Here is a 57671-nt window from a genome sequence, read left to right as displayed (position 1 = left end):
CGGCCACATCGATGAAGCCACGCATCACCGCGATTTCGCGCGGGCTGCGGTTGAGCGCGTCGCGCACGTCCGGATCGGCACCTGCACGCAGCAACCGCTGCACGAGCAATGGCAGGCCATGCAGCGCGGCCAGGTGCAGCGGGCCAAATCCACGCGGATCGCGCACGTCCAGCGAGACGTCCTCATCGAGCAGGCGCTCGACGGCAGCCAGTACCACCTGCTCGTCGCAGGCAGTACCCGGTTCGGCGCGGGCGCCGAGCAACAGCAGCAGCGGCGTCACCGAGCCGGCCGCGGCCTGGTCCGGTTCGGCACCGGCCAGCAGCAGCGTATCCAGCAGCGCCAGCAGGCGCGAACGGTCGCGCGCACTGAAGCCGTACAGGGCCGCGCAATGCAGCGGCCCGAGTTGCTGGGCATCACCGGCATGCACGTTGGCACCGGCCGTGAGCAGCCGCGCAACGATATCCGGCAGGCCCAGCGCCGAGGCCAGCATCAGCACGGTCACTCCGCCCGGCAGGCGGTATTCCAGTTCGGCCCCGGCATCGAGCAGCGCCGAGACGATTTCGATCTGACGCATGCTGACCGCCGCCGACAACGGCGTCGCACCGCTCGCGGCTGCGTGCTGCGGATTGGCGCCACGGGCCAGCAGCAGGTCGACCACCGCCAGGTGGCCACCGCCGGACGCGCGCAGCAGCGCGGTGCAGCCCTGCGCGTCAACCGCGTCCACGGCGAAGCCCAGGTCGATCAGGCGGCGAACGGCATCGGCATCGCCGGCCATCGCCGCTGCGGGCAGATCACCATCGCGCAGCGCGCGGCGCGGCAGCGGCCACACGCGCCAGTCCAGCCAGTCGGCCAGATCGCGGCGACCGATGGACAAGGCCACACCGAGCGGCGTCTGGCCGTCGGCGGCCCGCGCTTCCGGCGAGGCGCCCTGCTGCACCAGCAGCTTGATCGACCCTTCGCGGGCCAGCGCGGTCGCCAGGTGCAGGGCGGTCATGCCGTGGCTGTCACGGGCTTCGCGGTCCACGCCCAGTGCCAGCAGCGCCTGCTGCAGCCGCAACCAGCCCAGCCGCACCGCGAGCGACAGCGGCGGGTCACCGGCCGGTGACGCGGCGAAGGGATCGGCACCGCGTTCCAGCAGTTCCAGCGCGAGCTGCTCCAGCCCGCGCGACGCATGGTCATGCTGTGCGCAGGCGCTGAGCAGGCGCGCCAGGCCGCCACGACCGGCCGGCGACAGGCCGTGGCGCAGCAGCACCTGCAACGCCGGCACGGCATCGATGCCGCGTGCGAGCAGCGCGAACATGGGGGTGTCGCCGCAGGCGTCGAGCACCTCCGGGGCGGCGCCGTGCTGGAGCAGCCAATCCACGGCATGCGGGTCCAGTGCCAGCTCGCCATCGTGCAGCAGGGCGCCCAGTTCGTCGGCACCGCACAGGCGCGCCAGCGCCGGCATGCCCTCGACGTTGCCGAAACCGAGCGCTTCGCGCAGCAGATCCAGCGGGGGGCGGTCCGGCAGTGCGTTCGCGGTGGGATCGGCATCGCCGCCGCTGGTCAGGCCATCGCTGACCGCAGCCGGGAGGGGATAGGACGGATCCAGCAACGACACGATCGCCCAGCGGCCGGCACCCGCAGCGATGTCGACCGCGCGCCGGCCCTGCGGATCGGCCGCGTCGGCCGGAATGCCGAGGTCCAGCAGGCGGCGGACCAGCAGCGGCGACACGGTGTCGGCCATGCAGGCCAGCAGCACCGCATTGCGGCCTTCGCCGTCCACGGCGTTGAGGTCGGGATGGTGCGGCAGCAGGTGTTCGACCACGGCGGCACGGCCGCCACGGGCGGCCTCCAGCCACGGCGTCCGCGCAAGGGCGTCGCGCGCTTCCAGGTTCGCGCCGGCGGCGAGCAGCACATCGATGATGTCCACGTGGCCGGCCAGTGCCGCTTCGTGCAGCGCGCTGCGCCGCTGGCGGTCACGCGCGTCGGCCCGGGCCTTGTGCTTGAGCAGCAGCTGCACACCGGCCGGATCGTCTTCCTCGGTGCCGGCTGCCGCCAGCAGAACGGGGGTGCCGTCGGCCGGTTCGGTCTTGGCACCACGCTCCAGCAGGAAGCGCGCCAGCCGCCAGTTGCCGACCTGGCAGGCCACCGCGAGCGGGGACCAGCCATCCAGATTGAGCGCATCCACCTCGGCGGCCGCGTCGCGCAGCAGCGCGGCCACGCCCGGATCGGAACTGCGTGCAGCGTGGTGAAGGGGGGTATTGCCGTCGCTGTCGGCCGCGCGCGAATCGGCGCCGTTGGCCAGCAGGGTCATCACAGCTTCCGGCCGCCCGTGCCAGCTGTCGCGGGTGGCGGCCAGCAGCGGCGTCATGCCGCGCGGCGAGGCGTTGATGTCCACGCCGCGGGCGATCAGTTCGCGCAGCAGGCGCAGGTCGGGCAGCACCGCCGCCAGCACGGCCAGGCTGCGCTGGTCGCGCCATTGCGGATCGGGCAGGCCGTGGGGGTCCGCGCCGGCCTGCAGCAGTTGCAGGGCGCGATCCACCCGACCGCTGCGCGCGGCCTCATACAGTGCCGGCAGGCGTTCATGTTGTCCGAGCGGTTCCAGCGGACGTGGCGGCTGCGCGCTGTCGGCCAGCAGGTCGGCATCGGTGCGGGCATCCGGCGAGCGCGATACCGCGTCGGACAGGGCGTCGGCGGGCTGCACGGTCTGCAGCAGGAGATGGGCCAGCGGCGACAGCAGCAGCGTGGCCACGGCCAGCGGCCAGCGCAGGCCGTCAGGCACCAGGCCCGGCCAGGCGGGCAGGACGACCAGGGCGCACACCGCCACGACCACGGCCGCCACGCCCAAGCCGCGCCATGCCGTGAGGTCGCGGTTGGCCAAAGTCTGCCAGTGGCGCGCCAGGCTGCCATCGCAGCGTTCGATATCGTTCCACACCGGCCAGGTGCGCCAGACACCGAGCAGGGCGGCACTGACCGCTACGCTCAGCCCCAGCACCGCGCCGAGGCTGCCGCTGTCATGCAGTGCGGCGAGCGGCCAGGCGACCAGCGCGGCGAGCAGCAGCGGACCCGGCAGCCACAGGGCGAGGAGCGCGGGAAGATCGCGGCGCACCAGTATCGGCAGTGCAGGCACGGCGCGCGTGCGGCGCCACCAGGACACGCCGAGGGCGAACGCCGGCTGTGCCAGGGCGGCCGCCAGCGCGCCAGGCACGCCCCCAAGCACCGCCGCCAGCGCCAGCAGGCCGCCGACGGCGATCGCGATGGCAGCGGCGCGGGAGGGCCGAAGGTCAGTCATCGCGGGTCATCGCGGCGCGGTACCCGCACCGGCGCGACCGGCGGGGGCGGCATCTGCAGATGGAAGCCGCGCTCGGCCAGATTCGCGCGCACCTGCGCGGCGTCGGCCAGGGCAAGACGACGGTCGGGAGTAAGGGCAACTTCCAGGACGAACGCGAACGGCGCCAGCGTGGCCTTCAGTGCGTCAGGAACGGCGCTGAAGTCATCGCGGACGGCGAGGTAGACGTAGGTGTCCTGCTTGCGTTGGCTTTTATATACGTAGGCTTGCATGCCCGCGGGGCTTTGCCCTGGGAGTGAGTGGGATGATTGTGGATGAAACCGCGCAAGGGCGAAAGCTGCGGCGATGCGCCGACGGCGGTTTTCCGGCGCGCGGCAGATTCAGGTTCATCAATGTCGCGGACCCGTTCAGTTCCGGATCGCACCCCGTACCATGCCTGGGCCGGGCGGCGGTGCCGTGAAAGGAGCGCACGCTATCATGCCCGTCTTGGCACTGGCAGCTTTGACACTCTGGAATGAGCAGCGCTCTCGACAACGCATCCCCGCCGGCGCACGCGCTCATTCCGCCCGGCCCCGCGCTGTTCGATGCACGCTATGCGCCGGCTGCCGCCCGCGACGATGCTCTGTCCGATCCGCACACCCTGGTCGTGTTCGGCTTCGGTACCTCGCCGATGCCGGCGGACGACCCCCGCTGGCTGCAGGTACCGCTGGCCGCGCATGGCCCTGCCCGCATCGAGATCTGGCGCAGCGCCGACCCGGTCCAGTACGGCTGCGCCGGTACGATACGCTGGTCGCGCAACGGGACGGTGCAGTTCGGCGTGCTGGAGATCGACGAAGTGGACGGCGATATCGCTGCTGCTGCCGAGCAGGCCTACGCGCGGATGAGCGGCTTTCTGGCGCAGGGGGAGTACCCGCACCTGCTGCGCACGTGGAACTACCTCGACGCCGTAACGGAAGGCGACGGCGATCAGGAGCGCTACCGCCGCTTCTGCGTGGGCCGCGTTCGGGGTCTGCAGACGCTGGACGAAGCCGCTCTGCCCGCCGCCACCTGCATCGGCCGCGTCGACGGCGTGCGCCGGCTGCAGGTGTACTGGCTGTCCGCCCGCGAACCCGGTGTGCCGCTCGAGAATCCCCGCCAGGTCAGTGCGTTCCGCTACCCGCGCCAGTACGGGCCACAGGCGCCGAGCTTCGCGCGGGCCCTGCTGCCGCCGCTGGCGACCGGCCTGCCGCTGCTGCAGTCCGGCACGGCGGCGATCATCGGGCATGCCTCGCAGCACACCGGCGCGCTGGCGGAACAGCTGGCTGAGACGCTGACCAACCTGCAAAGCCTGGTGGATGCCGCACGTGGCCAGCGGCCGGCATTGTCGCCGACGCTGGGCAGCGCCTCGCTGCTGAAGGTCTACGTGCGCAATGCCGGCGACCTGGACGCGGTGGCTGCGCAACTGGCCGCCCTGCCGGCAGCGCCTGCGTTCGTGGTGCTCCACGCCGAGGTGTGCCGGGCCGAACTGCTGGTCGAGATCGAAGGCCTGCACCGGTAGCGCCACGCGCGCGGCGCGGCCACCCGGTCAGTGATAGCCAGCGTCTGCGGTCACCTTGCCGCGGAACACCCGGTACGACCACGCGGTGTAGCCCAGGATCACCGGCAGCAGCACCACCAGCCCGACCAGACTGAAGCCCAGCGAGGACGCCGGCGCGGCCGCCTGCCACAAGGTCATGCTAGGCGGCAGCAGGTACGGCCACATGCCCAGCACCAGTCCGATGAAGCCCAGCACGAACAGCCCCAGCGTCAGCAGGAACGGCGGCAGGTCGCGGCGCGGGTGCATCGCGCTGCGCCACAGCGCCACCGCCACGGCCAGCGTGAGCAGCGGCACGGGCGACAGCCACCAGAAGTTGCCATCGCTGAACCAGCGCGCCATCAGTCGCGAATCCAGGAACGGCAGCCACGCACTGACCAGCCCCATGAACACGATCACCGCCACGACCAGCGGCCGGGTCAGCGTGCGCGCGAAGGCCTGCTCGCGGCCCTCGGTCTTGAGGATCAGCCAGGTGCTGCCCAGCAGCGCGTACCCGAACACCACCGCCGCCCCGGTCAGCATCGAGAACGGGCTGAACCAGCCGAACGCGCCGCCGACATAGCGCCCGTCCACCACCTGCAGGCCCTGCACCAGGGCGCCAAGGATCACCCCTTGGGCGAAGGCCGCCAACAACGAGCCCAGCCCGAAGGCCACGCTCCACAGGCGGCGCGAACGATGCGCCTTGAACCGGAACTCGAACGCCACCCCGCGGAACACCAGCGCCACCACCAGCAGCAGCACCGGCAGGTACAGTGCCGACAGCATCGCCGCGTAGGCCTTGGGGAAGGCGGCCATCAGCCCCGCCCCACCCAGCACCAGCCAGGTCTCGTTGCCGTCCCAGATCGGTGCGGCAGTATTCATCATCACATCGAGCTGTTCCTCGTCCTCGGCCATCGGCGCCAGGATGCCGATGCCCAACACAAAGCCGTCCAGCACCACATACATCAGCACGCCAAAGCCAATCACCGCGAACCACGCGACCGGCAGCCACGTTGTCATCTCCATGTCAGCGCTCCTCCAGCGGTTCGTCGGCGGCCGACAGCGGCCGTGCCGGGGTATGGCTGCCGGCGTCCAGCGCAGGTGCCGGATCATGCGGCTTGGGCCCGGTGCGGATGATCTTGACCAGATACCAGATGCCCCAGCCGAACACGAAGGCGTAGCCCACCACATAAACCCCCAACGACAGCGCCGTCATCCACAGGCTCTGCGGCCCGACCGCGTCGGCGGTACGCAGCACGCCATACACCACCCAGGGTTGGCGGCCCATCTCGGTCACAAACCATCCCGAGAGCAGCGCGATGAAGCCGCTCGGCAGCATCCAGTTCCAGCCACGGATCAACCAGCGCGACTGCAGCAACCGCCCTCGCCACCACTGGAACGCCGACACCCAGGCCAGCACCAGCATCAACGTGCCCAGCCCGACCATGATCCGGAACGCGAAGAACACCGGCACCACCGGCGGACGCTCGCTGGCCGGCACCGAGGTGAGCGGGTCAAAGGTGCCGTCCATCGAGTGGGTGAGAATCAGGCTGCCCAGGCGCGGAATGGCGATCTCGTAATCGTTGCGCTCCGCCTTTTCATTGGGCAGGGCGAACACCACCAGCGGCACGCCCTTGCCCTCGCCTTCGGCGTGCCAGTGCGCTTCCATCGCCGCGATCTTCATCGGCTGGTGCTTGAGCGTATTCAGGCCATGCATGTCGCCAACGAATATCTGCACCGGCACGGTCAGCGCGGCAAACGCCACCGCTGCCAGCAGCATGGTGCGGCCGGCCTCCACGTGGGTGCCCTTGCGCAAATACCACGCCCCCACCCCGCCAATCACGAAGCAGGTGGTGATGAACGACCCCAGCGCCATGTGTGCCAGGCGGTACGGGAAGGAGGGGTTGAACACCACCTGCCACCAGTCCTGCGGGTGCACGATCCCGTCGATCAGCGCATACCCGGCCGGCGTCTGCAGCCAGCTGTTGGACGACAGGATCCAGAACGTGGAGAACAGCGTGCCCAGCGCCACCATGCAGGTTGAGAAAAAGTGCAGGCGCGGCGACACCCGGCCCCAGCCGAACATCATCACGCCCAGGAAGCTGGCTTCCAGGAAGAAGGCGGTGAGCACCTCATAGGTAAGCAGCGGGCCGATCACGCTGCCGGCCACCTCGCTCAGCCGCGGCCAGTTCGTGCCGAACTGGAAGGCCATCACGATGCCGCTGACCACGCCCATGCCGAAGGACACGGCGAAGATCTTCTGCCAGAAAAAGTACAGCTCGCGCCACACCGGGTTGCGGGTGCGCAGCCAACGCCATTCCACGAACGCCAGCCAACTGGCCGTACCGATGGTGAAGGCCGGGAACAGCACATGGAAACTGATGACGAACCCGAACTGGATCCGCGACAACAACAACGCGTCCACCTGACGCCTCCGCCTGCACTCTGGAATCCGCACCATTCTGGGCCGGTATTCGTTAAAGGCACATGCGACCCGGTGACGCGCTGCTTCACTTTGTCGCAGGTGGAGGCGGGTTCAGGATGGGTGACCCGTTCAGGGTGAGGGGTCGGCAAGCTTGATGACCGATGCCCGTAGCTTCCTGGCAATCTCCGGTCCGTAGTCTTCGGCCACCGTAAGGGCTGGGACCGGCGCGCCGGGCAGGCCCGCGCGGCGAATGATGCGCGGCCACCAGGTGGGCCAGCACAGCAGCAGCGAGATCCAATGGCAGAGGCTGTGCAACAGCAGCAACGGGGACAGGAGCAAGGCCAAGGTCAGCACAAGGCCCTTGTCACCGGTACGCCAAGAGGGGAGGAGGAAGCTCAAGGTGGAGCGCACGGAATCCCAGGGCCAGGGGAATGTGGCACGCAAGCGCTTGGGCTGCGGCACGGCATCGGGGCCTTCCTCCATGTAGCGGCGGATGTATTCACCGAGCGCCTCGGCGCTGCCTTGATCGTCAAGCAGGCCACCCAGCATGCAGATCTCGTCGAACCCGACGCCGGTGCGTTCCCCGGACCACCCCATGATCAGGGTTCCATCGCCGGTGCGGGAGCCTGGCTCGCCGCCTGTCATCTCCATGACCGTGGCATCCCACGGGAGCGTTACCGTTCCACCTGCGCAGGCAGGTCTGTTGATGTGTACCTGACGCGTGACGCGGTTGAAGCGAACGATGATCCGTCGCTGTACAAACAGCTCCAATCGCACCCAGCGCCAGCAGAACCTGAAGAAGACAATGTTCGCCGCCGCCCACATCAACGTGATGATGGGCGTTGTTACGTAGTTTTCGGGGGCCAGCGGTCTGCCCAGATAGCCGATTCCGGATATCATTTTTTCTGCGCCGGGAACTATCATTCCCAGAAGAAACTGGCCCTGCAGCACGTACATGAGGCCCAGGAATACGAAAGTCACGACGCCTCTCCTGTCTTCCTGCCATGCGCCCTGAACATCCATGAAGCGTTTGTTCACGGCGAACACCGCGGACTCGTCGCCCGGCTCTCTGTTGATTCGTTGGCGTATCCCAGCACCATCATCAATGGATGCGCCCGACTGCGCACCCTCTCGATCGCTGTCTCCTCCGCCCAGCTTTGCTTTCCAAAAGATCATTTCAATGAGATACATCGGAATCAGCCTCCCCGTTTCGCAAGCTGCACAAGAGCAATGAGTTCATCAGTTTTATCTCGATAGCCTTTCGATAACCGACCTGACCTAAATACGCTTCGGTCGCACCAAGTCTCAAAATCATCTGGACTCATCGCGATGATCAAGAGGCTCACGGCCGCAGCTGCCCAGCCCAGTCGAGCGCCCCACAAGCGGAGCATGAGCATCACCACCTCGTTGGCAAGTAGGCGGGTGGCAATGCGGCTCGATACATCTAGTAGGCTGCGAAATAGTGCGATTCGTGCGCGCTTGAAAGTGACACGAAGGAATGGCGCCGACCCTGCGAAACTGATCGTTGCCCCTACTACAGATGCCGTTCCCCCTATGAATGCTCGAGCGCTGTACGCAATTGACAGGGGGCCACGTTCTGCCTTTTGCTTCTGAAATGCTGAGTCTGCATCCAGCACTGCCCCAACCACGCCAGCAGTCGCAACCAAGAACCCCCCATAAAGCCCCAACCTGCAACCCCACACTTCGCTGTACGAAGCGACTTGGGATGCCGGCTTGAAGTTTCCTTTGATCCAGGTGGATCCTTCTTCCAGGATCACCAGCACACCTCCACTCAAGGTCAATCCCGAGGCGATGAGCTCTGCGCCCTGGCGTGCGGTCGGGGCGTCGCCGAGCAGGTTGCGCCCTTTGATCATGAGATTGAGAGACTCGAAGAGCGTGGCGAGCATCAGCGCCCGCCCTTGATACACGCCACCTTCGCGCCCCTTGGCCATCTCACGATCAAGACCCATACGGACATAGCGGCTGAACTGCCCCCGCCAGTAGGACGTGGTGACGGAGTCCACCGAGCGCGCGTGGAACTCCGCAACCGGGTAGTTCCGGGCGTAGTCTCCCATCCGCAGCTGCAGGGCCCGGATCATGAGATTCATCTGGACCTTGTCCGCTGCTGCAGGCAGTGATGTCTTGTAGAGCACGCGTCCCCATTGGGCGTACCAGCTCATCACCGTGCCGAGCAGGCTGCGCTTGAACCACGCGACCTGTCCGGCATTCTCGCAGGCACGCAGGCACGCAGGCACGCAGGCACGCAGGGCAGCATTGGCCTTGTCGAACATGTCCAGCACCCGGATGACCGCCTCGTTGCCTGTCGCCGCGATGCCCCAGACATCCGTTGCCGACGCATCGGTCTGCGCGGCGTCCAGCGCACCGACCAGCTCTTGGGCCAAGGGCAGGTGGTTCAGGGCGTAGACCCGCCACGCCAGGTTCCCTTCTTCGATTCCCTGGGTTGCAGGGTTGACCACTGCGATCTCCAGTGACACTGCTCGGGGATGATCAGTACCTGAAATAGCTGTCGCCAAGCGCAGGAGGGTCACCAGGCTTTCTTAGCTTCTTGACGTCTGCCCTGAGATTGACCCATTTGACATCGCTCCAGCCAATCGCCGTGAACACGGCCTCGGCCATCCTTGTGTAGGGCGTGAAGCGCCGTCCTACGCTGTAGCCAATACAAAGGAATATTCCGATAGTTGGCAGGGACAGCAGCACCAGAATGGCGAGTTCCCTTACCGAGCTCTCGGCCATCGGTAAGATTGCAATGCAGATCATGACAAAGACAATGAAGACGGCCAGCACACCGACAGAAAGGGAGTATCGAAACACCCTCCACCAGTGTGCATAACGTCCCGCACTCACATGGGGATAGAGGGTGATGATTCGATCTGCTTCGTTCATTACCGCAAGCGCGACGAAGCCCCCGCCAGGAACACGATTGCCAATGGCAGTGAGCTGATCACCCTCTTTGAACGGCCATCTCCATAGCAACCCCTCAACCGGCTGACCTGAAAGCTCGACGCTCACTTTGGCCATCGGCTCCTCCATGTCCTCCACTGAAGACGCCGCCATGTAGGCCGCGGCGCCGCTTAACCCCATGGCGGCGGCAATGACACCCGTAGCGGCCATGCCTTCGCGGTCGCCTGTGCGGCCGAGCGTATTTACCAGTACGACTTCAACCGTTGCGTTACCTGCCTCTCCATGGATAACCTCCAATGAGCCGAGATTTGCCTTATGCATCAGACACGGACTCGGCTTCTGCAGATGACTGAGCCAGATTCATTGCTGATGCCCGCAACTTCTGCGCGATCTCCGGGCCGTAGTCTTCGGCCACGGTGAGTGCAGGGAGTGGCGCCCCGGGCAGGCCGGCGCGGCGGATGATGCGTGGCCACCGGGTGGGCCAGCACAACAGCAATGAAATCCAGTGGCAGAGGCTGTGCAGCAGCAGCAGAGGAGACAGAAGCAGCGCGAAGGTCAGAACGAGACCCTTGTCGCCGGTACGCCAGGACGGGAGCAGGAAGCTCAAGGTGGAACGCACAGAATCCCAAGGCCAGGGAAACGTTGCACGCAAGCGTTTGGGCTGCGGCACGGCATCGGGGCCTTCTTCCATGTAGCGGCGGATGTATTCACCGAGGGCTTCGGCGCTGCCTTTATCCTGAAGGAGGCCGCCGAGCATGCACACCTCATCGAACCCGGCACCGGTGCGATCGCCTTGCCATCCCATGACCAGCGTTCCATCTCCTGTACGAGAGCCTGGATCGCCGCCTGTCATCTCCATGACCGTAGCATCCCACGGGAGAGTGATAATCCCACCTGCGTAGGATGGCCTATTGATGTGCACTTGCCGGGTGACACGGTTGAAGCGAGCGATGATGCGCTGTTGCGTGAAAACTTCAAGTCTGATCCAACGGAGACAATACTTGAATAGAGCAAAATTCGCGCCCGCCCACATTAAGACATGCAACAGGATTGCCACATGGTCGTGCCATGCAATCCGTTCTCCAGTCTCGTCAACGCCCAACACCATGACTTCCATGCCAGGCTTGACCACTTCGAAAAGAAGCTGCGCCTGTAGAACGTACATGACCCCTAGAAAAAGACAGGTAACTACCCCCCTTCTATCTTCCTGCCAAGCGCCCTGCACATCCATGAGCCGATCAGATACTGAGAATATCGCGTACTCGTCAGCTGGTTCACGTTGAATTCTGCTCTCCACACCAATGCACGCCTGCTGGATGGGAGAGCTATCGAGTTCTTCCGTAGCCCGAGGGGCGCTTGTTTTTGCTTTCCAGAACAGCATCTCCAACAGATACATATGACTCAGTCACCTCGATTCAGAAGTTGCACGATTGCGACCAGCTCTTCTTCCCGATCTCGGTACCCCTTTGATGAAGCGTCCTTCCGAAAGATGCTTTTCTCACACCATTGTTCAAACTCATCCGGACTCAGGAGAGTGATCATGACCGTGGCAGCTACACCAGCCCAACCTAACCGAGCACCCCAAACTCGGAGCATCACCATTAGATCTTTGTTTGCCAACAGAGATGCCGCCAATCCACCCGTGCCCCTGATCAGTCCTCGAATGAAGTTGCTGCCTGTTCGCTTGTAGAGGGTGCGTATGAATGGAGCTGAGCCAGCGAAACTGATGGTTGCGCCAATCCCTACAACTGCCCCTGCAACGAAGGCTCTGGCTCCGTACGCAGTGGCCAGCCACCGCCTTCTGCGTCGAGAGCTCTCAGCCATCGCGCTCACGTCCAGCACTGCGCTGATCACACCGGCGATACCAACCAGAAAACCCCCATAAAGGCCCAACCGCCCGCCCCATACCCCGCTATACGAAGCGACTTGGGATCCCGCCTTGAAGTTCCCTTTGATCCAGGTAGACCCTTCTTCAAGGATTGCCAGCACGCCCCCACTCAGGGTCAATCCAGAGGCGATGAGCTCCGCGCCCTGGCGTGCTGTTGGGGCGTCGCCGAGCAGGTTGCGCCCTTTGATCATGAGATTGAGAGACTCGAAGAGCGTGGCGAGCATCAGCGCCCGTCCTTGATACACGCCACCTTCGCGCCCCTTGGCCATCTCACGATCAAGGCCCACACGGACAAAGCGGCTGAACTGCCCACGCCAGTAGGACGTTTTGACGGTGTCCGCCGAGCGGGCATGGAACTCCGCAACCGGGTAGTTCCGGGCGTAGTCTCCCATCCGCAGCTGCAGGGCGCGGGTCATGAGATTCATCTGGAACTTGTCGGCCGCCGCAGGCAGTGATGTCTTGTACAGCACACGCCCCCATTGGGCGTACCAGCTCATCACCGTGCCGAGCAGGCTGCGTTTGAACCACGCAACCTGTCCGGCATTTTCGCAGGCACGCAGGGCAGCGTTGGCCTTGTCGAACATGTCCAACGCCCGGATGACCGCCTCATTGCCCGCCGCCGCGATGCCCCAGACATCCGTCGCCGACGCATCGGTCTGCGCGGCGTCCAGCGCACCGACCAGCTCTTGGGCCAAGGGCAGGTGGTTCAGGGCGTAGACCCGCCACGCCAGGTTCCCTTCTTCGATTCCTTGGGTTGCAGAGTTGACCACTACGATCTCCAGTGACACTGCTCGGGGATGATCAGTACCTGAAATAGCTGTCGCCAAGCGCAGGAGGGTCACCAGGCTTTCTTAGCTTCTTGACGTCTGCCCTGAGGTTGACCCATTTGACATCGCTCCAGCCAATCGCCGTGAACACTGCCTCGGCCATTCTCGTGTAGGGCGTGAAGCGGCGGCCCAGACTGTGGCCAATCCAAAGAAAAATCGCGATGCTCGGTATCAGTCCAAGCCCCATAACAAGGAGTTGCCTTGCGTCGCTTTCATCCATTGGGAATAGTGCGATGCAGATGGTGATAAGGCCAATGAAGACAGCCAGCACGCCGACAGAAAACGAGTATCTGAACACTCGCCACCAGTGCGCATGACGCCCTGCACTCACATGGGGATAAAGAGTGATGATTCGATCCGCCTCGTTCATTACCGCAAGTGCGACGAAGCCCCCGCCGGGAACACGATTGCCAATGGCTGTGAGCTGATCACCCTCTTTGAACGGCCATCTCCATAGCAACCCCTCAACTGGCTGACCTGAAAGCTCGAAACTCACCTTGGCCACCGGCTCTTCCATCTCTTCCATTGAGGACGCCGCCATGTGGGCAGCCGCGCCGCTCAATCCCATGGCGGCGGCAATGATGCCCGTAGCGGCCATGCCTTCGCGGTCACCTGTGCGGCCGAGCGTGTTTACAAGTACGCCCTCAACTGTCGCATTGCTGGCCTTTCCATGGATAACTTCCAATGAACTCAGATTTGTCTTATGCATCAGATACAGAATCGGCTGCCGCGGATGGCTTGACCAGCTTCATTACCGACGCCCGCAACTTCTGCGCAATCTCCGGTCCGTAGTCTTCGGCCACCGTAAGGGCTGGGACCGGCGCTCCGGGCAGGCCCGCGCGACGGATGATGCGTGGCCACCAGGTGGGCCAGCACAGCAACAGCGAGATCCAATGACAGACGCTGTGCAACAGCAGCAGCGGGGACAGGAGCAAGGCGAAGGACAGCACAAGTCCCTTGTCACCGGTACGCCAAGAGGGGAGGAGGAAGCTCAAGGTGGAACGCACGGAATCCCAGGGCCAGGGGAACGTGGCACGCAGGCGTTTGGGTCGAGGCACGGCGTCGGGGCCTTCCTCCATGTAGCGACGGATGTATTCACCGAGCGCCTCGGCGCTGCCTTGATCGTCAAGCAGGCCACCGAGCATGCAGATCTCGTCGAATCCGGCGCCGGTGCGATCCCCTGACCACCCCATGATCAGCGTTCCATCGCCGGTGCGGGAGCCTGGTTCGCCGCCCGTCATCTCCATGATGGCGTCATCCCATGGGAGAGTGACCGTTCCACCCGCGCAGGCAGGTCTGTTGATGTGTACCTGACGCGTGACGCGGTTGAAGCGAACGATGATCCGTCGCTGTACAAACAGCTCCAATCGCACCCAGCGCCAGCAGAACCTGAAGAAGACGCCGTTCGCCACCGCCCACATCAGAATGAATATGGGTATTCCAACGTAGTGATCCGAAGGAAGCGGCCTTCCAAAGTACCCAATCCCAGAGATCATCTGCTGAACTCCCGGGACGATTACTCCAACTAGAAATTGACCTTGAAGGACGAACATGATGCCGATAAAGACAAAGGTGACGATGCCTCTCTTGTCTTCCTGCCATGCACCCTGAATGTCAATGAAGCGTCTATTCACAGTGAATACTGCGAACTCGTCGCCCGGCTCTCTTTGAATTCGTTGCCCGACGCCTGCACCGCTGCTGAGGGACACAGTCGGCCGCGCGGCCATTTGACCCTCTTCCTTCGCATCCAACTTTGCCAACCAGAAAATCATTTCCATGAGATACATCTTCGTCAGCTCCCTCCTTTCGCTATTCGCACGAGAGCTACAAGTTCGTCCGCTCGATCTTGGTAACCCTTTGAAGACTTGTCTAGCCTGAAAATGCTTTTTTCGCTCCATTTTTCAAACTCATCCGGACTCATCACGATGATTAGTACGCTGGCGGCTGCAGCGGCCCAGCTCAGCCGAGCTCCCCATGCACGAAGCATCAGCATGACCATTTCCTTGGCGATTAGCGTGGCAGCAAGGCGACTGGAGATATCGAACAAGGTGCGGAAGAACTTGGTTCTCGACCTTTCTAGCAATGCGCGGAGGAAGGGTGCGGATCCAGCAAAGCTAATCGTTGCCCCTACTACTGCTGCCGTCCCAGATATGACTCCTCTTGCGCCGTATGCAATTGCGAGGTGAACGCGAGCAGACTTCGCGCTCTGCACAACTGCAGCTCCATCCAGCACTGCCCCAACCACGCCAGCAGTCGCAACCAAGAACCCCCCATAAAGTCCCAACCGGCCACCCCACACTTCGCTGTACGCAGCGACTTGGGATCCCGGTTTGAAGTTGCCTTTGATCCAGGTGGATCCTTCTTCCAGGATCACCAACACGCCTCCACTCAGGGTCAATCCCGAGGCGATGAGCTCTGCGCCCTGGCGTGCGGTCGGGACGTCGCCGAGCAGATTGCGCCCCTTGATCATGAGGTTGAGCGATTCGAAGAGCGTGGCGAGCATCAGTGCCCGCCCTTGATACACCCCACCTTCGCGCCCCTTGGCCATCTCACGTTCAACGCCCACGCGGACATAGCGGCTGAACTGCCCCCGCCAGTAGGACGTGGTGACGGAGTCCACCGAGCGGGCGTGGAACTCCGCAACCGGGTAGTTCCGGGCGTAGTCTCCCATCCGCAGTTGCAGGGCCCGGATCATGAGATTCATCTGGACCTTGTCCGCTGCTGCAGGCAGTGATGCCTTGTACAGCACGCGTCCCCATTGGGCGTACCAGCTCATCACCGTGCCGAGCAGGCTGCGCTTGAACCACGCGACCTGTCCGGCGTTCTCGCAGGCACGCAGGGCAGCGTTCGCCTTGTCGAACATGTCCAGCACCCGGATGACCGCCTCGTTGCCTGCCGCCGCGATGCCCCAGACATCCGTCGCCGACGCATCGGTCTGCGCGGCGTCCAGCGCACCGACCAGCTCTTGGGCCAAGGGCAGGTGGTTCAGGGCATAGACCCGCCACGCCAGGTTCCCTTCTTCGATTCCCTGGGTTGCAGGGTTGACCACTGCGATCTCCAGTGACACTGCTCGGGGATGATCAGTACCTGAAATAGCTGTCGCCAAGCGCAGGAGGGTCACCAGGCTTTCTTAGCTTCTTGACGTCTGCCCTGAGATTGACCCATTTGACATCGCTCCAGCCAATCGCCGTGAACACGGCCTCCGCCATTCTGGTGTAGGGCGTGAATCTCCGCCCCAGACTGTAGCCAATCCAACCGAAAAATCCGAAGCCCGTCAGCGATCCCAGCGCAATAACGCGGAGTTGCTTTGCCTCGCTATCACCCATGGGCAATAACGTGATGCAGATGAAGGCAAGGGCGACGAAGATCGCCAGTACGCTGACAGAAAACGAGTATCGAAACACCCGCCACCAGTGCGCATGACGCCCTGCACTCACATGAGGATAGAGAGTGATGATTCGATCCGCCTCGTTCACTACCGCAAGCGCGACGAAGCCGCCCCCAGCAACATGATTGCCAACGACCGTGAGCTGATCGCCTTCCTTGAACGGCCATCTCCATAGCAACCCCTCAACTGGCTGACCTGAAAGCTCGAAACTCACCTTGGCCACCGGCTCTTCCATCTCTTCCATTGAGGACGCCGCCATGTGGGCAGCCGCGCCGCTCAATCCCATAGCGGCGGCAATGACGCCCGTAGCGGCCATGCCTTCGCGGTCACCTGTGCGGCCGAGCGTGTTTACAAGTACGCCCTCAACCGTCGCATTGCTGGCCTTTCCATGGATAACTTCCAATGAACCCAGATTTGTCTTATGCATCAGCAGTACTTGCCTCACTGGACCTGGTGGAAACGCTTCCCATTGCAGCCATGAATGTCTCCTCCTGTTCTTTTGCCGATCTGAACTTCGGACCACTCTCGCCGATCCCGAATAGCCATCCCTCTTTAACCTTCCCAAACGCATTTTCTTCACACCATAGTTCGAGATCGTTCGGACTAAGTGCCCACACAGTTCCTTCAATGGCGGCCATCGCTAATGCCGCCTTCCAGCCACCCAATCTCAGTATCCATACGCCGATTCGCTTCATCGACTGCGACGCGAGAGCAGATTCAGCGCCCTTCGAAGTAGCCGCAGTCAAACCTGCCTTGATCCCGTCTAAAGCGATCGTCACAGCGCTGCTTCCGACGACGCGTTTGATCACAGGCGATGAGTAGGCGAGCGCAGTCAGAAACTGAGCACTGCCAATTGAGCCACCCGCAAGAGCCTTTATGAAAAGCGAAGCCGTCGCTCCATATCGCTGATCTTTGGAAGCCTTGGAGACTTCACCCATGTCATAGACTGCCCCGATGAAGCTGCCAGCCCCACCTGCGAGTCCACCGACAACTTTCATCCGCCCAACACTCCGGCTCGCACTGCCATAAAACTCCTTGCTGACACCTTCAGAAATACTGGTGTGCACGGCAATGAGCGACATGCCTGACGCCAGCAAAGTGGCATAGTCCCGCGCTCTCTTATCAGCCTTCAGCGAGAGGTTGATGAAGTTCACCAACTCCAGAACGCCCGTCAGGGAGTTGAGACGGACAACGTTCCGGCTGCTGTCGGCCGCTGTCTTCCAACGCTGTTGCATCAACCTCGTTCCGTGATGTCGCTCCACATCGCGGAGCGCAAACATCATGGGCGTGCCTTGCGTGATCTTCCGGGAGCGATAATGGTTCACCCGATCGAGGAAGTACCGCTTGACCTCGACGCCGGCACCGGCCTCCTTGGAGATCAGATCCGAGGCCTCTTCGGCACTCATCAACGCCCGGGTGTAGAAGACAAAGCGGACCATTGCATTGCCTGCTTTGTCCTGGATACCCTTCAAGGGGAAACAGTTCAGCATGAAGGCACCTGCTGTGGTGACGAAGCGATCTACACCGCTGTCCCGAAGGATCCTGTCTGCCGCCGTCGTCGGCACCGCCTCCTTCTGCGCCGCCTCGAACTTTCGGTAGTAGTCCAGGTACTTCTTGAGGTGTGAAGTTGCGGACACGAATGTCAACCAGGCGGCGCCCGATGCGTTGAGAGCGAGATCACGATGTGCGTTGGCCTCCGCGAGGGTCTGCTCAAGTTCTTGTCGCGCATCGTCCTGGTTTTGGGCGATGACACGCCATAGGAGGCACTCTCGTCGGGTAACGTGTGTGTTCGCTGACAGCAGGGTCAGAATCCTGCGACCTTCTCTGCTGATGCCAAGCCCCTCGATGGCATTGGTCACAACCTCCTCGAACCTCAGACCACAGCCCGGGGACGTTCCATCAAAGTCCTCAAGCGTGACCAGGAAGAGCTCGTTACGCAACCACGATCCAAGCGCCCTTGTTCTGGGCTCCAGGCAGGACAGCGCAGCGTCCATGAATACCTCGACGTTACCCTTGAACGCCCTGAAGGAAGGCTCATCTATAAGAGGCCAGTACTTCTTGTTCCATTTGTCCCGCGCCTCCTGTTGATACAGTGGGAGCAGCGCTCGGGAGAGATGGTCGGTGAACTGCTTCTTGTCCTCTTCAGAGAGGGCGGGCTCCACTTTCCTACCACCCGTCGTGTATCGCGGTCTCGATCGCCTCTCTTCATATAGCCTCTCAAGTTCAGCGAGGCTTGCCTTGGCGTAGTTGTCAGAAAGTACGGCGCCATTGAGCTCCAGTAGGCTGCATATCTGCTCGATATGGCCCACGGCGTTCAACTCCAATGCTCTTTCCTGCTTGTAGCGCTCGATGTTTCCAATGACGTCGTGGCAGTAGCCGTTGAGCTCGTGGACGACGCCAACGGCATCCCACAGACCAATCAGCATAGGGGCGTAGTTCTTCCGGTTCTCCCCGACGCGACCATTGCTGCTATGGGTACAAAGCAGCTGGTACCGATCCTGAAGGGATTCGGCCGCATTGGCGTCATGCCAACGGGTGCGTCGCGACCACGGATAGCGGGTTGCGTTGGCCCTCAACACCTCCCCGAAGAATGTCCCGTCGGATCGACTGATCGCGCGGGGAGCGGCAAAGTGTGGAAGCTCGGCGGGCTCTTTCGCCGGGTCCTTCGTTTGCCTGTACTCCATGATGCTCGACAGAAGCGATGCGTCATTGATGGGGGCGTAGTCCGCGGTCGACGCAGGTGATTGAATCCACGTTGCCGGCGTGATCGGCTGCATCCGCTCTGCCCGCAGCTCCTCGTCCGTTGCATATCGATCCAGCGTGGCAGGGGTCCATACGTGCTGGGAGAATGCAAGCCAGACCGTGCCACACAGATGGGGGCGCTGGATGGTGATGAACTCGGTACGCATGGGGTCGTGCGCGTTTCGGCTGCAGGCCGGCAGGCCGGCGCCTTCCACGGCGCGGGCAGTGAATGCGGACGGCTGGCGCCAGAGCGTCCCGTTCTCGGCTACCGAGTAGGCCTCCCAATGCCTCGGGCCGTAGGGCCCACCCTGCTCATAGAACAGGTAGAGCATGCCTTGTCGCAATGTTCTGAGGGCATACTTGTAGCCTGACGCCGCAATCGCCTCGGCGCAGGCACGGCCGCCGCGCAGGATGCCCAGGCCCGCGTCGGGACACGCATCGGGAACGACGGTGTAGCGAACGGGAAGGATGGCCAGGCCGGTGCTGCGGCATATATCGCATGCATCTTTCAGGTCGTCTTCGGCAGGCAGGACGGCTTTGACTGCGGGGAGATCAGACACTTCTGGGCTGGCGCTCTCCCCGTGAGAGCCTTGCTGACTGCTCATCGTTCACCCCAGCCGGTTGACTTGGGGCCATGCAGCCCTGCCTCGAGGGCAACTCGTTGCCAGGTCGACTCGTCAATCTGATAGACCATCTCGTCATAGCGCTTGCCCGCCGCCACAGCGCTGAGCAGCGCCCGCACAACGTCGTGTGCGTGGAATCGTGGCCCCAAGTAAAAGCTCTGCCATGCGAACAAGTCGAGATCCGCCTGTTCTGTCATGCCCTGCCGATGCGCAGTGGCGACCGCGTCGAGCGCCAGGTCGAACGCTTCAGGTAGAACATCGATGGCGTCCAAGCGTGCTCGAATCCATGCCTGGTTCACTGCGCCGATGCAACGGATGCAGCTCCAGTTGACGTTTCGACAACCGACGGGCGCTTCAGCGTCTGGTGTATGCACCGACAATCGCTTCCATCTGTCGATGAAGGCCCAATGGGTGATGCAATCGAAGTAATGTGCCCGGTTAGCCGGCGTGCACGCCTGCAGGAACAGATCCGTGACCATGGGATCGTAGTAGCGGAGCCATCGTCTCCCGGCGTACGCGGATGCACACGGAGATATCAGGCGTTCTGCGATGTTGTCTGAGAGTTGCTCGGCCGTTGCCGACGTCCATATCCACGCGCAGGTGCGTTGTACGACACCCCGCCTGAGTGCGCTCGTCGCCTTGTCTGCAAGGGCCATTGAAACTGCCAGGGAAGACAGCGTTGCCGGCATACCTTCATTCATGCGTATGCGGAGCAGGTAGGGCGAGAACCCTGGCGGTAGCGCGGGATGCCGTACGGGCATCGAGCAGATCTGGATTTGTTCTGCGAGGTCATTGAAGCGCGTGTCCGCCTCTGTTTCCTGGTGTCCGTTCTGCATCAACAGATAGCAGTTCCCCCCAGCACGATCATTGAGAGCGACCAGCTGCTCGCAGAGTGCGTTATCCAACATCGGCCGTACCCTCATAGCGTGATTGCGCAGACATCAGGTGCGGCTCGCATCCTTTGTGCGTCGCGCTCTTCAACGCGGCCGTGTCAGACATCAGCTGCGGATCCGTCCACTCCCGCAGCACCCCTTTCAAATCCACCGTGCCCGGCGCGCCCAGCTCGATGTTGTCGCCCTCGATGCGCAGGTACGCACCGGCGGCAGTGGCCAGCACGTGCTTGGCCGGTGCCGACACCCGCACGTCCGCTTCGGTGCTGGCGATCTTGACTGCGGTCTTGGCCGCCAGCTGCGCCAGATTCTTGTGCGCGCGTGCGCTGACCTTGCCCTGCGCGGCGTGCAGCGCGATGCCGCGTTCGGTGTTGGGGCTGTCCGCCTTGGCCTCGTTGCCGGCGGTGTAGAGCACCAGCCCGCCGGACACCGCCAGGGTGAGCGAGCCCTGGCTCAGCCAGTTCAGCGCCACGCCTGAGGCCAGCGTGGTCTGCGTGCCGCTGACCCACACCTGGTCGGCCGGCGTCAGGCTCATCACCCCGGCCACGCCGCTGCCCATCAGCGTCGGCGCATCCCAACCCGGCGCTTCGCCGTCACCGCCCTGGATGCTGCCGGCCGGGCCACCGCTCTGGATGCCGCCCAGCTTTTCCTGCAACTGCAGCAGCGCCTGGTGCGCCGGCAGCTCGCTCGGTTCCTGCGGCAGCATCGCCTGCTGGTTGTGGGCCGATTCGTTGAGCGTGGCCACCAGCTCGGTGCTTTCCTGCAGCTGCGCCATCGCCTGATTGGCCGCCAGCTGCGGTTCGCCGCCTTCGGTGCTGAGCAGCAGGCCCTTGCCCGCGCGCAGCGCGCCGAACGCCTGGCTGGACAGCTCGGCGCCGAAGCCGCGCTCGGCCTCGCGCACGTTGTCCTCACCGCCCTTGAGGTGGCCCAGGGTCAGCGTGGTCGCATGCTGGGTGGTGGACAGCTGCGCGCGGCCCTGCCCGGGGGTGTCGTCCAGGCGCAGCTGCTGGTAGCCGCCCGCGCCGCCCTGGCTGTCGGCCAGCGCCTGGCTCTTGAAGCCGGTGAACACCGCGCCGTGGTCGTTGCCCTCGAACCACGCGGCCGCGTTGCCGGTGGCCTGCGCGCCGCCGCTGGCGACCTGGTTGTGCGAGGCATCGTTCTGGCCGCGGCCGTTGTAGACCGCACCCACCACTACCGGGCGGTCGATGTCGCCCTCCAGGAACGCCACCAGCACTTCCTGGCCGCGCCGCGGCAGCACCACCCCGCCCCAGTTGTCGCCGGCCCACGGGGTCATCACCCGCACCCAGGTCCAGGCACCGCCGTTGGCCGGAGCATTGTCGTCGCCGCCCGGGTGCGCCTGGCCGGTGCTGGACGCACCGCCGCGCTGCCACGGGAACTGCACCTTGATGCGATGGTCGCGGTCGGACTGCAGCGGCTCGCCGTCGCTGACCACGATGGCGCTGAGCGTGCCGGTGATCGACGGGCGCGGATGCAGGCGCACGCCGTGGCCGTCCTCGGTCTGCGGGCGATAGACCACGTCAGCCGGAATCACCACGAAGCGGTTGTCGTAGAAGGTGGAGGTCACCGCCTGCGCGGGTGCGGCGGCGGCCAGCCCGGCCAGTGCGACCGGCAGCGCCAGCGGCGCCTGCGCGACCGGGCCGAGCTGCTGCTCGAGCGCATCGAGGATGTCCGCCTCGAGATTGTTGCGGGCCTGGTGCTGCACCGACAGGCACAGGAAGCTCGTGCCGGCGTCCACACCCGGATGCTGGCCCAACTGGAACTGCGCGCCCGGCACCAGCTGGCGCCAGCTGCCCTGCCCCTCGATGGTGTGCGCGCGCACGCGCAATGCATCCAGATGCTGCTGCGCGCGGCGCTGGCCGCGGGCGCTGTCCTGCCAGCCGTACGGGCCGCTGGTGTCGATGTCCTCGCCGATACCCGACACCTCCGCCGGTACCTCGGCACGCGCGTGGCGCAGGGTGGCGGTGCGGTGATCCCAACTTTGGCGTGACACGGCAGCCGGACACCAGCGCCGTGCCACGCGCCAGTGCCGCACGCTGTCGCTGCGCTCGGTGGCATCGCGGCGGTGGAAGCGCACGGTGCCCAGTCGAGGAACGTCGCCGTGGTGATCGGCCAGCACCAGCGTGTGTGCGCCCAGGCGGGCGTTGCCCGGGTCGCCGGCATGCTCGAACCAGTAGTAGATGCCCTCCTCGGCCAGCAGCCGCTGCAGGAAGCCCAGGTCCGACTCCTGGTACTGCGTGGTCAGGCTGCGCCTGGCGTACTGGCTGCGGTCGGCCAGCGCCCAGCGCCAGGCCGGCACCAGACCGGAATAGTCGGCGAAGATGTCCTCGACGATCTCCACCACGCTGCGGTCATGGAACACGTAGCTGTCCACGCGCTGGGCCAGAAACGCCAGCCACGGCTGCAGGCGCAGCCGATAGCGCGCCAGACCGCCGTTGCTGCCGAGCCGTTCAACGGCGGTGACGTGCCCGTGGAACGCGCGTGGCGCGCCGGTGGTCTGCATCTGCAGCAGCGCAGGGGTGCCGTACAACTGTTCCAGCGGCAGATCGGCCTCCAGCGACAGCACCAGGACGTCCAGCACGAAACCCGCACCATCGACCTGCTCGATGCCGCTGAACGCCTCGACCGCCCCCAGCCGCGCTCCCAACAGCGTGTCCAGCCGCAGGTGGCGCCGCTCCTGCGTGGCGGCCGCCAGTGCCGCCCGCAGCGCGTATATCCCTTCCATGACCGATCCACTCCTTGTTGGCACGGAGGCTCCAGGCCGCCCGATGGCCGGGCGGGAGTACCCCGCACCGTGCGTCACCGCGTGAATTCTGGGCGGAGGCAGCGGAGTGCCACCATAGGAAAAGTTTGAATAAGCGATTGATGTTTCTATGAAATTTCGAAGATTGATCAACGCGGACTTCGCTCGACGCACGAACGGTGATGGCCAGCGCCGCATCCTCCATCCGCTCCTCCGCGTGGACCCCTGCGCACGCGCGACTTTTCCGATCCTGTCCCCATGACCTGTGGCCCCTTCGGCGGGCCTTGACGGCTGCTACGCTTGCCGGGTTTTCCTCTACGGTGCCGCCCGCAATGCCCAGAACGCTGCCCTTGTCCCTGCTGCTGCTCGCCGCCCTTGGCGGTACCGCCCACGCCGCGCCGACGCCGATCACCATCGAGCAGGCAATGGCCGACCCGGACTGGATCGGCCCGCCGGTCGAGAGCGCGTGGTGGTCCTGGAACAGCCAGCAGGTCGAGTACCAGCTCAAGCGCACAGGCAGCCCGGTCCGCGATACCTTCCGCCAGCCGATCGGCGGTGGCGTGGCGGTGCAGGTCAGCGACGACCAGCGCGGCACGCTGGACGTGGACAGTCCGGTGTACGACAGCGCGCGCCAGCGATCGGTGTTCGTGCGCAACGGCGATGTGTTCCTCCGCGACCTGCGCAGCGGCGCGCTGACCCAGCTGACCCGCAGCACCGAGAAATCCGCTGCGGTGGCGTTCGCCCGCGACGGCGGGGTGATCTGGCGCACCGGCCAGAACTGGTTCCACTGGACCGCCGCCGGGGGCGTGCAGCAGGTGGCCAGCCTGAAGGCCGAGAAGAATCCCGATGACGCGCCCAAGGCCGATGTGCTGCGCGACCAGCAGCTGCGCACCCTGGCCACGCTGCGCAACGACCGCGCGCAGCGCGAGGCGCTCAAGCAGCAGGAAGCGAGCTGGCGCCGCGCCGACAGCACCCGCGCCCCGGGTCCGGTGTACCTGGGCGCCGATGTGGAGATCGTCGACAGCGTGCTGTCGCCGGATGCCCGCACGCTGATCGTGGTGACCAAGCCGAAGAGCTTCGATGAAGGCCGCGGCGGCAAGATGCCCAAGTACGTGACCGAATCGGGCTATGAGGAATTCGAGGACACCCGCACCCGCGTGGGCCGCAACGATCCGGAGCCGCACGCGCTGTGGCTGGTCGATGCCGTGGCCGGCACGGTCAAGCCGCTGTCGCTGGACGGTCTGCCCGGCATCGGCACCGATCCGCTGGCCGCGCTGCGCAAGGCCGCCGGCAAGGACGCATTGAAGGGCAACCGTCCGCTGGAGGTGCTGGCCGGCCCGGGCAGCCCCGGCATCCGCTGGAGCGCCGATGGTCAGCAGGCGGCCATCATGCTGCGCGCCAACGACAACAAGGACCGCTGGATCGTCAGCGTCTCGGCGGCCAGCGCCAGGCTGGAGAATCGCCACCGGCTGACCGACAGCGCGTGGATCAACTGGGGCTTCAACGACTTCGGCTGGTCCAGCGACAACCGCACGCTGTGGCTGCTGTCGGAGGAATCGGGGTATTCACACCTGTACACCCAGCAGGGTACGGCCAAGCCACAGGCGCTGACCCGCGGCTCGTGGGAAACCTCGATGCCGGTGCCCAGCGCCGATGGCCGCGGTTTCTACTTCCTGTGCAACCAGCAGTCGCCCGGCGACTACGAAGTGTGTGCGGTGGACACCGCCAGCCGGCAGGTGCGTGAGCTGACCTCGCTCAACGGTGTGGAAGACTTCTCGCTGTCCCCGGACGGCCAGCAGCTGCTGGTGCGCTACTCCGGTGCGTACCTGCCGGCGCAGGTGGCGGTGGTCCCCACCGCCGGTGGCCAGGCCAGGCTGCTGACCGACACCCGTACGGCCGCCTTCAAGGCGCGCGAGTGGATCCAGCCCAAGCTGGTGCAGGTGCCGTCCAAGCACGGTGCCGGCGTGGTCTGGGCCAAGTACTACGGTCCGGAAACCCCCGAGCCGGGCAAGCAGTATCCGATCGCCATGTTCGTGCACGGTGCCGGCTACCTGCAGAACGTGCACCAGCGCTACCCGGCCTACTTCCGCGAGCAGATGTTCCACAACCTGCTGGTGCAGAAGGGCTACATCGTGCTGGACATGGATTACCGCGGCAGCGAAGGCTACGGCCGCAACTGGCGCACGGCGATCTACCGCAACATGGGCCACCCGGAGCTGGAAGACTACAAGGACGGCCTGGACTGGCTGGTGGACACCAAGCAGGGTGACCGCGCGCATGCCGGCATCTACGGCGGCTCCTATGGCGGCTTCATGACCTTCATGGCGCTGTTCCGCTCGCCGGGCACATTCAAGGCCGGCGCCGCGCTGCGCCCGGTGGTCGACTGGCACCAGTACAACCACGGCTACACCGCCAACATCCTCAACACGCCGGACATCGATCCGGAGGCGTACCGCACGTCGTCGCCGATCGAGTACGCCGATGGCCTGCAGGACCACCTGCTGATCGCCCACGGGATGATGGATGACAACGTGTTCTTCCAGGACTCGGTGAATCTGACCCAGAAGCTGATCGAGCTGCACAAGGACAACTGGACGATCGCGCCGTACCCGCTGGAACGCCACGGCTACGTGCGTCCGGATTCCTGGCTGGACCAGTACAAGCGCATCCTCAAGCTGTTCGAGGAGAACCTGAAGTGAGCCACGACGCGGCGCCGATCGAGATCGTGGCCGCGGTCATCCGCGACACCACCGGCCGCGTGCTGGTGGTGCGCAAGCACGGCTCGGACACGTTCATCCAGCCCGGTGGCAAACCCGAGCCGGGTGAGGCGCCGCTGGACGCCCTCGCCCGCGAGTTGAACGAGGAACTGGGCGTGCGGCTGGACGCCGGCAGCGCCTTGCCGCTGGGGGCGTTCGAAGCCTGGGCGGTGAACGAGCCGGGCCGCCGGGTTCGCGCCCACGCCTGGCAGGTGCGGGTGGCGGGAACGCCGCAGGCACGCGCCGAAATCGCGGAGCTGGCGTGGATTGCAGGCGTACCGCCGCACAATTGCCGCTTGGCACCGTTGAGCGCAGACCATATCCTGCCCGCGGCCGCACGTGCGGTGGCCGCGATCTGACATCGCGGTCTGGTCACCCAGGACACCGGATGTCATTGCCTCCTCCCCATTTACCGCTACGTACACCGCGCGCCGACGACTTCATCGCGCCGATGGCCAAGGCCTCGCTCCTGGTGTGCGCCGCCTCCAGCCTGTGGTTCGCCGTGCAGATGCTCGCGCTGCCGCTGCTGCTGACCGACGCCACGAGGATGGCGTTGTGGGAGAGCGACTGGTGGACCCTGCTGCCTGAGCCGGTAAAGCTGGGCATTGCGCATGCCCAGGCGTTGACCGCGGCGGCCCTGCTGCTCAGCCTGTTCGGCGTGGCTGCCTGCTGGGGGCTGCTGCGTTTCCAGCGCTGGGCCCTGGTGGGTTTCACCTTCCTGCTGGTGCTGACCGCGCTGCTCAATTTCGTGATGCCGTGGCTGATGGACCTGTTTCTGCAGAACATGCAGGCCGCACTGGCCACCACCGTGCAGACCCCGGATATCCAGGCGCTGCGTGCGTCCCTGCGCGTGCAGCGCGCGATCTGGACCGGCCTGCTCGCGCTGGCGGCGATCGTGTTCTTCGCGCTGCACCTGTGGCTGGTGCAGCGGCTGTGGCGCGCCGACGTGCGCGCGCGGTTCTTTCCGTGATCCGGCGACTGCGGTGGGGGACGGGCGCGCTGGCGTGCCTGCTGGCCGGCAGCGCGCTGGCCGACGCGCAGCACATCCCGTGCGGCCGCTATGTGGTCGGCGAGGACGGACCGGCGCTGGAGGTGGTGGGCAGGGGTACGGTGGTCTACCCCTTCCCGCCCGACGACCCGACCTACTTCCGCCTGGAGCCGGACGGCGCGCACTGGCGCCTGACCGGGCTCGGCGATGGGCGACAGTACCGGATCGACTACGACGCAACCGAGCAGACCCTGGTCAACGATGGCCAGCGCTATCGGCTGCGCGAGGCGGCCACCTGCCCCGACTGGACCGCGCCCGCCGAGGACGCAGCGCCGCTTCCCGTGACTCCGGTCGGCAGTGCCGGCCCGGTCCCCTGATCCTTTTTTTTCGTACAGGTACCTCCCATGTCCTTGATTCGTGTACTGGCCACGCTGGCCGGTCTGGCAGCGCCGGTGGCGCTGCTGTCGGCGGCCCCGGCGTCCGCCCCGTCCATCACGCTGCAATGCGGTACCTACCAGGCGGACGACAACCCCACCCGGATCGTCATTGAAAGCCCCAACCAGGGCTACCGCCAGATGCCCGGGAGTGCCCGCGAGCCGTATCTGCTGCGGCGCCTGGGGAAGCAACTGAAGATGGCCGACCCCGATGCCGGGGTGGTGCTGGAGGCGGACATCACCGATGGCGGCCGCAGCCTCGAAGCCGGTTACCTCACGTACCGACTCAGCGAGCCGGCGCGCTGCAAGCCGCCTGTGCAGTTCCCGGAGAACAGTTGCCGTGCCAGCATCGGTACCTGCCTGGACGACATCCGCATGGCCGACCGCGACGTGCTGCGCCCGTGGTGCGCGGAGGGCGTGCCGGCGGCCTGCAAGGCGCTGCTGTCCAGTTACGAAACCGAGGCGCGCGAAGCCGTCACGCGCGAGGACATCGGCGAGGAGGATCCGGACCTGCAGGAACCGGCATCGTGCAAGCCCGACAGCGGCCAGTACGATGCCGAGGCCTGCAAGGAAGCGGCCAGCATGGCGATGGCCAAGGCATTCGCCAGCATCCTGCTGAGCAGCCAGAAGCCGGCCCCGCTGCCGGCGGCCGCGCTGGACGACGTGACCGCGCTGTGTCGCGCCTACCCGGCCGGCACGTTCTGCCAGGACGTGGCCCAGGCCCTGTGGACCGCCGGGCGCTGGCTGCCGGCCCGTGACGCGCTGCAACTGGCCTGCACCAAGGGCGGCAATCCGGACAGCTGCACCGCAGCTGCGCCGCTGCAGGGCCTGACGGCCGCCGACATGCGGCCGGTCGCCGCCACGTCCCTGCCCTGTGGCCAGTACACGGCCGCCACCGGGCTGATGGACAGCCTGGCCTTCGGCGATGGTGGGCTGGTGCAGATACCGCTCAGTGGCCAGCTGCGCGCACGCCTGGAGGACGGGCAGATCCGCATCCGCCACGACAAGGGTGACGACTTTGTGCTGCAGCCGCTCGCCAACGGCAGCCTGATCGGCGTGGACACCTGGAACCGCTACGCCTACTACACCCGCGAAGGCGCGGCCGGCCAGTGCGCCGCGTCGGTGGTGTTCGTCGAGGTGCCGCTGACCCAGGACTGCCCCACCGGCGGCAGCGAGCGCGGCGCGCAGGCCTGCTGCGATGCCGGCCGCCTGCAGGGCTGCAACGCGATGGGCCATCGCCTGGCGCTGGGCGATCGCTGGGCCGAGGCAGCCCCCTACTACCAGAAGATGTGCACCGCCGGTGTGCGCGAAGGCTGCGAGAACCTGGTCACGGTGTACGAGCACACCGGCGATGAGGCCATTCCCGAATCGATGCAGGCCCTGTGCGCCCGCGATGGCAAGGGCACCCATGTCGCCTGCGATGTGCACGCCACCCGCAACTGGGCGATGCTGCAGTTGTCAGGCAACCTGGAACGGATGGCCGACCGGCTGAGCCGCGAGGAGGACGAGGACACCGGATCGGACGACACCGCCGGTCCCGCGGCGGACGACGCGCCCGCATCGTCCAACCGCAACCGCAAGGGCGGCCGCTGAGCCCCCGGTGCCTGCGGCCTGCCGGCTGCAGGCACCTCGCGCGGCTGCGGTAAAGTACGCGCCATGAATGAATTCGAACGCGTACGCAGCTACCTGACCGACCTGCAGGACCGCATCTGCGCGGCCATCGAGGCCGCCGACGGCCGGGCGCGGTTCACCGAAGACCTCTGGCAGCGTGCCGAGGGCGGCGGTGGCCGTACCCGCATCCTGCGCGATGGCGCGGTGTTCGAGCAGGCCGGCATCGGCTTCTCCGACGTGTCCGGTACCCGCCTGCCGCCCTCGGCCTCGGCCAACCGGCCGGAACTGGCCGGCGCCTCGTGGCGGGCGACCGGGGTATCGCTGGTGTTCCACCCGCTCAATCCCTATTTGCCCACCACGCACGCCAACGTGCGCTACTTCCGCGCCGAGCGCGATGGCGAGGCGGTGGCGTCGTGGTTCGGCGGTGGTTTCGACCTGACCCCGTTCTATCCGTTCGACGAAGACGTGCAGCATTGGCACCGGGTGGCGCACGACCTGTGCGCACCGTTCGGCGACGAGCGCTACGCCGCGCACAAGCGCTGGTGCGACGAATACTTCTTCCTGCGCCACCGCAATGAAACGCGCGGCGTCGGCGGCCTGTTCTTCGACGACCTGCATGGCGACTTCGAGCGCGATTTCGCCTACCTGCGTGCGGTCGGCGACGGCTTCCTGGATGCGTACCTGCCGCTGGTGGCGCGCCGCAAGGCCACGCCCTACGGCGAACGCGAGCGCGAGTTCCAGCTGTACCGGCGCGGCCGCTACGTGGAATTCAACCTGGTCTACGACCGCGGCACGTTGTTCGGCCTGCAGAGCGGCGGTCGCAGCGAAAGCATCCTGATGAGCCTGCCGCCGCGCGCACGCTGGGAGTATGGCTTCCAGCCCGAGAGCGGCAGCGACGAGGCGCGGCTGGCCGATTACCTGGTGCCGCGCGACTGGGTGTGACGCGGCAACCCGAGGCTATGTCTTGTCCTTGGGCACGATGGTGATGTGGCCGTTGATCTCCAGCAGCGCCATCGCCACTTCGCTCACATCGCGACACCCCTGCTGACGCATGGCCGCGTTGAAATCGGCCTGGGTCACCAGTTCCCGTTTCAGCACCGAGGCCAGCAGTTTGCCGTCGCGTGCGATCAGCACCGGCTCGCCTTCGACCAGCGTTTCGATGCGACGGCTGCGCGTACTGAGCCAACCGACCGAATAGTTGATCAGGATCAGCGTCGCCGCCAGCAGCAGACCGCCGCCCAGCGAGGTGTCCTGCCCCAGCAGCGCGTTCTGCACCGCGTTGCCGAGCAGCACAATCAGCAGCACGTCGAACGGCGTGATCTGGCCCAGCGCGCGTTTACCGGACAGGCGCACCATGCCCAGCACCACCACGTAGACAACCACCGCGCGCAGGATGAATTCCCACCACGGCATGGCCAAGGCAAACAGATCGCTCATTGCACTCTCCCCGGAACGTGCCGGCAGGATGGGCCAGAGCGCGGGCTGCAGGCAATCGGCAGTTGCGACAGGGGGCCTCCCGGGGCGGCCGTGCGGCTGGCAACGGCCCAAATAAAAAGCCCCGCCGACCAGGGGGAGGTCAGCGGGGCCGGGGAACGGGCGCTTGGGGAGGAGCCCCCGTTCCGAGATCTGCTCCAGGGGATGGGAGAGATCCACAACAGGCGTTGCGCCTGTCGAGGTCTATAAAAGCACCTCGAACATTGATAGTTCGTGAAGGGGCCCAATTAATCCTCGCCGCGTCACGGAAACATTCATCGAAGAGTCAGATTACGGCCGCGTAATGAACAAGTTCATCCTTCTGCGGCCGAAAACCCCTCAGTGCGCCTCATCCCAGTTGTCGCCGACGCCCGCGTCCACCACCAGCGGCACGCGCAGTTCCGCCGCCGAGGACATCAGCGCCACGACCTGGGAACGCAAGGTTTCGAGGAAGCTGCTTTCGGTTTCGAAGACCAGTTCATCGTGTACCTGCAGGATCATCCGGGCCTGGCCGTCCTGGGTCTGCAGCCAGTCATCCACCCGCACCATCGCGCGCTTGATGATGTCCGCCGCCGTACCCTGCATCGGCGCATTGATCGCCGCCCGTTCAGCGCCGGCGCGCAGGCCCTGATTGCGGGCGTTGATGTCGTTCAGATACAGGCGGCGACCGAACAGGGTTTCCACGTAGCCCTGCTCGCGCGCCTGCTGGCGCATGCGCTCCATGAAATCGCGCACGCCCGGATAGCGGCTGAAATACAGCGCGACATAATCCTGGGCCTGGCCACGGTCGATGCCCAGATTGCGCGCCAGGCCGAACGCACTCATGCCGTACATCAGGCCGAAATTGATCGCCTTGGCCGCGCGGCGTTCATTGGGGGTGACGTCGTCGAGCGCACGCCCGAACACTTCGGCCGCCGTTGCGCGATGCACGTCCGCCCCCTGCTCGAACGCACGCACCAGGCCCGGGTCCTCGGACAGGTGGGCCATGATCCGCAGCTCGATCTGCGAGTAGTCGCAGGCCAGCATCTTGCGCCCCGGCGGCGCGACGAATGCGCGGCGGATGCGGCGACCGTCGTCGGTGCGGATCGGGATGTTCTGCAGGTTCGGGTCGGAGGACGACAACCGCCCGGTGGCCGCACCGGACTGGTGGTAGCTGGTATGGACGCGCCCGGTATCGGGATTGACCATCTCCGGCAGCTTGTCGGTGTAGGTGCTGCGCAGCTTGGCCAGCCCGCGGTACTCCAGGATCACCCGCGGCAGCTCGTGCTGTTCGGCGATGGCCTCCAGCGCCTCTTCGTTGGTGCTTGGCTGGCCCTTGGGGGTCTTCACCAGGGCCGGCAGCTTGAGCTCGTCGAACAGCACGGCCTGCAACTGCTTGGGCGAATCCAGGTTGAAGGTGTGGCCGGCCAGCTCGGTGGCCTTCTGCTGGGCCGCCAGCATGCGCACGCCCAGATCCTGGCTCTGCCGGCGCAGTTCGGCCATGTCGATGTGCACGCCATTGGCCTCGATGGTGGCCAGCACCGGCACCAGCGGCATTTCGATGTCGCGGTAGACGCTGTACAGCGCCGGCACCGCCAGCAGCTGCGGCTGCAGCGCGTGGTGCAGGCGCAGGGTGATGTCGGCATCTTCGGCGGCGTAGCGGCCGGCTTCATCCAGGCCCACCTGGGAGAACGGGATCTGCTTGGCGCCCTTGCCGGCGACGTCCTCGAACTTGATGGTGGTGTAGCCCAGATAGCGCATCGCCAGCGAATCCATGTCGTGGCGGGTGGCGGTAGAGTTCAGCACGAAGCTCTCGAGCATGGTGTCGTCGTGGTAACCGCGCACCTCGACGCCATGCCGGCGCAGCACGTGCAGATCGTACTTGCCGTGCTGTCCGACCTTCTTCTTGGCCGGGTTCTCCAGCACCGGGCGCAGCGCGGCCAGCACCTGCTCGCGCGGCAGCTGGGCCGGCGCGCCGGGGTAGTCGTGGCCCACCGGAATATAGGCCGCCCGGCCGGGCTCGACCGCCAGGCTGATGCCGACCAGATTGGCGCGCATCGCATCGAGCGCGTCGGTTTCGGTGTCGAAGGCGATCAGGTCGGCTGCTTCCGCACGCGCCACCCAGGCGGTGAGCTGTTCGGTGGTGAGCACGGTTTCGTAGTCACCCGGGGCGGACAGCGCCGGGTCGATCGCGGCGTCCGCCTCGGCCGGCGTGCTGCGGGCGAAGCCGGCCGCCGTGCCGCGCAGGCTGACCGGGGCGTCGCTGGCGGCGGCCGGTGCCGGTACCGGTCCGCCCAGCTCCTTCAGCGCCTGGGTGAAGCCGTAGCGCAGGTACAGCTCGCTCAGGGTGGGCACGTCCGGCTCGCGCAGCGGCAGCGTCTGCGGCGTGACGTCCAGCGCCACGTCGGTGCGGATGGTGACCAGCTCGCGGTTGAGTGGCAGGCGCTCGAGCGCCGCGCGCAGGTTGTCGCCGATCTTGCCCTTCATGGTCGCCGCCGCGGCCATCACCCCCTCCAGGTGCTGGTACTCGGCCAGCCATTTGGCAGCGGTCTTGGGGCCGCACTTCTCCACCCCGGGCACGTTGTCGACCGCATCGCCCATCAGCGCCAGCAGGTCGACGATCTGGTCGGCGCGCACGCCAAATTTCTCCATCACCGCCGTGTCCGAGTCCATGCGGCTGCCGGTCATGGTGTTGACCAGTTCGATGCCCGGGCGGACCAGCTGGGCGAAGTCCTTGTCGCCGGTGGAGATGGTGACCTGCAGGCCGTCACGGTGGCCCTGCAGCGCCAGCGTGCCGATCACGTCGTCGGCTTCCACGCCGGGGATGCGCAGGATGCTCAGCCCGAGTGCTTCGACGATGCGGCACATCGGCTCGATCTGCGGGCGCAGGTCATCGGGCATCGGCGGCCGGTTGGCCTTGTAGTCGGCATACAGGTCGTCGCGGAAGGTCTTGCCGGGCGCATCGACCACGAAGGCGACGAACTCTGGGCGCTCCTTCAGCGTGGCGCGCAGCATGTTGACCACGCCGAACAGCGCGCCGGTGGGTTCACCGTGCGCATTGGTCAGCGGCGGGAGCGCGTGGAACGCGCGATACAGGTAACTGGACCCGTCAATCAGGACTAATCGGCTCATGCGACGATTCTACGCGCCCGGCCCGCGCGGTTCGCGGCACCGGGCTCACAACGCATGGGGCATAATCCGGACTCCCCTGTCCAAGGACCTACGGCCCATGAAGATCCTGTTGCTGGCTGCCCTGCTCGCACTGGCTGGCTGCGCTTCCACCGGCGGCGCGGGCGCTCCCCCGGTCGATGTCAGCGGCGCGGACATTTCCAGGCGCACCCTGGACAACGGCGATACCGTCGAGGAATACCGGGTCAGCGGCCAGCTCCGCATGGTCAAGGTAACGCCCTCGCGCGGCCCCGCGTACTACATGTACGACCGCAACGGGGATGGCCGCATGGACAACGACAAGGATGGCGTATCGCCGGTCTACTGGAAGCTCTACAGCTGGTGAGCACCTGCCCTGCCGCTGTCGCCCGCCCCGCCCGATGACCACGCCTGAACGCCGCCAACCGCCGGACCCCGCCCAGCTGCGGGCCGGCCTGACCCCGGAACAGCGGCAGGCGGTGGAGACGCTGGAGCATTTCGGCTGGGTGCTGCGCTTCGTCCGCCGCCCGCTGTTCCGCGACCCGATCCCGGTGCTGTTCGATCGCAGCGGTGAACGCTATGTCGTGCTGCAGCCGGACGGCAGCCTGGACGAATCGCAGACGCTCGCGCTGCGCCCGTAGTGCCGGCCGCTGGCCGGCACAACGCCTCAGCGGATGACCAGCACCGGTACGGTACTGCGCGCCAGCACTTCGGCAGTCTGGCTGCCGAGCAGCACCCGGGTGACGCCGCGACGGCCGTGCGAGGTCATTACGATCAGGTCGCTGCCACGCTCGGTGGCGGTGTCGATGATGCCGTCGGCCGCGTAGCGGTCGAGCACATGCACGGTGTTCGCGCGCAGTCCCTGTGCATCGGCGGTCGCCTTGGCCGGGGCCAGCACCTTCTGCGCGGTCTCTTCGCGGTCGGCCTTGTACTCGGGGCTGTTCATATACCCCACGCTCCAGCCCATCGCGTCGTACATGCCCACCGCCCAGGGTTCGGACACGGTCACGATGTCGACCTCCGCATTGAGGTCCTTGGCCAGCTCCAGGCCTTTGAGCAGCCCCTTCTCGGCCAGCTCCGAACCATCGGTGGCAATCAGGATTCGCTTGTACATGACAGGGCTCCAGGGAGGGGCAATGGAAGGGACACCATTGCACACCCGGTGTGGAGATCATGCCTTGAGCAGGATCAATCCCCGTGCGGGCGCGCCACCACGCGCGCCGGATTGCCGACCACGGTGGCCCCGGCAGGAACGTCGCGGGTCACCACGCTGCCGGCGCCAACCACGGCGTCATCACCGATCTCCACGCCAGGCAGCAGGATGGCACCGCCCCCGATCCACACATTGCGCCCGATCCGTACCGGCCGTGCCGATTCCAGCCCGGCGGCGCGCTGCTGCGGATCGCGTGGATGGTCGGCAGCGTAGATCTGCACGGCCGGCCCGATCTGGGTGCCATCGCCGATGCGGACCTCGGCCACGTCGAGGATCACGCAGTTGTAGTTGAGGAACACATCGCGGCCCAGATGGATGTGGCTGCCATAGTCACAGTGGAACGGCGGACGGATCACCGCGCCCTCGCCGACCGCGCCCAGACGCTCGCGCAGCAGCTCGCGACGTACCGCCGGCGAGGCCGCCAGGGCCGCGTTGTAGCGCACCATCCACGCTTTGGCTGCCGCCATCTCGGCCTGCAGCACCGGGTCGCCCGGCCGATAGGGTTGGCCGGACAGCATCTTGTCCTTCTCAGTCAGGGGCATGGCAGTTCCTCAGGGTAGACAGCCGATGATGCACTGCCCGGCCACGTTCCGGGGATGCCGCCGTCAGGCCGCGTGCCGTGCGCGCGGCCACCCCCCCGGCCGCGCCGCCAGAACGGCGGCGACCGCGACCGCCGCCGCCGTCGCCCAGAAGGGCCACGTCGCCAGCGCGGCACACAACCCGGTGGGCTGCGCCTCACAGCGCAGGCGTACCAGGTCCAGGCCACCGCCGCCCTCCAGGCAGGCATAGGCATGCTGGAACAGGGCCAGCACCGGTGCACCCCAGTCGGCCGACAGCGTCAGCGCGACCAGGACGGCAAGCAGGTACGGGATTCCCTTGTTCATATGCGCGCTCCCAGCGGACAGCGCCAGACTCTGGGCGCGCGCCGGGACCCGGGCAAGCGGCACGCGACGAAGCGCGTGAAATCCGGGATGAGCCGGGGGCGGGGGCGGATGAAGCGGGGGGGGTTGGGATGATGAAAGGGCGGAACGCGCCGGTCAGGCGATCCGCACCACGCGCGCGCCCTGGCACAGCGGATAGCTGGCGAGCAGATCGGCAATGCGGTCGCGCAGTGTGTCGAAGCTGGCGCCGTACAGATACAGCGCTGTTTCGCTCGGCCCCTGCCACCAGCTGCAGATTTCACCGTGGCCGTCGATGCGCTCGACGATCTGGTCGAACACATAGTTCGAATCGCACTGCTCGTAGACCTCGTCCGGCAGATTCACGCCATCCAGGTACAGCCCCAGGCCTTCGGTGATGCCAAACGGCAGATCGTCCTCACCGTCACGCTGGATCAGCGACCCCTTCGGCGCGCCGAGCTGCTCGAGCAGTTCGATCACCTGCGGCAGTGCGGCGGCGTCGTGCAGCTGGATCTCCAGGTCGCCGTACTCGACCTCCCCGTCCTCGGACAGCGCCGTGCCGCCGCCCAGGATTTCGCCGATGCCGACGCCCTCGAGCATCGCATCGAGCGGATCTTCGAACAGCTGCAGCCGATGCTCGGGCTGGAGCCGGGCATTCAGCTTGACGTTGATGTGCAGCGGCGAATCGGTCATGGGGGCGATCTACGCAAAAAGAGCCCCCATTGTAGTGCCGGCCACTGGACGGCTGCTCAGCGCAGAAGCGGCGGCACCTTGCGCTCCAGCAGTTCCACCCGTGCCGGCTGCATGAAGTCGTAATCGTCGGGAATATCCAGGCACACCACCCGCTTGCCCCCCAGCCATGACCGCAACCGGCTGGACAGACGGCTGCGGTGCGCGCGCTCCATCACCACGATCAGATCGGCCCACTGCAGCAGTTCCGGACTGACCGGCACGTCGGCATCCGGCTTGAGACCGGCCGATGCGGTCTCGATGCCGGGCCAATCGGCAAACACCTGCTCAGCTGTCGGGCTGCGCAGGCGGTTATGGCTGCAGATGAAGAGAATGTGGCGCGTCATCCGTGGCGCGCCCTCCTTACAGCACCGTCAGGTTGGCGTACGCCATCACCAGCCACTTGCTGCCGGCCTCGGCAAATTCCACCTGCACGCGTGCGTGCTGGCCGCTGCCTTCGTAGTCGGTGACCATGCCTTCGCCAAAGCGGGCGTGGGAAACCATCGCGCCCAGCTTGAGCGGCGGCGCTTCCAGCGCGGCGTGGCCCATCACACGGTTGGCACCGAGCGAGGCGCTGCGCGAGACCTGCACCTTCGGGCGCACTTCGTTGAGCAGCTCGCGCGGGATCTCGCGCAGAAAGCGCGAGGGCACGTTGTAGTTGTCCTGGCCGTGGATGCGCCGCGATTCGGCGTAGCTGAGCACCAGCTTCTGACGCGCGCGGGTGATGCCCACGTAGGCCAGGCGGCGCTCTTCTTCCAGCCGGCCGCTTTCTTCCAGCGAACGTGCGCTCGGGAACAGGCCGTCTTCCATGCCGGCCAGGAACACGATGGGGAACTCCAGGCCCTTGGCCGAGTGCAGGGTCATCAGCTGCACGCCCTCCTCGCCCGCTTGCGCCTGGCCTTCGCCGGCCTCCAGCGAGGCGTAGGACAGGAAGGCAACCAGCTCGCTCATCGTTTCGCCGGTTTCTTCGATGTCGTCCTCGCGGCGCACGAAGCGCGAGGCCACCGACACCAGTTCGTCCAGGTTGTCCGCACGCGATTCCGAATCCAGCGCGTTGCGGCTTTCCTTTGACCAGTGCTCGCGCAGGCCCGAGCGCACCAGCACGTGGTCGATGCGTTCAGCCAGGGTCATCTCGCCGGCTTCGCCGTGCAACTGGTTGACCAGGGTCAGGAACCCGGCCAACGCGTTGCGCGCCCGCGCAGCCAGGGCGTCGCCCTGCGTGGTCAGCATGGTGGCTTCCCACAGTGAGATTGCCTGGGTGCGCGCCAGCCGGCGCACTTCGTCCAGGGTGCGGTCGCCGATGCCACGCGTGGGCGTGTTGACCGCCCGTTCGAATGCGGCGTCATCGTTGCGGTTGGTCATCAACCGCAGGTAGGCCAGCGCATCCTTGATTTCGGCGCGCTCGAAGAAGCGCATGCCACCGTACACCCGGTACGGCACCTGCTCGGACAGCAGCGCTTCTTCGAACGCGCGCGACTGCGCGTTGCTGCGATAGAGCACGGCGGCATCGCCGTAGCTGCCACCATCGCGCACCCACTGCCGCGCGCGCTCGACCACGTAACGCGCCTCGTCCATTTCGTTGTAGGCGGCGTACAGATCGATCGGCTCGCCATCGCCGCTGTCGGTCCACAGCTCCTTGCCGATCCGGTCCGGGTTGTGCGCGATCACCGCATTGGCTGCGCCGAGGATGTTGGCGCTGGACCGGTAGTTCTGCTCCAGGCGCACGGTCTGCGCGCCGGGGAAGTCCTTCAGGAAGCGCTGTACGTTCTCGACCTTGGCACCGCGCCAGCCGTAGATGGCCTGGTCGTCGTCGCCGACCACGAACACGTGGCCGCTGTCGCCGGCCAGCACGCGCACGAAGGCGTACTGGATGGCATTGGTGTCCTGGAACTCGTCGACGAGGATCTCGCGGAAGCGCGAGCGGTAGTGGGCCAACAGTGCCGGGTTGTCGCGCAGCAGTTCATGTGCGCGCAGCAGCAGCTCGGCGAAGTCGACGAGCCCGGCACGGTCGCAGCGCTCCTGGTAGGCGGCGTAGGCCTGGCGCATGGTTTCCAGCCAGGCGTCATGCGGCTCGGGCTGGATGTGCTGCGGCCGACGGCCTTCGTCCTTCTGCTCGTTGATCCACCAGGCGATCTGCTTGGGCGGGAACTTGCCGTCGTCGATCTCCAGCTGCTGCACGACCCGCTTGACCAGGCGCAGCTGGTCGTCCGAATCGAGCACCTGGAAGCTGTCGGGCAGCTTGGCGTCCTGGTAGTGCAGCCGCAGCAGGCGGTGCGCCAAGCCGTGGAAGGTACCGATCCACGCGCCGCGGCTGCCCTGCGGCAGCTGCAGGTCGATGCGGTGACGCATCTCACCGGCAGCCTTGTTGGTGAAGGTCACCGCAAAAATGCCGTGGGTCGGCACGCCGCAGACTTCATTGAGCCAGGCGATGCGGTGGATAAGCACGCGGGTCTTGCCGGAACCGGCACCGGCAAGCACCAGATGGTGGCCGGGCGGCGCGGACACAGCTTCGCGCTGGGCGGGGTTGAGCCCGTCGAGCAAGTGGGAGACATCCATGCCCCATTTTACCCCGTGCAGCGTGCGGCGACCGCCACCGCCTGCAACCGGTTCAGCCCAGCGCGGCGCGTGCCGCCTGCTGGGCCTGGCCGCGCAGTTCGGGAATGGCCAGGCTTTCCCAGAGTGTGCCGATGCGCAGGCTGCCGACCACCTGCACCCCGGCCTGGGGTTGGCCCGCCGCATCCAGCAACTGCCCCCGCTCCACCGAGGTATCCAACCCCAGGCCGTGCGGACCCGGGCGTGCGTGGCCATCGGCGAGCAACTGCCGCACCAGCGGATTGCGCATGGCGGTGGCGCGGGTTTCCACGCCGGTGGCGTTGATCAGTGCGTCCACGTTCAATGGCGGCAGCACGCCGGCGGCATCGTGTGCGTGCACCTGCAGGGAGCCGTCCAGCACCCGCACGGCGTCCAGGCGGGCCCGATGGCGCTGCAGCTGGCCGGACTGCTCCAGTGCGGCGACCTGCGCCTCCACCGGCTCGGCGATGCGATGGCGATGCACATCCCAGTACCGCACCACGTGGCGCAGGAAACGGCGCTGGTCGACCGCATCCAGCCCCTGCCACAACGCCTGGCCCAGCGGGCGGATGCGGTCCATCACCGCCTGCCAGGGCAGCCCCTGGCTGACGGCACTGCGGGCGTGCACGCGCAGCGCGCGCAGCGCCTGGCGTAGCGGCATGCCCGGCAGCGGCTGCGGATCGAAGGTCGCCGCGCCGCCGTGCGCATGCGGTAACGGCAGCAGGGCATGGCGCGACAGCACATGGATGCGCCCGCGGTGACCGGCGTTGGCCAGCGCGACCACGCTGTCGGCCATGCTCAGGCCGGAACCGATGATGGCCACGTCGCCGGCGCCGGCCAGCAGGCGCACACCGTCGTAATCCCACGCATCGACCACCTTTCCCGGGGGCAGCGCCTCGGCGCCGGGCACCGGCAGCGGCCGCATGCTGTTGCCACAGGCCAGCACCACCTGGCGCGCCTGCCAGTGATCGCCGTTGGCCAGCGACAGCCGCTGTACGGCGTTGCCCGGATGCAGGCCAAGGACGGCCTCATGCACGACCTGCAGCCGGGCCGGGCTGTCGGCCTGTGCCTGCTCCAGGCGCGCCTGCAGGTAGGCGGCGTACATGCGCCGCGGCACGTATGCTGCCGCCAGTGCGTCACTGTCCAGGGTCGGGAACGCCTCGATCTGCAGGAGATATGCCAGGAAGTCATCGGCGGCGTCGGGCAGGCCGCTCATCCTGCCGACCGGCACGTTGAGCAGATGGTCCGGCCATGCCGTGGCATAGGCGATGCCCTGGGCCAGCACCGAGGCCGGCTCGAACAGGACGATCTGGGCAGCGCCGGTGGCGGAGCGCAGCGCGTGCAGCGCGACCAGCACGCCGGCCGCACCACCGCCGACGATGGCCAGGTCGCACTGGCGGGAAGTTTCGGTGGCAGTCATGCAGCGATTGTAGGCGATGCGCGCGACCGCCTCTGTCGGACGCCGCCGCAGCGCTACATCAGCGCGTCGGCCAGCCGGGCGATGCCTTCGCGGCTGCGTCGCCATGCCGGCCGGCCGCGCCAGGTTTTCAGGTCGAGCTGGCGCGACTGCAGCAGGTAGTCGTTCTCGATGCGCAGCAGCTGCGCCACGATGCCGGCGTCGTAGCAGAGCATGCCGATCTCGGCGTTGAGGGCGAACGAGCGGATGTCCAGGTTGATCGAGCCGACCAGCGCGATGTCCTCGTCCACGGTCAGGTGCTTGGCATGCAGGAAACTGGGCTCGTACAGGGCGATGCGCACACCGCAGCGCAGCAGTTCGTCGTAGTACGCCTCCTGCGCCCAGGCGGTCAGCCGCTGGTTGCTGCTGGCCGACAGGATCAGCTGCACCTGCACGCCGGACAGCGCGGCGATGCGCAGTGCACTGAGGGTGGCCTCGTCAGGTACGAAGTACGGCGTGACCAGCACGATGCGCCGGCGGGCCAGGTGGATCAACGCATTGACCGCGTCGCGCGCGTTGCTGAAGGGATAGGCCGGGCCGCTGGGCAGCAGTTGGGTGGCCACGTCGGCCGAGCACACCGGCACGGCGGTCAACACGTCCAGGCGCTGGCCGGTTTCCATGTACCAGTCGCTGGCGAACACCGCTTCCAGATGGGCCACGGCCGGACCGCGCACCCGCGCCACCAGTTCCCTGTTGGGGAAACCGGGCACGAACTGCGGCTGGGCCAGGTTCTGCGAACCGATGTAGCCGACCCGGTTGTCGATCACCGCGATCTTGCGATGGTTGCGCAGGTCCATGCGCCCGCTGCGCCGCCAGCGCAGCCCACCGGGCAGCATCGCGCGCACGTCAACGCCGAGCGCCTGCAGCCGATGGCGGTAGCGGCGCAGGCCGCGCTTGGCGCCCACCGCATCGAGCAGCAGCCGGCAATGCACGCCGCGGGCGGCGGCGCGCTGCAGCGCCTGCACGATCGCTTCGCCGACCGCATCGTCGAACATCAGGTAGTACAGCAGGTGCACGCGGTCGCGGGCCTGGTCGATATCGGCGATGAGCGCCTGCAGGGAGGCGTCGTAGTCGCTGAGCAGTTCAACCGCGTTGCCGTGGATGGGCATGAAGTCGCCCTGGCGCTCGATCAGCGGCACGATCTCGGCGGTGGCCGTGTCCGGCAGCGGCGTCCAGCGCAGCGGCGGTTGCAGGGCCTGTTCCTCGCGGATGACCTGGGAGGCTTCGGCCTGTCGCTGCACGCGCTGCCGCGACAGCCACGGATGGCCGAACAGCAGATACAGGGGCAACCCCAGCAACGGCACGAAACCGACCAGCAGCAGCCAGCTGCGCGCCGCCCCCGGGGTGGTGCGGGTGGGAATCCAGAACAGCGCCGCCAGCCGGATCAGCCAGTCCAGCATCAACAACCAGGAACCCAGCATCCACTCGAACAGCATCGCGTCGCCCGTCGGGGGTGGAACCGCATTCTGCCACGGCTGCCGTGTGCGGCCGTGGTGGCCGGCCGCCCAACAAAAAACCCGCCTCTCGGCGGGTTCTTCGCGGGACATCAACCAATCCGGTGACGGATTACTTGATCTTGCCTTCCTTGTACAGGACGTGCTTGCGCACGACCGGATCGTACTTCAGGAATTCCATCTTCCCGGGGGTGTTCTTCTTGTTCTTGTCCGTCGTGTAGAAGTGGCCAGTGTTGGCCGTCGAAATCAGACGGATCTTGTCGCGCTTGCCTGCCATGATCGTTTACTCCTCAGACCTTTTCGCCGCGCGCACGCAGCTCAGCCAGAACGGAATCAATGCCGTTCTTGTCGATGGTGCGCAGGGCATGCGCGGAAACACGAAGCTTGACCCAGCGGTTCTCGCTGGCAACCCAGAAGCGGCGCTCGTGCAGGTTGGGCAGGAAACGACGACGGGTCTTGTTGTTGGCGTGCGAGACGTTGTTACCCGTCTGCACTCGCTTGCCGGAAACTTGGCATACGCGGGACATTGCGCACCTCGATGAAAGTAAGTGTCGGCCCATAGCCCGGGCGACGGCGGCCTCGACGGTTTCCCGCCACACGTCATGAGAATCAAAGGGTTACGCTGTCGAGGGCCGACCGGATGACGTGTTCCCGGCCGCCGATCCAAAGGTTTTTGGACACAGCGAGCCGCGCATTATGCCAGCGCGCGCCCTGTGATGCAAGGCGCCGCCGGCTCAGGTCAGCACGGCGCGGCGCGGGCGGCCGCTGGTCAGCGGGGTGCCGGCGATCGCCTCGCCCGAGGCGGGTACGGCCCGCTCCCGGCCCCAGGCGCGGATGTTCTCGATCTGCTCCGGCGCGGTCCGTGACAGCGGCACCACGTTCTGGAAGCTGCGCCGGAACAGGTCATCGGTGACCACCGCGTCGCCCTTCAGGTAGGCCTCCTTGACCACCTCGCGCACGGCCGACTCCAGGTCCGAGCCGGCAAAGCCCTCGGACAGCTCGACCAGCTCGTCGAGCAGCGCCGGGGCCAGCTCGCGCTGTTGGAGGCCGCGCCGGGCATAGATCCCGATGATGTCGCGGCGTTCCGGCGCGGTCGGCAGGTCGACGAAGAACAGTTCGTCGAAGCGGCCACGGCGCAGCAGCTCCGGCGGCAGCTTGGAGACATCGTTGGCGGTGGCCACCACGAACACCCGGGTGCGGGCTTCCTGCAGCCAGTACAGGAACTGGCCGACCAGCCGGGTCGAGGTCCCGCCATCGCCGCCGCCGGTCGCGCCGGCCAGGCCCTTCTCGATCTCGTCGATCCACAGCACGCACGGCGCCACGTGATCGGCGGTGGCCAGGGCTTCCTTCAGCCGGCCCTCGCTCTGCCCGAGGTACTGGCCGTGGATCGTGGACAGGTCCAGCCGGTACAGCGGCAACTGCCAGTCCTGCGCGATGGCCTTGGCCGACAGCGATTTGCCGCAGCCGGGCACGCCCACCAGCAGCACGCCGCGCGGCGGACGGATGCCGCGCTCGCGCAGGTCCGCGGTCAGCAGCGGGCGCTCGCGGGCCAGCCAGTCCTTGAGCCCGCCCAGGCCGCCGACGCTGAGGTCGCCGCCGCGCACGGGCACGCGCTCGATGCCGGAAATGTCGGCGAAGATGCGGTCCTTGGCGTGCATCAGCTCCACCAGGTCGTTCTTGTCGATCCGGCCGTTCACCAGCAGCGTGGCGATGATGTTTTCCGCTTCCAGGCGCGAGATGCCGGCAAGGATCGCGGCCGCCTGGCGGATGTCGGCATCGTCCCAGGCGATCTGGAACTGGCTGCGATACGGGTCGATCTGCTCATGGATGATCGCCGCCATCTCGTCTTCGGTGGGCGGCGACAGCACCAGCGACATGCCCAGCCGCTGCAGTTGGCCGAAGATCGGCTTGCTGGTCACCACCACCACCGAACCGCCGTGGTCGGCGGCCAGCATCGCCACGTCGATCAGCTGCCGCGCCGAGGGCGTGTCGTCCTCCAGGTCGGACACTTCGGTGAGCACGAAACTCAGGTTCTGGCGCTGGGCCATCTGCTGGCTGGCGAAGTCGACCGCACCGACCACCGACCTGTCCTCGTTGACGATACGGCCGGTGGACAGCTCACGCGTGCCCTGCGACAGGGTGTGCACGTAAAACGGGGCATTCAGCGCGCCGGCAACGTCGCGCAGGATGTCCAGCACCCGGGCCCGCTCTGTGCTGCGGATGGAGATGAAGGGCACGCGCGCCTTCAGGTAGCGGGTCAGCGTGGCGTGGAACTCGCGGGTATCGCTCATGGCGTCAGATCATCAGGGTACGGCGGCGCGCCGGCAGTGCCGGCGGTTCCGCGGAAAGGGCGCCGGGCTTCGGGGCAGGCGCCACGGCATCGGTAGCGGCAGGCCGGTAGTGGCACAGGCTGTTGTGGCGCAGCGCGCGCAGCGAACGCTCGCAGCGGGCGCGTTGCGCGCCCTCCTCCAGCCCGCGCTGCATGTCCGCGGCGATGCGTTCCAGCTCGGCGCGCAGGTGCGCACGCAGCGGTTCGGGCAGCGTGGCCAGGGTGGCAAGCTGGTAGAGCACGGCGAAGTGGCGGCGCGCATCGAGCAGCGCGCGCACCAGGGTGACCTCGTCGCTGCGCAGGCCGAGGTCACGGGTCAGGCGTGCGCCGCAGCGCTGCAGGCGGCGGTCGAGCAGCGCGCAGACACGCTGGCTGAACAGCGTGGCCACGCCGGGCGTCCAGTCCACCTGGCCGGCCGCCATCGCCGCCAGGGCCTCGGCATCATGCTGGCCATCGTCAAAGGCATCCAGCACCTGGCTCCATTGCGCGTAGGTGCGGGGAACCGGCAGGGTCATCCGGCCGTAGCGCGCTTGCGCCGCACGAAGCCGGTGGCCGGGAGCAGGTCCCAGCCCGGCAGGGCGCCAGCCAGGGCGTCCGGAGCGACGGACACGGCCGGCGCGCGCTCGACCGGCAACGGCGGCAGGGGCGGTGCTTCGGCCGGCAACGGCGGCGGCGTGACAGTGGCATCCAGCAGGGATCGGGTCATGGCGGGCCTCAGGCGGTGGCGGCAAGAATGCGGCGGGTGTTGTCGTGGCCGCCCAGGGTGAACTGGTCGGGCGTGATCGATTCCAGCAGCGCGGCCACCGACGCGGACTGCGCATCGCGCGCGGCCAGGTCGCGGCGTACTTCGACCACTTCGGCAACGCAGGCCTTCAACGCCTGCTGGCTCTGCTCGCGCAGCGCGGCGAAATCGGCGCGCACCTTGGTGCGCTGCTTGTCCAGATTGCGGTACGCCATGTACACCCACAGCAGCATCACCGCCGCGATCACCATGCCCACGATGTTGCCCAGGGCCAGCAGCATCAGCAGGATGCCCAGGCCCATCACCAGCCAGTGGTGGATGCCCAGCTTGACCGAGGCCAGTGCCTCGGCCAGACGGCCGTCGATGTGCTGGCCCAGCGCGGCTTCCAGGTCGGCCTGGTTGCCGCCGTCGGTGGTGCTGCCTTCCCAGCCATCCAGGTGCAGCTGCACCTGCGTTGGCACCGCCAGGCGGATGCTGGCGGTGAGGTCGTGGTGCGCCTCCAGGATCCAGGCGCGCGACTGCGCGGTGGCAAAGCGCTGGGTGGCGCGCGAGGCGTGCGAGGTTTCCGGATGCATCGCCGCGTTGGTCAGCAGCTGGGTGAAGCTGATGCGGTGCTCCAGCGCGGGATCCTGCAGCTGGAAGCGCGACGTGGCGGCAGCGCGGTCACCGTTCTCTTCGATGATCAGGCGGCACAGCTCCTCATCGCGACGCAGCGGCAGTTCCTCCACATCGAAATGGGAGACCAGCTTGGTCAGCAGTGCATCGACATCGGCGGCCAGGCCGGCAGTCGCGCGGACCTCGCCACTGAACACGGCCTGGAAATGCTGGGCGACCGCGCCGTGCGTGGCGGTGGCATTGAGCGAGGCCTGCAGGGCCGGCCAGGTGGGGCTGTACTGCTGCAGATGCGGGTAGCGGGCGCTGTCGTCGCCGTGCGGCGTCTTCGAGCGCAGCGCGTCGATCCACTGGCTGCGCTGGCTCTCGATGAAGCCGGCGCGCTGGGACAGCTCCTCGATCCAGTCGCTGGTGCGCGCCACGCAGGTCAGCGCGGTTTCCACACCAAACACACCGGCGGCGATCGCATCGATGAGCACCACGGTCTGGCGGTCCAGTTCCACCGGGTTCTGCATGCCCAGGTAGCGGTCCATCCACTGCTGCGATGCGGCCAGGCGACCGGCGCGGCGGCTGACCAGCGCGAACAGCAGGCTGGTCTTCTCATCGTCGCGGCGGATCGCTTCGGCCAGCGCGCGCTCGGCCAGGTCCTTGTGGTCGTTGAGCCAGGCGGCCAGGGCCACCAGCGCCGGCGCAAGCCAGTACCCCGGTGCGGCCAGCATCAGGTTCTCGCTGGCGGCACGGATGGTGTCCTGGCGGACCAGCGAAATGTCGGCGGCCTGCAGGATGCCGGTGGTCTGGCGACGCACCTCGCCGTAGTGGCCGAAGCGGGTTTCCAGTTCCTGGCGGATCTTGACCTGGCGGGTCTCGGCGAGCGACAGCTCCTTGGCCTTGACGTCGGCGGCGACAAAATCCATGAACGCCTTTTCCAGGCGCGCCAGTTCGCTGCGGGTTGCGCCGACGTCGTGCTGGACCGCATCGACCTGCGCGTTCAGCGAGTCCAGATCGCGGCCGAGGGTGCGCAGGCTGCTGTTGATGGCGGACAGGTCCGCCATATGGATGATGCGTTGGGTACTCATGCCGTTCCTTCAATGATCGCGGTCTGCCCGGACTCGCTCACCGCCACCATCCGGGTGGCGTACACCTCGATGAAGGCATACGACGGATGCGTGGCCAGGACGCGGGCCCGTTCGAGCGTTAGCGGCAGCGGGTGACCTTTCTTGAAATGCTCGGTGATGCGCCCGCCGAGGTCCAGGGTGTGCACTTCGTAGGGGTGCCCCAGGTAGCAACGCCCGACAATGCCCAGCAGGCGCTCCTGGATCTCGATCGTGCCCAGTTCCTGATCGATCTGCGCGAGCAGCGCATCCAGTGCCTGGCGATCGTGCACGTGGCCGCCGGCATCGAGTTTGGCCATCGCCTGCAGGTAGGCCGGCGAGCGCTTCTGGCGCAGGCGGGTGTCCAGCGATGCGGAGGCCAGCCCGGTAGCGGCCTGCGACCGCGTCGTGGTGAGGGTCGGGGTGGTGGTGGCGGGGGTGCCCAACAGTAGATTGCGCGCCATGTCGCTGCGTCCTGCATTGCCGCGGCCGCGGCGTAACGACGCAGAAAGGTACCAGAGTCGGGCGTGCTCCGCGCGCCACATGGCGCGCGGAGCACGGGCTCACGCCGGCGACGCGTCGCGACGATGCAGCCAGCGGTAAAGCACCGGCAGCACCAGCAGGGTCAGCAGCGTGGACGACACGATGCCGCCGATCACCACCGTCGCCAGCGGGCGCTGCACTTCCGAACCGGCACCGACATTGAAGGCCATCGGCACGAAGCCCAGCGATGCCACCAGCGCGGTCATCAGCACCGGGCGCAGACGGCCCAGCGCGCCGTCGCGCACGGCCTGCGCGAGCGGCAGCCCTCCTTCGCGAAGGCTGCGCACGAAGCTGATCATCACCAGGCCGTTGAGCACCGCCACGCCGGACAGCGCGATGAAGCCGACGCCAGCCGAGATCGACAGCGGAATGCCCCGCGCGGCAAGCGCCAGCACACCGCCGGTCAGCGCCAGCGGTACGCCGCTGAAGACGATGGCCGCGTCCTTGATCGACCCGAAGGCCCAGAACAGCAACGCGAAGATGACGACCAGCGTGAGCGGCACCACGATCGCCAGGCGCCGGCTGGCCGAGATCAACTGCTCGAAGCTGCCGCCATACTCGATCCAGTACCCGTTGGGCACCTGCACCTCGCGGCCGATGGTCTGCTGCAGCTCGCCGACGAAGCCGCCCAGATCGCGGTCGCGCACATTGGCGGTGATCACGATGCGGCGCTTGCCGTTCTCGCGGTTGATCTGGTTCGGGCCCTCACTGTTGGCCAGCGTGGCCAGTTCACGCAGCGGCACGGTGCGCGCGCCGTTGGTGCCACTGGCGGCGCGGCTGGACTCATCGGCATCACCGCCGGACAGTGCGCTTTCCAGCGATACCGGCAGGTCCGCCAAGGCGGCCGGGTCCTGGCGCAGGGCTTCGGGCAACCGCACCACGATGTCGAAGCGGCGGTCGCCTTCGAACAACTGCCCGGCCACCTGCCCGCCCACCGCCGTGGCGACGGTGGACTGCACCTGGCCCGGGTTGAGCCCGTAGCCGGCCAGCGCGGTGCGGTCGGGGGTCACGGTGAGCAGCGGCAGGCCGCTGGTCTCTTCGACCCGCACATCGGCCGCGCCCGGTACCTTGCCGGCCACCGCCGCGATGCGTCTGCCCACCGCCAGCAGCGTCTCCAGGTCATCGCCGAACAGCATCACCGCCACGTCCGCACGGACGCCGGAGATCAGCTCGTTGGTGCGCATCTGGATGGGCTGGGTGAACTCGTAGTTGTTGCCGGGCAACTGCTCGACCGCGGCCTCCAGCTCGCCCAGCAGCGTCGCGCGCGGCTTGCGCGGGTCCGGCCAGTCCTTGCGCGGTTTCATCATGATGAAGGTGTCGGCCACCGACGGCGGCATCGGGTCGGAGGCGACCTCCGGCGTACCGATCTTGGAGAACACCTTGCTTACCTCGGGAAACTGCACCAGCCGGTTTTCGATGTGCTTCTGCATGTCGATGGACTGGGTCAGGCTGGTGCCGGGAATGCGCATGGCATGCATGGCCACATCGCCTTCGTCCAGGTTCGGCACGAACTCGCTGCCCAGCCGGGTGGCGAGCAGCCCGCAACCGACCACCAGCACCAGTGCACCGGCCACCATCCAGCGCCCGCGACGCAGCGAGAACGCCAGCAGCGGCTCGTAACGGCGACGCACCCACGCCATCAGGCGGTTTTCCTTCTCCTGCACGCGCCCGCCCAGGAACAGAGCGATCGCGGCCGGCACGAAGGTCAGTGCCAGCACCATCGCGCCGGTCAGGGCCAGGACCACCGTGATCGCCATCGGGTGGAACATTTTTCCTTCCACGCCGGACAGCGCGAAGATCGGCAGGTACACCGCGGTGATGATGCCCAGTCCGAACAGGCTGGGGCGGATCACCTCGGCCGTCGCGCTGGCGGTTTCCTGGAAACGCTCCTGGCGGGTCATGTCACGACCGAGCGCGTGCTGGCGTTCGCCGAAGCGGCGCAGGCAGTTCTCGATGATGATCACCGCACCGTCGACGATCAGGCCGAAATCCAGCGCGCCCAGGCTCATCAGGTTGGCCGAGATCCCGCCGCGCGCCATCCCGGTGAGGGTGAACAGCATCGCCAACGGAATCACCGCGGCGGTGATCAGCGCCGCGCGGAAATTGCCGAGCAGCAGGAACAGCACCACGATCACCAGCAGCGCGCCCTCGACCAGATTCCTGGCCACGGTGGCGATGGTACGGTCCACCAGCGCCGTGCGGTCATAGCTGGCCGTGACAGTGACACCCTCGGGCAGGCTGCGCTGGGCATGCTGCAGGCGCGCGGCGGCCGCCTGGGCCACGTCGCGGCTGTTGGCGCCAATCAGCATCACCACCGTGCCCATCACCACTTCGTGGCCGTTCTGGGTCGCCGCACCGCTGCGCAGTTCCGGACCGTCCTTGACCTCGGCCACGTCATGCACATGGATCGGCACGCCTTCGCGCCGTGCCAGCACGATGTTGCCGATCTCCTCCAGGTTGGCCACCTGGCCGGGGATGCGCACCAGGAACTGCTGGCCGTTGCGTTCGATGTAGCCGGCGCCGACGTTCTGGTTGTTGGCCTCCACCGCCTCGGCGACGTCTTCCAGGGTGAAGCCCAGCGCACGCAGCCGGGCCGGGTCCGGCGTGATGTGGACCTGGCGCTGGAAGCCCCCGATGGTGTTGACCTCGGTCACGCCCGGCACGTTGCGCAACTGCGGCCGGATCACCCAGTCCTGCAGGGTGCGCAGGTCGGTGGCGGTGTACGGCGTGCCATCGGCCTTGCGCGCCTTGGGATCGGCGTCGATGGTGTACATGAAGATCTCGCCCAGACCGGTGGCGATCGGGCCGAGCTGCGGGTCCAGCCCTGTCGGAATCTGCGATTTGACCTGCTGCAGGCGCTCGGCCACCTGTTGCCGGGCGAAGTAGATGTCGGTGCCGTCCTCGAACACCACGGTCACCTGCGACAGGCCGTAGCGCGACAGCGAGCGGGCCTGCTCCATCCGCGGCAGACCGGCCATCACCGTCTCCACCGGATAGGTGATGCGCTGTTCGGTCTCCAGCGGTGAATACCCCGGTGCGGCGGTGTTGATCTGCACCTGGACATTGGTGATGTCCGGCGTGGCGTCGATCGGCAGCTGGGTGAAACTCCAGATGCCCACTGCGACCAGCACCGTGGTCAGGCTCATCATCAGCCACCGATGGGCGATGGACATGCCGATGATGCGCTCAAGCATGACGGCATCCTCCGCGGACGGGCGGCGGCAGAACGGGATCAATGTTCATGCGACGCCCCCGCCTTGCCGATGTCGGCCTTGACCACGTAGCTCTGCTCCACCACGACGTCCTCGCCGGGCGTCAGGCCCGACAGGACTTCGACCTGCGTGGCGTCGCGCGCGCCGAGCGTGACCGGGCGGGCGGTGTAAGTGTCGGCGGTGCGCACGAACACCACGTCCTTGCCGTCCATGCTCTGCAGCGCCGACAGCGGCACTACCTGCGCGGCCGGCGTGGTCGCCACCACGATGCGCGCCTTGACCGCCGCACCAGGCCGCCACAGACCGTCGTCGTTGCGCAGCGTGGCGCGCGCCACGGTACTTTGGCTGGCGGTGGCGGTGCCGGGCAGCACGCGTTCGAGCGTGGTGGCCTGGCTCACGCCATCGGTCATGCGCGACACCGTGACCGGAACGCCGGCGGTGATGTGCTGGGTGTCGTTGCCGAAGATGTGCAGGTCCACCCACAGCGTGGACAGATCGCCGATCTCGAACAGCGGCGTGCCCTCTCCGGCCACGCCGCCGACCTGCGCCTGGCGTGCCAGCACCACACCGGCGATCGGCGCGCTGACGGTGTAGGTGGTCAGGCTGAGGTTGCTTTCAATGCTGGCCAGCACCTGCCCGGCCGCCACGCGGTCGCCGACGTTGGCGCGCAGCGAACGGATCGGGCCGGGGAAACGCGCCGTCACCTGCGCCACGCGCCCATCGACGGGGGTCAGCAGGCCCTGCACATCATGTTCGTCGGCGATGGTGCCGGCGACCACGGGCGCCACACGGATGCCGGCCTGCCCGGCCATCGCCGCCGTGATCGTGGTGCTCTCCGGTGCGTCATGGTCGTCCTCGCCCTCCTCGTGGCCAGGCTCGCCGTGGCCCGGGGCTGCGTCGGCCGGGGTGTCCTTGCCACAGCCGGTCAGGGCCAACAGGGCCAGCAGCAGGCTGGCGGCCAGGGCGGTGCGGGATGCGGAAAGGGTCATGGGCGGTCCTCCGTGGACACCGTGGAATGTGCCGGGGCATCGGCGGTAGCGACCATGCTCTGGCCGGTGAGTCGCTGGATTTCGATCAGCGCGGTCTGTGCGGCGATCGCGGCAGCGAGCTGGCGCTGCCGCGCCTCGATGCGAAGGGCCTGCAGTTGCGCCCACTCCATGTAGCTGATGGCACCGGCACGCCACGCCTTTTCGGCCGCGTTCTCGGCGCGCGTGAGGCGCGGCAGCACGTCGCTGGCCATGCGCGTGACTTCCAGCCGCGCGGTCAGGTAACGGCCGTGCGCCTCGGCCAGGGTGGCGTAGAGCTGGAGTTCGCGCGCCTCGCGCTCGATGCTGCTCAAGGCCAGTTCGGCCTCGGCCGCACGGATGTCCGGTTCGGCGCGGCGCACGCTGCCCAGCGGCAGGCTGACGCCGGCCACCAGCGAGGTATCGCGCGTGTCGCGGCTGTTGCGCATGCCGACCTGCCAGCTCATGTCCGGCCGCGCCTGGGTCCGGGCCAGGGTCAGCTGCGCCTCGCGCAGGCGACGCTCGCCGGCCAGCACGGCCAGTTCGGGGGTGCGCTGCAGTTCCTCGGCCAGTGCGGCGAAGGCCTGCAGGGCTGGCAACCGCATGGGATCGCCGGTGACGACCTCGAAGCCGGGGTCGCGCGCGCGCCACAGCGCGGACAACGCCGCGCGCGCGGACTGGTCCATCTGCCTGGCACGGTCGCGGTCCAGTTCGGCCTGGGCCAGCATCGACTGCGCGGTGAGCAGCACCGATTCCGGCGACGCGCCGGCCTGCAGCCGCAGGCGGGCCGCGGCAACCGCGCGGCGGCGCTGTTCGATGTCGGTGGTGGCGATGGCCAGTTGCTGGCGCGCCTCGGTGACCGCCAGGTAGCGGCGGGCCACCTCGGCCATCAGGTCCAGCCGCGCGGTTTCGCGTTGCGGTGCGAGTGCGTCGATGTTGGCCTGGGCCACCGCACGACGGGCGTCCAGTTTGCCGCCGCGTTCGAGCACACCGGCCAGCGTAACGGTCAGTTCGGCGGCCTGCAGGCCGCTGGCGTCGCCGCTGCCGAACGCGTTCTCCAGATCCACGCCGAGCGTCAGCGGGGGACGCAGTGCCGCCGCATCACGGCGCGCTTCCCAGAGCGGGCGCTGCGCATCGACCAGGCGCAGATCGGGATGGTAGCGGGCGACGCGGGCGATCGCGTCGTCCAGGGTCAATGCGGTGGGGGGTGACGCTACAGCCGGCGCCGTGCCCTGTGCGGACACGCACGGCACGAACGCAAAGGCAGCCAAGGCTGCCAGACGCATCCACATGGGGATTCTCCAGAAAGCGGTTCAGATGTCGGACGGCGGCACGGAGCCGCGTGGCATCAGGCCGCTATCGGAGGACGCAGCAGGCTCTCGGGCGGCTGGGTACGCAGCTGCGCGGTCAGGCTGGACGGCAGTGCGTGAGGCGGCGCGGACGGCAGCGTCCACGGCAGCGACGCCATCGGCAGCACGCCGCCGTGGCCGTGACAATGGCCACAATGGACCAGGGTGTGCAGCAGATCGCTGCCGTCGTGATCGGGGCCTTCGGCGTCGGCATCATCGGCCAGGTGCGCGGCATCGGCATGCAGGCTGATGTGGATGTCGGCCAGCGCTGACGCCGTGGCGCTGCCGAACACGCCCAGTCCCACCGCAACCAGCATCAGCAGGCGCAGCAGCAGGGACGGACGCGGGCGGGCACGGCGGAACATGGCCGCAGGGTAGCGGTCCGCTTGCCCGTTACACAATCGCAGTGCGCTGCGAAGGTTCACGTTGGCGGGGCCTGCTGCGTGCCCGCAGGCCCCGTCTGTCTCAGGTCGCGGCCTTGCGCTGGGCGATGTAGGCCTGGATCTGCCGTTCCAGCACCGGCAGCGGCACCGAGCCCTGCTTGAGCACGGCGTCGTGGAAGGACTTCACGTCGAAGCGATCGCCCAGTTCCTGCTCGGCCTGCGCCCGCAGGCGCACGATCGCGATCTCGCCCAGCTTGTAGCTCAGCGCCTGGCCCGGCCAGGAGATGTAGCGATCCACCTCGGTGGTCACCTCGTGCTCGCTCAGCGCGGTGTGGTCGCGCAGGTAGGCGATGGCCTGCTCACGGCTCCAGCCCTTGTGGTGCACGCCGGTGTCGATCACCAGGCGCGCGGCACGCCACATTTCGTAGGTCAGGCGCCCGAAATCCTCGTACGGGGTTTCGTAGATGCCCATCTCCACGCCCAGCTTCTCGCAGTACAGGCCCCAGCCTTCGCCGTAGGCGGAGATGTAGGCCGTGCGGCGGAACTCGGGCTGCTCGCCCTGCTCGGCGGCGAGCGCGCCCTGCAGTGCATGGCCCGGATCGGATTCGTGCAGGGTCAGCGCCGGCAGGTTGTACAACGGGCGCGCCGGCAGGTTGTAGGTGTTGAGCCAGTAGGTGCCCATGCCGCCGCGGCCGGCGGTCCAGAACGGGGCAATGTCCGGCGGCACCGGCACGATGGTGAAGCGCGCGCGCGGCAGGGTCATGTACTTGCCGATCACGCCATCCACGCGCTTGGAGATCCAGGCGGCGCGGTGCAGCAGTTCGTCCGGGGTCTTGGCGTAGAACTGCGGGTCGGTGCGCAGGAAGGTGAGGAACTCGGCGAAGCTGCCCTTGAACTGCACCTGCTGGATGATGCCGTTCATCTCGCTCTGGATGCGTGCCACTTCCTTCAGGCCGATTTCGTGGATCTGCTGCGGGGTGAGGTCCAGCGTGGTGTATTCGTGGATCTGCTGCTTGTAGTAGGCCTTGCCGTCGGGCATGGCTTCGGCGGCCAGGGTGGTGCGCGCCTGCGGCACGTACTCGGTGACGAAGAACGTGCGCAGCTTGGCGAACGCCGGCACCACAGCGCCGCCAATGGCCTGCCGCGCCTGTTCCTGCAGTTGCGCCTGCTCGGCGGCCGGGATGCTGGCCGGCAGCTTCTTGAACGGGGCGTACAGCGGCGACTGGGTGGGGTCCTTCAGCTCGGACACGGTGGCGATGGACACTTCGCGGCCGTCGAGCACCGCACGCGGCACGCTGAAGCCGCGCTTGAGGCCGGCGCGCATGTTGTCGGTCTGCTGGTCGAAGTAGCGCGGCACGTCGTTGAGCCGCGCGATGTAGTTGCGGAAGTCCTGCGCGGTCTTCATTTCGCGGCGCGCCATGAACGACAGGTTGGACCAGAACGAGGAGTCGGCGTTGAACGGCATTTCATAGCCGCGCAGGCGCACGTCGGCCGCCAGGTTGAAGACCTGGTCGCGGTAGATGGCGTAATTGATCTGGTTGTCGGGCGAGAGCGTCGCGGGGTCGATCCGGTCGAGCTGGGCCAGCACCGCGTCCCACACCTTCAGCCGCGCCTGCTGGGCAGCGGCGCCGACGTCGGGCATGCGGGTGGCATTGGCCGGACCGTCACCGTCTTCGCTGGCCTCGCCGCCGCCGTCCTGGCGCCACGTCCATTCCTTTTCGTAGATGGCACGGAACTGCGCATCGGCGGCATGCTCGGTGGCCAGGCTGGCAGGTGCGGCGGCCGGGGCGGCCGGCGGGGCGGCAAAGGCGGCGGCGGCAGGAAGCGCCAGGGCAAGCAGCAGGGCGGTGACGAGCGGCGATTTCACGATCAGCGGTTCCCGATGGACGGCAAACCCCGATCATGGCACTCCCGCAGGGGCCGGTGCATGGATCAAAGGTCCTGCCGCACCGCCGCAGGAACGGGGATCGACCGCGGGTCGCGGCCAACCAACGGCCGGCTCCCCCGTCAGGTCAATGCTGCGCCTTGTCCCGCTTCCAGCCGCGGTGCTGGATGTCCAGCTTGAGGCTGTACAGGGCGGTGAAGGCCGGGAACAGGTTCTGCAGCACGCCAACCGAATCCTGCTTGGCCGAGAACAGGAAATAGCTCAGCGTCATCAGGCTGCCGACCACGCTCATGTACCAGAACAGGCGTGGAATCACCGGCTTGCCGGCACGCCGGGAGGCGATGAACTGCACCAGCCAGCGGCCGCCGAACATCAGCGCGCCCGTATAGCCGATCAGCTTCCAGCCGGTCACGTGCAGGCCGGTCCAGTACAGCCAGGTCAACGGCTGGTCGAGCCCGTGCAGTTCCATCAGCGCTCTTCCACGGCGGTGCGCTTGCTGCGCGTGATCAGCCAGGCCACGCCACGCAGATCGCGGATGCCGACCAAGGCACGGCCCAGGTTGTTGTACTTGGAGACACCGGCGGTGCGGTGGCGATGGTTGACCGGCACGCTGACCGTCTTCCAGCCGGCGCGCTGCATCAGCGCTGGCAGATAGCGGTGCATGTGGTCGAAATACGGCAGGTCCAGGAAGGCCTCACGCTCGAACAGCTTGATGCCACAGCCGGTATCGGGGGTGTTGTCGCGCAGCATGCGCGCACGGATCGCGTTGGCCCACTTGCTGGCCCAGCGCTTGCTGCCGCTGTCCTGGCGGTTGACCCGCCAGCCGGCGAACAGCTTCACCTGCGGCGCGGCCGTGTCACGGGCGGCCAGCAGCCCGGGGATGTCGGCCGGGTCGTTCTGGCCGTCGCCGTCCAGCGTGGCGATCCACGGCGCACGGGCGTGCTTGACGCCGGTGCGGACCGCCGTGCTCTGGCCGCTCTGGCTGACGTGGTGCAGTACCCGCAGTTCCGGGTTGTCGGCCTTCAGGCCCTGCAGCACCGCCAGGGTGTCGTCGCGGGAGTGATCGTCGACGTAGACGATCTCGAAGTCGATCCGGCCGCGCAGCGCGGCGGTGATCTCGTCGATCAGGGGGGTGACGTTGTCGCGTTCATTGAAGACCGGGACGACGACCGACAGCTGGGGTTGGCTCATGGTCGGGCTCTGCGAAGGGCCAGGATCGAAAAAGAGCGCGCATTGTCCGCACGCAAGGTTATCTGAAGATGAATTGGGGCGCGTGTGTCAGGCGTGATCGCCGAAATAGTCGCGGCACCAGGCCACCACCGGCGGCAGGCCGCGCTCGATGGGCGTGGCCGGTTCATAGCCGAAGGCGTCATGTGCGCGCGTGGTATCGGCCATCGTGCGCACCATATCGCCAGGCTGCAGGGGCTTGTAGACCTTGTGCGCCGGACGCCCGGCCGCCGCCTCGATGACACCGATGAAGTGCTCCAGCTCGACCGGTGTGTGATTGCCCAGGTTGAAGACACGGTGCGGAACCTCCTCCCCGGACGGATGCGCCAGCGCGCCGAGGATACCGGCCACGATGTCGGAGACATGTGTGAAGTCGCGCTGCATTTTTCCGTCGTTGAACACGTCGATCGGGCGGCCCGCCAGCACCGCGCGCGAGAACAGCAGCGGCGCCATGTCCGGGCGGCCCCAAGGGCCGTACACGGTGAAGAAGCGCAGACCGGTGGCACGCAGACCGTACAGATGGGCGTAAGTGTGTGCCATCAGCTCATTGGCCGCCTTGGTGGCGGCATACAGCGAACGCGGTTGGTCGATGCGCTGGTCCTCGGAGAACGGCGGCGTTGCCGAATCGCCGTACACCGAGCTGCTGGAGGCATACACCAGGTGAGCCACGCCGCGGTGGCGGCACAGTTCGAGCATGTTGACGAAGCCGACCAGGTTGCTGTCAACGTAGGCGTGCGGATTCTCCAGCGAATAGCGCACCCCCGCCTGGGCGGCGAGGTGGATCACCCGGGTCGGCTTCACCTCGTCGAACAGCGCGGCCAGGCCGTCGCGGTCCGTGAGGTCCAGGACGCGGATATCCGCATCCGGGCACAGTGCGGCCACGCGATCGCGCTTGATCTGCGGGTCGTAGTAGTCGTTGTAGTTGTCCAGGCCGACCACCGCGTGGCCCGCATCGAGCAGGGCACGGACGGTGTTGGCGCCGATGAAGCCGGCAGCGCCGGTGACAAGAAGGGTCATGGAGAGGCGTCCCGGAAAGTTCACTGCGCCTATTGTGCTACGCCGCGCTCACCGCAGGGTCAACGGCGCTTCCTTTGCCAGCGTGGCCTTGCGTTCCTTGCTGAAGTCCCACCAGGGTCGCGGTGCCTCGCCCTGCATGAAGCGCACGATGGACAGAAAGACATCGATCACGCAGGGGTCGTGCACGACCCCGGTGCGCAGGCACAACTGCGCGTACATGTCATAGGCGTCGCGGCCGCGGACATGCGCAGGCACGCGGATGCCGATCAGACGCAGAT

General features: G+C 66.8%; 50 protein-coding genes and 1 pseudogene (2 of these 51 cut by a window edge). 9 read left to right on the top strand and 42 right to left on the bottom strand.

Going from position 1 to position 57671, the window contains the following annotated elements:
- On the bottom strand, positions 1 to 3274 hold the 5' portion of the coding sequence (locus ACPEH8_RS17155; protein WP_136006083.1) for an ankyrin repeat domain-containing protein. The gene continues 65 nt to the left of window position 1, outside the view; the window shows 3274 of its 3339 coding nt (coding positions 1-3274); its start codon is at positions 3272 to 3274; the stop codon falls past the left edge of the window.
- Entirely contained in the window at positions 3271 to 3543 is a 273-nt protein-coding gene (locus ACPEH8_RS17150) for a YcgL domain-containing protein (RefSeq protein ID WP_136006085.1), read from the bottom strand. The genes ACPEH8_RS17155 and ACPEH8_RS17150 overlap by 4 nt, the downstream gene beginning before the upstream one ends.
- Positions 3544 to 3785: 242 nt before the next feature.
- Here ACPEH8_RS17150 and ACPEH8_RS17145 point away from each other — a divergent pair, with 242 nt between their 5' ends.
- On the top strand, positions 3786 to 4808 hold the full coding sequence (locus tag ACPEH8_RS17145; RefSeq protein WP_017356964.1) for a hypothetical protein: 1023 nt from the start codon (positions 3786 to 3788) through the stop codon (positions 4806 to 4808).
- A gap of 27 nt (positions 4809 to 4835) precedes the next feature.
- Here the strand turns inward: ACPEH8_RS17145 and cydB are convergent, their stop codons facing one another.
- The 14 genes from cydB to ACPEH8_RS17075 form a co-directional block, all read right to left on the bottom strand.
- The gene (gene cydB / locus ACPEH8_RS17140) at positions 4836 to 5849 is read right to left on the bottom strand and encodes a cytochrome d ubiquinol oxidase subunit II (protein ID WP_017356965.1); all 1014 of its coding nucleotides are present in this window, start codon (positions 5847 to 5849) and stop codon (positions 4836 to 4838) included.
- A 1-nt stretch (position 5850) separates the two neighbouring features.
- A complete protein-coding gene (locus tag ACPEH8_RS17135; protein WP_153165107.1) occupies positions 5851 to 7248 on the bottom strand; it encodes a cytochrome ubiquinol oxidase subunit I in 1398 nt (465 codons plus the stop codon).
- Positions 7249 to 7377: 129 nt separating this feature from the next.
- Positions 7378 to 8439 (bottom strand): DUF6708 domain-containing protein, encoded by a 1062-nt coding sequence (locus ACPEH8_RS17130; RefSeq protein WP_423667625.1) that lies wholly within the window; start codon positions 8437 to 8439, stop codon positions 7378 to 7380.
- A gap of 5 nt (positions 8440 to 8444) precedes the next feature.
- Positions 8445 to 9797: a hypothetical protein gene (locus ACPEH8_RS17125; RefSeq protein WP_423667622.1), complete on the bottom strand. Its 1353-nt coding sequence runs from the start codon at positions 9795 to 9797 to the stop codon at positions 8445 to 8447.
- Complete coding sequence (locus ACPEH8_RS17120) at positions 9757 to 10491, bottom strand: putative type VI secretion system effector (RefSeq protein WP_423667619.1); 735 nt, start codon at positions 10489 to 10491, stop codon at positions 9757 to 9759. The genes ACPEH8_RS17125 and ACPEH8_RS17120 overlap by 41 nt, the downstream gene beginning before the upstream one ends.
- On the bottom strand, positions 10484 to 11566 hold the full coding sequence (locus ACPEH8_RS17115; RefSeq protein ID WP_423667616.1) for a DUF6708 domain-containing protein: 1083 nt from the start codon (positions 11564 to 11566) through the stop codon (positions 10484 to 10486). Before ACPEH8_RS17115 ends, ACPEH8_RS17120 begins: the two co-directional genes overlap by 8 nt.
- 5 nt (positions 11567 to 11571) lie before the next feature.
- On the bottom strand, positions 11572 to 12900 hold the full coding sequence (locus tag ACPEH8_RS17110) for a hypothetical protein (RefSeq protein WP_423667613.1): 1329 nt from the start codon (positions 12898 to 12900) through the stop codon (positions 11572 to 11574).
- Positions 12860 to 13594, bottom strand: a complete 735-nt coding sequence (locus tag ACPEH8_RS17105; protein WP_423667610.1) for a putative type VI secretion system effector — start codon at positions 13592 to 13594, stop codon at positions 12860 to 12862. The genes ACPEH8_RS17110 and ACPEH8_RS17105 overlap by 41 nt, the downstream gene beginning before the upstream one ends.
- Complete coding sequence (locus tag ACPEH8_RS17100) at positions 13587 to 14663, bottom strand: hypothetical protein (protein WP_423667607.1); 1077 nt, start codon at positions 14661 to 14663, stop codon at positions 13587 to 13589. The genes ACPEH8_RS17105 and ACPEH8_RS17100 overlap by 8 nt, the downstream gene beginning before the upstream one ends.
- Before the next feature lie 14 nt (positions 14664 to 14677).
- On the bottom strand, positions 14678 to 16006 hold the full coding sequence (locus tag ACPEH8_RS17095) for a hypothetical protein (RefSeq protein WP_423667604.1): 1329 nt from the start codon (positions 16004 to 16006) through the stop codon (positions 14678 to 14680).
- The gene (locus ACPEH8_RS17090) at positions 15966 to 16700 is read right to left on the bottom strand and encodes a putative type VI secretion system effector (protein WP_262072187.1); all 735 of its coding nucleotides are present in this window, start codon (positions 16698 to 16700) and stop codon (positions 15966 to 15968) included. Before ACPEH8_RS17090 ends, ACPEH8_RS17095 begins: the two co-directional genes overlap by 41 nt.
- Positions 16693 to 19620 carry a T6SS effector BTH_I2691 family protein gene (locus ACPEH8_RS17085; protein WP_423667601.1) on the bottom strand — a complete coding sequence of 976 codons (2928 nt, stop codon included), beginning with the start codon at positions 19618 to 19620 and terminating at the stop codon, positions 16693 to 16695. The genes ACPEH8_RS17090 and ACPEH8_RS17085 overlap by 8 nt, the downstream gene beginning before the upstream one ends.
- On the bottom strand, positions 19617 to 20546 hold the full coding sequence (locus ACPEH8_RS17080) for a hypothetical protein (protein WP_262072189.1): 930 nt from the start codon (positions 20544 to 20546) through the stop codon (positions 19617 to 19619). The genes ACPEH8_RS17085 and ACPEH8_RS17080 overlap by 4 nt, the downstream gene beginning before the upstream one ends.
- A complete protein-coding gene (locus ACPEH8_RS17075; RefSeq protein ID WP_423667598.1) occupies positions 20536 to 23271 on the bottom strand; it encodes a type VI secretion system Vgr family protein in 2736 nt (911 codons plus the stop codon). The genes ACPEH8_RS17080 and ACPEH8_RS17075 overlap by 11 nt, the downstream gene beginning before the upstream one ends.
- Positions 23272 to 23621: 350 nt before the next feature.
- On the opposite strand from ACPEH8_RS17075, the gene ACPEH8_RS17070 reads away from it, so the two are divergent.
- From ACPEH8_RS17070 to hemF, 6 genes are all read left to right on the top strand, one after another.
- A complete protein-coding gene (locus ACPEH8_RS17070; protein ID WP_026070538.1) occupies positions 23622 to 25988 on the top strand; it encodes an alpha/beta hydrolase family protein in 2367 nt (788 codons plus the stop codon).
- A complete protein-coding gene (locus tag ACPEH8_RS17065) occupies positions 25985 to 26404 on the top strand; it encodes an NUDIX domain-containing protein (protein ID WP_313218553.1) in 420 nt (139 codons plus the stop codon). The genes ACPEH8_RS17070 and ACPEH8_RS17065 overlap by 4 nt, the downstream gene beginning before the upstream one ends.
- A gap of 29 nt (positions 26405 to 26433) precedes the next feature.
- Positions 26434 to 27015: a hypothetical protein gene (locus ACPEH8_RS17060; RefSeq protein WP_423667595.1), complete on the top strand. Its 582-nt coding sequence runs from the start codon at positions 26434 to 26436 to the stop codon at positions 27013 to 27015.
- The gene (locus ACPEH8_RS17055) at positions 27012 to 27410 is read left to right on the top strand and encodes a hypothetical protein (RefSeq protein ID WP_313161080.1); all 399 of its coding nucleotides are present in this window, start codon (positions 27012 to 27014) and stop codon (positions 27408 to 27410) included. The genes ACPEH8_RS17060 and ACPEH8_RS17055 overlap by 4 nt, the downstream gene beginning before the upstream one ends.
- A 27-nt stretch (positions 27411 to 27437) precedes the next feature.
- Positions 27438 to 29060: a hypothetical protein gene (locus ACPEH8_RS17050; protein WP_423667592.1), complete on the top strand. Its 1623-nt coding sequence runs from the start codon at positions 27438 to 27440 to the stop codon at positions 29058 to 29060.
- Positions 29061 to 29123: 63 nt separating this feature from the next.
- On the top strand, positions 29124 to 30020 hold the full coding sequence (gene hemF / locus ACPEH8_RS17045) for an oxygen-dependent coproporphyrinogen oxidase (RefSeq protein ID WP_136006420.1): 897 nt from the start codon (positions 29124 to 29126) through the stop codon (positions 30018 to 30020).
- Positions 30021 to 30035: 15 nt separating this feature from the next.
- Here the strand turns inward: hemF and ACPEH8_RS17040 are convergent, their stop codons facing one another.
- Both ACPEH8_RS17040 and polA read right to left on the bottom strand, forming a co-directional pair.
- Positions 30036 to 30515, bottom strand: a complete 480-nt coding sequence (locus ACPEH8_RS17040; protein WP_017354629.1) for a DUF421 domain-containing protein — start codon at positions 30513 to 30515, stop codon at positions 30036 to 30038.
- Positions 30516 to 30890: 375 nt separating this feature from the next.
- Positions 30891 to 33662 (bottom strand): DNA polymerase I, encoded by a 2772-nt coding sequence (gene polA / locus ACPEH8_RS17035; RefSeq protein ID WP_423667589.1) that lies wholly within the window; start codon positions 33660 to 33662, stop codon positions 30891 to 30893.
- Between the two features lie 97 nt (positions 33663 to 33759).
- Between polA and ACPEH8_RS17030 the strand changes: the two genes are divergently transcribed.
- Together ACPEH8_RS17030 and ACPEH8_RS17025 are read left to right on the top strand one after the other, a co-directional pair.
- Positions 33760 to 34044, top strand: coding sequence for a DUF2782 domain-containing protein (locus ACPEH8_RS17030; RefSeq protein ID WP_017357493.1), 285 nt, complete (start codon positions 33760 to 33762; stop codon positions 34042 to 34044).
- A 34-nt stretch (positions 34045 to 34078) separates the two neighbouring features.
- Positions 34079 to 34318: a hypothetical protein gene (locus ACPEH8_RS17025; RefSeq protein ID WP_017357492.1), complete on the top strand. Its 240-nt coding sequence runs from the start codon at positions 34079 to 34081 to the stop codon at positions 34316 to 34318.
- 26 nt (positions 34319 to 34344) lie between these two features.
- Here ACPEH8_RS17025 and ACPEH8_RS17020 read toward each other — a convergent pair whose 3' ends face one another.
- The 24 genes and pseudogenes from ACPEH8_RS17020 to ACPEH8_RS16905 all read right to left on the bottom strand — a co-directional run.
- Positions 34345 to 34791, bottom strand: a complete 447-nt coding sequence (locus ACPEH8_RS17020) for a universal stress protein (protein ID WP_017357491.1) — start codon at positions 34789 to 34791, stop codon at positions 34345 to 34347.
- A 74-nt stretch (positions 34792 to 34865) separates the two neighbouring features.
- Positions 34866 to 35432, bottom strand: a complete 567-nt coding sequence (locus ACPEH8_RS17015) for a sugar O-acetyltransferase (protein WP_423667586.1) — start codon at positions 35430 to 35432, stop codon at positions 34866 to 34868.
- A 63-nt stretch (positions 35433 to 35495) separates the two neighbouring features.
- Positions 35496 to 35774 carry a hypothetical protein gene (locus ACPEH8_RS17010; RefSeq protein WP_017357489.1) on the bottom strand — a complete coding sequence of 93 codons (279 nt, stop codon included), beginning with the start codon at positions 35772 to 35774 and terminating at the stop codon, positions 35496 to 35498.
- A 153-nt stretch (positions 35775 to 35927) separates the two neighbouring features.
- Positions 35928 to 36482 (bottom strand): hypothetical protein, encoded by a 555-nt coding sequence (locus ACPEH8_RS17005; RefSeq protein ID WP_017357488.1) that lies wholly within the window; start codon positions 36480 to 36482, stop codon positions 35928 to 35930.
- A gap of 56 nt (positions 36483 to 36538) precedes the next feature.
- Positions 36539 to 36865, bottom strand: coding sequence for a low molecular weight protein tyrosine phosphatase family protein (locus ACPEH8_RS17000; RefSeq protein ID WP_423667583.1), 327 nt, complete (start codon positions 36863 to 36865; stop codon positions 36539 to 36541).
- Between the two features lie 16 nt (positions 36866 to 36881).
- Positions 36882 to 39074: a DNA helicase II gene (uvrD, locus tag ACPEH8_RS16995; protein WP_017357485.1), complete on the bottom strand. Its 2193-nt coding sequence runs from the start codon at positions 39072 to 39074 to the stop codon at positions 36882 to 36884.
- Between the two features lie 52 nt (positions 39075 to 39126).
- Positions 39127 to 40509, bottom strand: coding sequence for an FAD/NAD(P)-binding protein (locus tag ACPEH8_RS16990; RefSeq protein WP_423667580.1), 1383 nt, complete (start codon positions 40507 to 40509; stop codon positions 39127 to 39129).
- A gap of 53 nt (positions 40510 to 40562) precedes the next feature.
- Complete coding sequence (gene cls, locus ACPEH8_RS16985) at positions 40563 to 41981, bottom strand: cardiolipin synthase (protein ID WP_136006500.1); 1419 nt, start codon at positions 41979 to 41981, stop codon at positions 40563 to 40565.
- 130 nt (positions 41982 to 42111) lie between these two features.
- The gene (rpmG, locus tag ACPEH8_RS16980) at positions 42112 to 42279 is read right to left on the bottom strand and encodes a 50S ribosomal protein L33 (RefSeq protein WP_172407465.1); all 168 of its coding nucleotides are present in this window, start codon (positions 42277 to 42279) and stop codon (positions 42112 to 42114) included.
- 10 nt (positions 42280 to 42289) lie between these two features.
- On the bottom strand, positions 42290 to 42526 hold the full coding sequence (rpmB, locus tag ACPEH8_RS16975; RefSeq protein ID WP_005411638.1) for a 50S ribosomal protein L28: 237 nt from the start codon (positions 42524 to 42526) through the stop codon (positions 42290 to 42292).
- 207 nt (positions 42527 to 42733) lie between these two features.
- Positions 42734 to 44290, bottom strand: coding sequence for an AAA family ATPase (locus tag ACPEH8_RS16970; protein WP_423667578.1), 1557 nt, complete (start codon positions 44288 to 44290; stop codon positions 42734 to 42736).
- Positions 44291 to 44294: 4 nt separating this feature from the next.
- A complete protein-coding gene (locus ACPEH8_RS16965; RefSeq protein ID WP_262072086.1) occupies positions 44295 to 44843 on the bottom strand; it encodes a hypothetical protein in 549 nt (182 codons plus the stop codon).
- Entirely contained in the window at positions 44840 to 45034 is a 195-nt protein-coding gene (locus ACPEH8_RS16960; protein WP_136006440.1) for a hypothetical protein, read from the bottom strand. The genes ACPEH8_RS16965 and ACPEH8_RS16960 overlap by 4 nt, the downstream gene beginning before the upstream one ends.
- 8 nt (positions 45035 to 45042) lie before the next feature.
- A complete protein-coding gene (locus ACPEH8_RS16955) occupies positions 45043 to 46758 on the bottom strand; it encodes a hypothetical protein (RefSeq protein ID WP_313275630.1) in 1716 nt (571 codons plus the stop codon).
- A complete protein-coding gene (locus ACPEH8_RS16950; protein WP_017356333.1) occupies positions 46755 to 47237 on the bottom strand; it encodes a hypothetical protein in 483 nt (160 codons plus the stop codon). The genes ACPEH8_RS16955 and ACPEH8_RS16950 overlap by 4 nt, the downstream gene beginning before the upstream one ends.
- Positions 47238 to 47336: 99 nt before the next feature.
- Positions 47337 to 50510 carry an efflux RND transporter permease subunit gene (locus tag ACPEH8_RS16945; RefSeq protein ID WP_423667575.1) on the bottom strand — a complete coding sequence of 1058 codons (3174 nt, stop codon included), beginning with the start codon at positions 50508 to 50510 and terminating at the stop codon, positions 47337 to 47339.
- A gap of 38 nt (positions 50511 to 50548) precedes the next feature.
- A pseudogene (locus ACPEH8_RS16940) lies at positions 50549 to 51358 on the bottom strand (efflux RND transporter periplasmic adaptor subunit); the annotation flags it as partial.
- 155 nt (positions 51359 to 51513) lie between these two features.
- Positions 51514 to 52824, bottom strand: a complete 1311-nt coding sequence (locus ACPEH8_RS16935; protein WP_423667572.1) for a TolC family protein — start codon at positions 52822 to 52824, stop codon at positions 51514 to 51516.
- A gap of 56 nt (positions 52825 to 52880) precedes the next feature.
- Positions 52881 to 53246, bottom strand: coding sequence for a DUF2946 family protein (locus ACPEH8_RS16930; RefSeq protein WP_136006449.1), 366 nt, complete (start codon positions 53244 to 53246; stop codon positions 52881 to 52883).
- A 100-nt stretch (positions 53247 to 53346) separates the two neighbouring features.
- On the bottom strand, positions 53347 to 55131 hold the full coding sequence (locus ACPEH8_RS16925; protein ID WP_153165122.1) for a DUF885 domain-containing protein: 1785 nt from the start codon (positions 55129 to 55131) through the stop codon (positions 53347 to 53349).
- A gap of 145 nt (positions 55132 to 55276) precedes the next feature.
- On the bottom strand, positions 55277 to 55618 hold the full coding sequence (locus tag ACPEH8_RS16920; protein ID WP_017357131.1) for a lipid-A-disaccharide synthase N-terminal domain-containing protein: 342 nt from the start codon (positions 55616 to 55618) through the stop codon (positions 55277 to 55279).
- The gene (locus ACPEH8_RS16915) at positions 55618 to 56340 is read right to left on the bottom strand and encodes a glycosyltransferase family 2 protein (RefSeq protein ID WP_017357132.1); all 723 of its coding nucleotides are present in this window, start codon (positions 56338 to 56340) and stop codon (positions 55618 to 55620) included. The genes ACPEH8_RS16920 and ACPEH8_RS16915 overlap by 1 nt, the downstream gene beginning before the upstream one ends.
- Before the next feature lie 87 nt (positions 56341 to 56427).
- Positions 56428 to 57393 carry an NAD-dependent epimerase/dehydratase family protein gene (locus ACPEH8_RS16910; RefSeq protein WP_017357133.1) on the bottom strand — a complete coding sequence of 322 codons (966 nt, stop codon included), beginning with the start codon at positions 57391 to 57393 and terminating at the stop codon, positions 56428 to 56430.
- A gap of 48 nt (positions 57394 to 57441) precedes the next feature.
- Positions 57442 to 57671, bottom strand: partial view of a helix-hairpin-helix domain-containing protein gene (locus tag ACPEH8_RS16905; RefSeq protein WP_017357134.1) — the 3' portion only. The gene runs 79 nt beyond the window's last position; the window shows 230 of its 309 coding nt (coding positions 80-309); its start codon lies beyond the right edge, outside the window; it ends in the stop codon at positions 57442 to 57444.

It is taken from the genome of Stenotrophomonas sp. NPDC077461, from assembly GCF_049545475.1.
Classification (GTDB): domain Bacteria; phylum Pseudomonadota; class Gammaproteobacteria; order Xanthomonadales; family Xanthomonadaceae; genus Stenotrophomonas; species Stenotrophomonas nematodicola.
The sequence above is the reverse complement of the archived record's forward strand: the minus strand, read 5'-3'. Positions and strand labels throughout refer to the sequence as shown.

Bases quoted from the DNA above. Each gene is read 5' to 3' on its own strand.
- ACPEH8_RS17150 (WP_136006085.1), bottom strand. From the start codon at position 3,543: ATGCAAGCCTACGTATATAAAAGCCAACGCAAGCAGGACACCTACGTC.
- ACPEH8_RS17145 (WP_017356964.1), top strand. From the start codon at position 3,786: ATGAGCAGCGCTCTCGACAACGCATCCCCGCCGGCGCACGCGCTCATT.
- cydB (WP_017356965.1), bottom strand. From the start codon at position 5,849: ATGGAGATGACAACGTGGCTGCCGGTCGCGTGGTTCGCGGTGATTGGC.
- ACPEH8_RS17130 (WP_423667625.1), bottom strand. From the start codon at position 8,439: ATGTATCTCATTGAAATGATCTTTTGGAAAGCAAAGCTGGGCGGAGGA.
- ACPEH8_RS17120 (WP_423667619.1), bottom strand. From the start codon at position 10,491: ATGCATAAGGCAAATCTCGGCTCATTGGAGGTTATCCATGGAGAGGCA.
- ACPEH8_RS17115 (WP_423667616.1), bottom strand. From the start codon at position 11,566: ATGTATCTGTTGGAGATGCTGTTCTGGAAAGCAAAAACAAGCGCCCCT.
- ACPEH8_RS17105 (WP_423667610.1), bottom strand. From the start codon at position 13,594: ATGCATAAGACAAATCTGAGTTCATTGGAAGTTATCCATGGAAAGGCC.
- ACPEH8_RS17100 (WP_423667607.1), bottom strand. From the start codon at position 14,663: ATGGAAATGATTTTCTGGTTGGCAAAGTTGGATGCGAAGGAAGAGGGT.
- ACPEH8_RS17090 (WP_262072187.1), bottom strand. From the start codon at position 16,700: ATGCATAAGACAAATCTGGGTTCATTGGAAGTTATCCATGGAAAGGCC.
- ACPEH8_RS17085 (WP_423667601.1), bottom strand. From the start codon at position 19,620: ATGAGCAGTCAGCAAGGCTCTCACGGGGAGAGCGCCAGCCCAGAAGTG.
- ACPEH8_RS17080 (WP_262072189.1), bottom strand. From the start codon at position 20,546: ATGTTGGATAACGCACTCTGCGAGCAGCTGGTCGCTCTCAATGATCGT.
- ACPEH8_RS17075 (WP_423667598.1), bottom strand. From the start codon at position 23,271: ATGGAAGGGATATACGCGCTGCGGGCGGCACTGGCGGCCGCCACGCAG.
- ACPEH8_RS17070 (WP_026070538.1), top strand. From the start codon at position 23,622: ATGCCCAGAACGCTGCCCTTGTCCCTGCTGCTGCTCGCCGCCCTTGGC.
- ACPEH8_RS17060 (WP_423667595.1), top strand. From the start codon at position 26,434: ATGTCATTGCCTCCTCCCCATTTACCGCTACGTACACCGCGCGCCGAC.
- ACPEH8_RS17050 (WP_423667592.1), top strand. From the start codon at position 27,438: ATGTCCTTGATTCGTGTACTGGCCACGCTGGCCGGTCTGGCAGCGCCG.
- hemF (WP_136006420.1), top strand. From the start codon at position 29,124: ATGAATGAATTCGAACGCGTACGCAGCTACCTGACCGACCTGCAGGAC.
- ACPEH8_RS17040 (WP_017354629.1), bottom strand. From the start codon at position 30,515: ATGAGCGATCTGTTTGCCTTGGCCATGCCGTGGTGGGAATTCATCCTG.
- polA (WP_423667589.1), bottom strand. From the start codon at position 33,662: ATGAGCCGATTAGTCCTGATTGACGGGTCCAGTTACCTGTATCGCGCG.
- ACPEH8_RS17030 (WP_017357493.1), top strand. From the start codon at position 33,760: ATGAAGATCCTGTTGCTGGCTGCCCTGCTCGCACTGGCTGGCTGCGCT.
- ACPEH8_RS17025 (WP_017357492.1), top strand. From the start codon at position 34,079: ATGACCACGCCTGAACGCCGCCAACCGCCGGACCCCGCCCAGCTGCGG.
- ACPEH8_RS17020 (WP_017357491.1), bottom strand. From the start codon at position 34,791: ATGTACAAGCGAATCCTGATTGCCACCGATGGTTCGGAGCTGGCCGAG.
- ACPEH8_RS17015 (WP_423667586.1), bottom strand. From the start codon at position 35,432: ATGCCCCTGACTGAGAAGGACAAGATGCTGTCCGGCCAACCCTATCGG.
- ACPEH8_RS17010 (WP_017357489.1), bottom strand. From the start codon at position 35,774: ATGAACAAGGGAATCCCGTACCTGCTTGCCGTCCTGGTCGCGCTGACG.
- ACPEH8_RS17005 (WP_017357488.1), bottom strand. From the start codon at position 36,482: ATGACCGATTCGCCGCTGCACATCAACGTCAAGCTGAATGCCCGGCTC.
- ACPEH8_RS17000 (WP_423667583.1), bottom strand. From the start codon at position 36,865: ATGACGCGCCACATTCTCTTCATCTGCAGCCATAACCGCCTGCGCAGC.
- uvrD (WP_017357485.1), bottom strand. From the start codon at position 39,074: ATGGATGTCTCCCACTTGCTCGACGGGCTCAACCCCGCCCAGCGCGAA.
- ACPEH8_RS16990 (WP_423667580.1), bottom strand. From the start codon at position 40,509: ATGACTGCCACCGAAACTTCCCGCCAGTGCGACCTGGCCATCGTCGGC.
- cls (WP_136006500.1), bottom strand. From the start codon at position 41,981: ATGCTGTTCGAGTGGATGCTGGGTTCCTGGTTGTTGATGCTGGACTGG.
- rpmB (WP_005411638.1), bottom strand. From the start codon at position 42,526: ATGTCCCGCGTATGCCAAGTTTCCGGCAAGCGAGTGCAGACGGGTAAC.
- ACPEH8_RS16970 (WP_423667578.1), bottom strand. From the start codon at position 44,290: ATGAGCGATACCCGCGAGTTCCACGCCACGCTGACCCGCTACCTGAAG.
- ACPEH8_RS16965 (WP_262072086.1), bottom strand. From the start codon at position 44,843: ATGACCCTGCCGGTTCCCCGCACCTACGCGCAATGGAGCCAGGTGCTG.
- ACPEH8_RS16960 (WP_136006440.1), bottom strand. From the start codon at position 45,034: ATGACCCGATCCCTGCTGGATGCCACTGTCACGCCGCCGCCGTTGCCG.
- ACPEH8_RS16955 (WP_313275630.1), bottom strand. From the start codon at position 46,758: ATGAGTACCCAACGCATCATCCATATGGCGGACCTGTCCGCCATCAAC.
- ACPEH8_RS16950 (WP_017356333.1), bottom strand. From the start codon at position 47,237: ATGGCGCGCAATCTACTGTTGGGCACCCCCGCCACCACCACCCCGACC.
- ACPEH8_RS16945 (WP_423667575.1), bottom strand. From the start codon at position 50,510: ATGCTTGAGCGCATCATCGGCATGTCCATCGCCCATCGGTGGCTGATG.
- ACPEH8_RS16935 (WP_423667572.1), bottom strand. From the start codon at position 52,824: ATGTGGATGCGTCTGGCAGCCTTGGCTGCCTTTGCGTTCGTGCCGTGC.
- ACPEH8_RS16930 (WP_136006449.1), bottom strand. From the start codon at position 53,246: ATGTTCCGCCGTGCCCGCCCGCGTCCGTCCCTGCTGCTGCGCCTGCTG.
- ACPEH8_RS16920 (WP_017357131.1), bottom strand. From the start codon at position 55,618: ATGGAACTGCACGGGCTCGACCAGCCGTTGACCTGGCTGTACTGGACC.
- ACPEH8_RS16915 (WP_017357132.1), bottom strand. From the start codon at position 56,340: ATGAGCCAACCCCAGCTGTCGGTCGTCGTCCCGGTCTTCAATGAACGC.
- ACPEH8_RS16910 (WP_017357133.1), bottom strand. From the start codon at position 57,393: ATGACCCTTCTTGTCACCGGCGCTGCCGGCTTCATCGGCGCCAACACC.